This window comes from Streptomyces bikiniensis (genome assembly GCF_000716625.1).
GTDB lineage: Bacteria > Actinomycetota > Actinomycetes > Streptomycetales > Streptomycetaceae > Streptomyces > Streptomyces bikiniensis.
In genome coordinates, this window is sequence record NZ_JNXJ01000036.1 from 1 (window position 1) to 56,244 (window position 56,244).

Consider the following 56,244-nt stretch of genomic DNA (forward strand, 5'->3'; position numbering starts at 1 on the left):
GCCGGGGGGTGCGGGGCCGGGGGGCGCCCGGGCCCCTGGTGACCCGTCCCTTGGTGACCCGTCCCTTGGTGGCCCGTTCCTTGGTGGCCGGTCCCTTGGTGGCCCGTTCCTTGGTGCCCGGGTATGCCGCCGGGGCCGCCCGCGCCCCATCCCCGCGGGCTCTGCCCCGGGGAAACCGGTGCCGGCGGGTGCGGGGGCGTCGCAGGCGCGGCCGGGGGCCGGGCGGGAGTGCCGCCCGGGACGGCGGGGTGGACGCCGAGGCGGGAACCGGCGCCCGGTCCCGTGTCCGGCGCCGCTCCCGGGTAGGGACCGCCTCCCGGTCCGGCCGGCCGGCCGGCTTCTCCCGCCCCGGGAACGGGGCCGGGCGTCCCGCCCGACCGCTCGTGCGGTGGCAGCGGACCCCCCACTGCGTGCTGCATCCGGTGCCACTCCGTCTCGTACGCCTGTCGTCATCCGGGACCGGTCGTGTACCCGGACGGCGGAACGTTACCGCTCCCGGCCCCCGCAGGGGGAACGGCCGGGGGCGCTTTCGGGTGCCCGACCGGCCGGAACCCGTTCGGTCCCGGCCGGGGCCCCGCTCAGTCGGGTCGGTCGGGCAGTTCCTCGGCGAGCGCCCGCAGGGCCAGCCGGTAGGAGCCGATGCCGAACCCGGCGACCGTCCCGGTCGCCACGGCCGCGATCACCGAGGTGTGCCGGAACTCCTCGCGGGCGTACGGGTTCGAGATGTGCACCTCGATCAGCGGCGCGGTCCGCTGGGCGGCCGCGTCCCGCATCCCGTACGAGTAGTGCGTGAACGCCCCGGGATTGACGACCACCGGGACCGAGCCGTCCGCCGCCTCGTGGAGCCAGCGGATCATCTCGCCCTCGTCGTTGGTCTCCCGCACCTCGACGTCGAAGCCGAGCTCCGCGCCGAGGGTGCGGCAGGACTCGACGAGCCCCTTGTACGAGGTGGCGCCGTAGATGTCGGGCTCGCGGGAGCCGAGCCGGCCCAGGTTGGGGCCGTTGAGCACCAGTACCGGACGCGGCCCGCTCACGCCGACACCTCGCCGTACGCCGCGATCAGGACGGCCGGGTCGGGGCCCTCCAGGACGGTGGGCTTGGCGAGGCCGTCGAGCACGATGAACCGCAGCAGGTCGCCGCGGGACTTCTTGTCGACCTTCATGGTCTCCAGGAGCTTGGGCCACTGGTCGCCGCGGTAGGTGAGCGGCAGGCCGACGGACTCCAGGACCGCGCGGTGCCGGTCGGCGGTGGCGTCGTCCAGGCGCCCGGCGAGGCGGCCGAGTTCGGCGGCGAAGACCATGCCGACGGAGACGGCGGCGCCGTGGCGCCACTTGTAGCGCTCGTTCTTCTCGATGGCGTGGGCGAGGGTGTGGCCGTAGTTGAGGATCTCGCGGCGGCCGGACTCCTTGAGGTCGCCGGAGACGACCTCGGCCTTGACCTCGATCGAGCGGACGAGCAGCTCGGCGGTGTGCGGTCCGGCCGGGGTGCGGGCGGCCTGCGGGTCGGCCTCGATGAGGTCGAGGATCACCGGGTCGGCGATGAAGCCGGCCTTGATGATCTCCGCGAGGCCGCTGACGTAGTCGTGGACCGGGAGCGAGTCGAGGGCCGCGAGGTCGCAGAGGACCCCGGCGGGCGGGTGGAAGGCGCCGACGAGGTTCTTGCCCTCGGCGGTGTTGATGCCGGTCTTGCCGCCGACGGCCGCGTCGACCATCGCCAGGACGGTGGTGGGCACGGCGATCCAGCGCACGCCCCGCAGCCAGGTCGCGGCGACGAAGCCGGCCAGGTCGGTGGTGGCGCCGCCGCCGACGCCGACGACGACGTCGGTGCGGGTGAAGCCGGTCTGGCCCAGGGCCTTCCAGCAGTAGGCGGCGACCTCGGCGGTCTTGGCCTCCTCGGCGTTCGGCACCTGGATGGCGACCGCCTCGTAACCCTGCTCGGCGAGGTCGGCGCGCAGCGCCTCGCCGGTGTCGGCGAGCGCCTCCGGGTGGATCACGGCGACCCGCTTGGCCCGGTCGCCGATCAGGCCGGGCAGCTCGCCGAGGAGCTGCCGGCCGACCAGTACCTCGTACGGATCCGTGCCCGCGCTGCCGGCCACGTGGATGCGGGTCACGTCCTGGTCCGTCGTCATGCGTCCTTCTCGATTTCCAGTGCCGAGAGGACCGCGTCCGCGACCTCTTCGGGGGTGCGGTCGTCGGTGGCGACGACGACCCGGGCGACTTCGTTGTAGAGGTGCCGGCGCGCCTCCATCAGCTCGCGCCACTGGCGGCGCGGGTTGACGGCGAGCAGCGGCCGCGCGGTGTTGAGGCCGACGCGGCGGACCGCCTCCTCGACGTCCATGGAGAGGTACGCGACGGGCAGCCCGGCGAGCAGTTCGCGGGTGCCGGCGTCGAGGACCGCGCCGCCGCCGAGGGCGAGGACGCCCTCGTGCTCGGCGACGGCCCGGGCGACGGCGTCCCGCTCCAGGGCGCGGAAGTGCTCCTCGCCGTCCTCGACGAAGATGTCGGAGATCTCACGTCCCTCGGCGGCGACGATGTCGGCGTCGGTGTCCCGGTAGGGCGCGCCGAGCCGTTCGGCCAGGAGCGCGCCCACCGTGGACTTGCCGGATCCCATCGGTCCGACGAGGACGACCAGGGGTCCGCCGGTCACCGGATGTGCAGGTTGTCGAGGTACGAGCGCACGTTGCGCCGGGTCTCGGGGACGCTGTCGCCGCCGAACTTCTCCAGGACAGCGTCCGCGAGGACGAGCGCGACCATGGCCTCGGCGACGATGCCGGCGGCGGGGACGGCGCAGACGTCGGAGCGCTGGTGGTGGGCGGCGGCGGCCTCGCCGGTGGCGACGTCGACGGTGGCGAGGGCGCGCGGGACGGTCGCGATCGGCTTCATCGCGGCGCGGACGCGCAGCAGTTCGCCGGTGGTGAGGCCGCCCTCGGTGCCGCCGGAGCGGCCGGAGGAACGGCGGATGCCCTCGTCGGTCCTGACGATCTCGTCGTGGGCCTGGGAGCCGGGCACGCGGGCGAGCTCGAAGCCGTCGCCGACCTCGACGCCCTTGATGGCCTGGATGCCCATGAGGGCGGCGGCGAGCCGGGCGTCGAGGCGCCGGTCCCAGTGGACGTGCGAGCCGAGGCCGACGGGCACGCCGTACGCCAGGACCTCGACCACGCCACCGAGGGTGTCGCCGTCCTTGTGGGCCTGGTCGATCTCGGCGACCATCGCCTTCGACGCGTCGGCGTCGAGGCAGCGGACCGGATCGGCGTCGAGCTTCTCGACGTCGGCGGGGGTCGGGTGGACGCCGTACGGGGCCTTGGCGGCGGCCAGTTCGACCACGTGGGAGACGATCTCGATGCCCGCGGCCTCCTTGAGGAAGGAGCGGGCGACGGCGCCGAGGGCGACGCGGGCGGCGGTCTCGCGGGCGCTGGCGCGCTCCAGGATCGGCCGGGCCTCGTCGAAGCCGTACTTCTGCATGCCGGCGAGGTCGGCGTGGCCGGGGCGGGGCCGGGTCAGGGGCGCGTTGCGGCCCGTCTCCTTGAGCTCCGAGGGGTCGACCGGGTCGGCCGACATGACCTTCTCCCACTTGGGCCACTCGGTGTTGCCGACCATGACGGCGATCGGGGAGCCGAGGGAGAGACCGTGCCGGACGCCGCCGAGGAAGGTGATCTCGTCCTGCTCGAACTTCATGCGGGCGCCGCGTCCGTAGCCGAGGCGTCGCCGCGCGAGGTGGTCCGCCACCAGCTCCGTGGTGACCGGGACACCGGCGGGCAGACCCTCAAGGGTCGCGACCAGCGCGGGTCCGTGGGATTCGCCGGCCGTCAGCCAACGCAACCTGCTCAACGATGCTCCTCATGCTCGCGCCTGGCACTGCGACGGCGCGCCCGGGTGCGCGGCCCTGGCCCGCCACCCCCGATCCTCCCACGTCCGGAGCGCCCCTTTGGACTCCCGTCCAGCTATCGGACGGGCGTCTCGGGCTCCGGGACGGTTTCCTCGTCGTCCCGGCCGGTGGCGGACCTGTTCCGCAGCCAGGAGAGGAAGCCGTACACGACGGTCGAACCGCCGAGCCCGAGCACGGTGTACCGCACCCACGCGGGCAGATCGCTGAAGAACCCCACGTACAGAAAGCGCGCCACGTCGAAGGCCGTGTCCCACTTGGACGCCAGCAGCATGTCCCCGCCCATGTTCCCGTATCCCCCTGTTCGGCGCCGGCTGGTCCCCGGCGCCGACGGGAGCCTACCGGGCCGCCAGCGCCCGCTCCCCCGCCGCCCTCATGGCCGCGAGCGGCGCCTGCGGGACGCCCGTCATCCGCTCGACCTGGAGGACGGCCTGGTGGACGAGGAGGTCGAGGCCGCCGACGACCTTGCCGCCTCGCTCGGACCAGGCGGCGGCCAGCGGGGTCGGCCAGGGGTCGTAGAGGACGTCGAAGAGGGTGCCGACGCGGTCGGGGACGGCGGTGGCCAGGGCGTTCGTCGTACCGGCGGGGGTGGTGGCGATCACCAGCGGGGCCTCGAAGGCCTCCGCCGCGCGCTCCCAGTCGGCGGTCCGCACGTCCACGCCGAGCCGTTCGCCCCAGCCGCGCATCTCCTCCGCGCGGGCCTCGCTCCGTACGTACGCGGTGACGGGGCCCGCGCAGATGCGGGCGAGGGCGGCGAGCGCGGAGGAGGCGGTGGCGCCGGCACCGAGGACGGCGGCGGCCTCCACCTTCTCGACGCCGCGCTCGCGCAGGGCGGCGATCATGCCGGGGATGTCGGTGTTGTCGCCGACCCGGCGTCCGTCCTCGCCGAGGACGACGGTGTTGACGGCCTCCACGGACGCGGCCGTGTCGCTGACCTCGTCGAGCAGCGGGATGACCGCCCGCTTGAGCGGCATGGTCAGCGAGAGCCCGGCCCAGCTGCCGTCCAGTCCGCCCATGAACCCGGGCAGCGCCGCCTCGTCCACCTCGAAGCGCTCGTACGACCGGTCGCGGAGCCCGAGTTCGGCGTACGCGGCGCGGTGCAGGACCGGGGAGAGGGAGTGGGCGATGGGCGATCCCAGGACGGCCGCGCGGTACTGCCTGCTCACTGTCCCTGCTTCCGCTGCTTCTCGTACTCCGCCACGTTCCGGTTGTGCTCCTCGTTCGTCACGGAGAAGACGGTCTTGTCCTCGTTGATCGAGACGAAGTAGTACCACGGGCCGTCCGCGGGGCTGATCGCGGACTGGAGCGCTTCCATACCGGGGTTGCTGATGGGCCCGGGGACGAGGCCGGTCATCTTGTACGTGTTGTACGGGTCGTCGATCTTGCGCATCTCCTCGACCGTGCCGACGTCGAGGGTGCTCTGTCCCCTGAGGTAGTTCACCGTCGAGTCGAACTCCAGGCGGCCCACGGTCTCCGTGTTGCCGGGCTTGAGGCGGTTGTAGACGACGCGCGCGACCTTGTCGAAGTCGTGCTTGTACTTGCCCTCGACCTGCACGAGGCTCGCCACCGTCAGCAGTTCCCAGGGGTCCTTCAGGCCGACCGCCTTCGCCTTCGCGTCCAGGTCCAGCTTGCCGTACTCCTGGTTCGCGCGGGCCACCATCCTGCGCAGGGCCTCCTCGGGCTTGCTGCCCTTGGCGACCGGGTAGCTCGCCGGGAAGAGGAATCCTTCCAGCGGGTCCTTGATGTCGGGGTGCTTCTGGGCCCACGCGGGCAGGCCCAGGGAGTCCGCCTTGCTGAGCGCGATCTTCTCGGTGGTGCCGGGAGCGAGGCCGATGCGCTGGTCGAGCGTCTCGTAGACCCAGGCGTTCCGCTTGCCCTCGGGGATGATGAGCTTGGCCTGGCTCGCCGGGGTGAGCATCAGGGCGACCGCGCTCTCCGCCGACATCTCCTTCTTCAGCGTGTAGACGCCGTCCTGGATGGAGTTGCCGTCGGGGTTCCTCTGCTGTGCCGCGACGAAGGCGTCGACGCTCTTCACCACGCCGGCCTGTTTGAGGATGTTGCCGATCTGGGTCCCGAGGGACCCCTTCGGGATCTCGACCTGGACCTCGCCGGTGCCGCTTCCCGCGTAGTCCGGCACCTCGGCGAAGCGGCCCTGCCAGAACTGGTAGCCGAAGTAGCCGACTCCGCCGACGCCGCCGACCAGGACGACGGCGACGACCAGGCAGGCCACGCCGTTCTTGCCCTTGCGTTTCTTCTCCTTGCCGCGGCGGTCGCGGTCGTCGCCGCGGGAGCCCCGGCCGCGCGCCGGCTCCTCGTCGTCGTACGCGTCGTCGTCGCGGTCGTCCTCACCGGTGAAGAAGGGGTGGTTCTCCTCCTCCGGCTCCGGTCCGGGCTCCCGGCGGGCCTCCTCCTCCGGCGCCCAGTCGACCACCGGCTCCGGCGGGTCCTGCCGGTGGCCGGGGGGCCGGGGCGGCGGGTACGCCTCGGGCGTGCCGTACAGGTCCGGGCTCTGACCGCCGTACGGGTCGGCCGGGGGCGTGCCGTAGGCCATCGCCGCCTGGCCGGTCTCCCAGGTGCCGTCGTACTGCTGTCCGAGGTGCCCGGGCGTGTCGTAACCGCCCTGCTGTCCCGCTCCGTACTGCTGCTGGTGCTGCTGCTGCTGGTACTGGTCGTACGGTTGCTGCTGCTGGTACTGCGGCTGGTAGTGCTGCTGCTGGTACTGCGGATCGGCGTAGCCCTGCGACTGCTGCCGGTGCGGGTCGCCCCCGTACTCCTGGCCGCCCTGCCCGTACGGGTCCTGGTGGCCGTGGCCGCCCTGGTCGTACTGGCTCGCCTGCTGCGGATGCGGGTACTGCTGCCGGCCCTCCCACCCCTGGTCCCCGTAGAGCGGGTCCCCGGGGTGCCACGGTTCGGAGCCCGGGCTCCGGCCATACTCAGTCATCGATCCCCAAAACAGCCGCGAGGCTTCCGGACGATCCGCCTCTACGTAGTGCGGCAGCTGTTCGAACACCGCCGCATCGCGCGGAACGTTACCGTATCGCGATCAGATGACCACTTCGACGCCCTCGCCGGGAGGATTGCCCGATACCCGTTCGGACTCAAGAGCGTTCTGGAGGATGATCACGGCGGCCGCCTGGTCGATGACCGACCGCCCCTTCTTGGACTTCACCCCGGAGGCCCGCAGGCCCTGGGTGGCGGTGACCGTCGTCATCCGCTCGTCGACCAGCCGGACCGGCACCGGGGCGATGCCCTTGGCCATCTCGCGGGCGAAGGCGCGGACCTTGGTCGCGGCCGGGCCCTCCCGCCCGCTGAGCGAGCGGGGCAGGCCCACGACGACCTCGATCGGCTCGTACTCCTCGACGATCCGGCGGAGCCGCCGGTGGGCGGCCGGGACGTCGCGTCCCGGCACGGTCTCCACCGGCGTGGCGAGGACCCCGTCGGGGTCGCACGAGGCGACCCCGATCCGGGCGTCCCCGACGTCCACCGCGATACGGCGGCCGCGGCGCATCGTCACGCCGTCTCCACCACGAGGCGCTCGACGGCGGCGATGGCCTCGCCGACGGCCTCCGGGTTCTGGCCGCCGCCCTGGGCGACGTCCGGCTTGCCGCCGCCACCGCCGCCGAGGGTCTTGGCGGCCGTGCGGACCAGCTCGCCGGCCTTGAGACCGCGCTCGCGGGCGGCCTCGTTGGTGGCGATGACCGTCAGCGGCTTGCCGTTGACCGTGGTGAACAGGGCGACGACGGCCGGACGGCCACCGGAGATGCGGCCGCGCACGTCGAGGACCAGCTTGCGCAGGTCGTCGGCGGTGGTGCCGTCCGGGACCTGGCCGGTGACCAGGGCGACGCCGCGGATGTCGCGGGCGGAGTCGACCAGGCCGGCGGCGGCCTGGAGGACCTTCTCCGCGCGGAACTTCTCGATCTCCTTCTCGGCGTCCTTCAGCTTGCCGAGCATGGCGGAGACCTTCTCCGGCAGCTCCTCGGGACGGCCCTTGACCAGCTCCTGGAGCTGGGCGACGACCGTGTGCTCCTTGGCGAGGAAGTTGTACGCGTCGACGCCGACCAGGGCCTCGATGCGGCGCACGCCGGAGCCGATCGAGGACTCCCCGAGCAGCTTCACCAGGCCGAGCTGGGCGGTGTTGTGGACGTGGGTGCCGCCGCACAGCTCCTTGGAGAAGTCGCCGATGGTGACGACGCGGACCTGCTCGCCGTACTTCTCGCCGAACTCGGCGATGGCGCCCTGGCGCTTGGCCTCGTCGATCGGCATGACCTCGGCGTGGACCTCCAGCTCGCGCGAGAGGACCTCGTTGATCTTCTGCTCGACGTCGGTGAGGACGGCACCGGGGACGGCGTTCGGGGAGCCGAAGTCGAAGCGGAAGCGGCCGGGCTGGTTCTCGGAACCGGCCTGGGCGGCCGTCGGGCCGAGGGCGTCGCGCAGGGCCTGGTGGGTGAGGTGGGTGGCCGAGTGGGCGCGGGCGATGGCCCGGCGGCGGCGCACGTCGATGGCGGCGTAGGCGGTGGCGCCCACGGTCACCTCGCCGACCTGCACGGAACCCTTGTGCACGGAGACGCCCGGGACCGGCTGCTGCACGTCGCGGATGTCGATGACGGCGCCGCTGTGCAGCTTGATGCGGCCCTGGTCGGCGATCTGGCCGCCGCCCTCGGCGTAGAACGGGGTGCGGTCGAGGACGACCTCGACCTCGTCGCCCTCGGTGGCGGCCGGCGAGGGCACGCCGTTGACGAGGAGGCCGACGACCGTGGTCTCGCCCTCGGTGTTGGTGTAGCCGGTGAACTGCGTGGCGCCGCTGGTGTCGGCGATCTCCCGGTACGCGGTGACGTCGGCGTGGCCGGTCTTCTTGGCCTTGGCGTCGGCCTTGGCGCGGTCCCGCTGCTCCTTCATCAGGCGGCGGAAGCCGTCCTCGTCCACGGAGAGGCCCTGCTCGGCGGCCATCTCCAGGGTGAGGTCGATCGGGAAGCCCCAGGTGTCGTGGAGCAGGAACGCCTTGTCGCCGGAGAGGACCGTGCCGCCGGAGGCCTTGGTCTCGGTGACGGCGGTGTCGAGGATGTTGGTGCCGCCGCGGAGGGCCTTGAGGAAGGCGGCCTCCTCGGCGAGGGCGACGGTCTCGATGCGCTTGCGGTCGGTGACCAGCTCCGGGTACTGCTCGCCCATCGTGTCGATGACGGTGTCCACGAGGTCCTGGACGACCGGGCCGGTGGCGCCGAGCAGGCGCATGTTGCGGACGGCGCGGCGCATGATGCGGCGCAGCACGTAGCCGCGGCCCTCGTTGCCGGGGGTGACGCCGTCGCCGATGAGCATGACGGAGGTGCGCATGTGGTCGGCGACCACGCGGAGCGAGACGTCGCTCTCGTGGTTCGCGCCGTACCGGACGCCGGTCAGCTCGGTGGCCTTGTCGATGACGACCTTGAGGGTGTCCGTCTCGTACATGTTCTGGACGCCCTGGAGGATCATCGCCAGGCGCTCCAGGCCGAGGCCCGTGTCGATGTTCTTCGACGGCAGCTCGCCGAGGATCGGGAAGTCCTCCTTGCCGGAGCCCTCCCCGCGCTCGTACTGCATGAAGACGAGGTTCCAGATCTCTACGTACCGCTCGTCGTTGACGGCCGGGCCGCCCTCGACGCCGAACTCGGGGCCGCGGTCGTAGTTGATCTCGGAGCAGGGGCCGCAGGGGCCGGGGACGCCCATGGACCAGTAGTTGTCCTTCTTGCCGAGGCGCTGGATGCGCTCGGCGGGGACGCCGACGACGTCGCGCCAGATCTGCTCGGCCTCGTCGTCCTCCTGGTAGACGGTGATCCAGAGCTTCTCCGGCTCAAGGCCGTAGCCGCCGTGCTCGACCGGGGTGGTCAGCAGCTCCCAGGCGAGCTTGATGGCGCCTTCCTTGAAGTAGTCGCCGAAGGAGAAGTTGCCGCACATCTGGAAGAACGTGCCGTGGCGGGTGGTCTTGCCGACCTCTTCGATGTCGGGGGTGCGCACGCACTTCTGCACGCTGGAGGCGCGCGAGAAGGGCGGCTTGACCTCGCCCAGGAAGTAGGGCTTGAAGGGCACCATGCCGGCGGGGACGAGCAGCAGAGTCGGGTCGTCCGCGATGAGCGACGCCGAAGGGACGACGGTGTGCCCGCGCTCCTCGAAGAAGCTCAGCCAGCGGCGGCGGATTTCAGCCGACTCCATCAGTGGTCCTCATTCCGGTTGTACGAACGCGTGGGAAGGGTGAAGTGCGAAGGCGGGGTGGGACCGAGGGCGGTCCTGCGGCGGGGCTCCGGGAGCTCCCGGCCCGGTGCGGCGGCCGGATCGGCGGGGGCGTCGAGCCCGAGCGCCTCCCCCAGCTCGGCCTCCCGCTGGACCATGCCCGCCCTCACGTCGAGGGCGAAGTCCTTGAGCCGGTGACCGGTCTCGACCGCCTTGTTCGCGGCCTGGGCCGCGAGGCTCTCGGGGGTCAGCTGCTTCAGCTTCCGGTTGACCTTGCTGGTGGCCCACACGCCGGCGGCTGCGCCGGCCGTGAACCAGAACGTGCGGCGGAACATCTCGGGTCAGCCCTTCTGCTTCCGGCGCCGCATGGACGGCACGGTACGGCCGACGATCACGGTGCGGCGCGCGGAGGCGCCCGGCGCGCCCTCCCCGTCCCGGCTCCGGCCGAGCGCCCGGCGCACGCCGTAGCCGAAGGCGGCCACCTTGACGAGCGGGCCGCCGAACGTGGAGGCGACGGTGGTGGAGAGCGCGGAGGCGTTGGAGGTGACCTCCTGGACGTCCGAGGCGATGGCGTCGACCCGGTCGAGCTGGGTCTGCGCCGAACGCACGGTCGCGGAGGCCTCGGCGAGCAGGGGAACGGCCTGCTCCGTCACGTCCGCCACGAGCTTGGTGGTCGCCCTGAGCGTCTGCGCCAGTCTCGCCAGCGCCACGGCGAGGAAGGAGACGAGGATCGCCCAGAAGACGGCCACCAGGATCCCGGCAACCTCTCCACCGGTCACGCTGCACCGCTCTCTGCTGTCGTTGGGCCTTGTGAAAAGTCGTCCCCCGACCCTATCGCGCCCGGGCCGCCGCGCCGTACCGCATTACCGTGCGCGAGGTGCCGCTCACGGGATCCGGTTGTACGGAGTGCGCGCGGGTGAGTACGCTCCGTTTCCCATGCGACGGAGCAATCTCCCGGCGGAGCTGAACCGGTTCGTCGGACGGGCCGCCGAGCAGGCCGCACTGGCGGCACTCCTCGGGACGTCCCGCCTGGTCACGGTCGTGGGCGTGGGCGGGGTCGGCAAAACGCGGCTCGCACTGCGGGTGGCCGCGGGAGCGCAGAAACGCTACGGCGACGGGGTACGGCTCGCCGAGCTGGCGCCGCTGCGCGATCCGGACCTGGTGGCGCACGCCCTGGCCGAGGCGCTCGGCCTCACGGACCACACGCCGAGGCCGCCGCGCGAGGCCCTGGTGGAGCACCTCGCGGAGCGGCGCGTCCTGCTGGTGCTCGACGGTTTCGAGCACCTGGTGGAGAGCTGCGCCCCGCTGGTGCGGGAGCTGCTGGCGCACGCGCCGGGGCTCACGGTCCTGGCGGCCGGGCGCAGGCCCCTGCGGGTGGCGGGCGAGGCGGTGTTCCCGCTGGCGCCGATGGGCGAGGCGGACGCGGTGGCCCTGCTGGCGGAACGGGCGGCGGAGGCGGGCGCGCCGCTGCTGCCGGGGACGCCGGCGCGCGCAGGCGCCCTCGCACACCCCGGCGGTACGGGCGCCCTCGCGCACCCCGGCGGTACGGACGTCCTCGCGGACCCGGACGGCACGGGCGCGCTCCCGGGCCCGGCCCGTATGCCCTCCGAGGCGCCGAGCCCCTCCCGTACGTCCGTCGAAGTCCCTGAGGCAGTACGGGAGTTGTGCCGGCGGCTCGACGGGATTCCGCTCGCCCTCGAACTGGCCGCCGGGCGGCTGCCCCTGCTCTCCGCCGAGCAGATGCTGCACCGGCTCGACGACCGCTTCCGGCTCCTCGCGGACGGCGAGCGCGGGGTGCTCCCCCGCCACCGGGCGCTGCGGACGGCGATCGGCTGGAGCCACGAGCTGTGCACGCCGAGGGAGCGGCTGCTGTGGGCGCGCCTCTCGGTGTTCGCGGGCCCCTTCGACCTGGAGGCGGTGGAGTACGTGTGCGGGGGCCGCGAGCTGCCGCCGGAGCGGATCCTGGACCTGCTGGGCGGACTGCTCGCGCAGTCGCTCGTCTCGCGGGAGGACGCGCCCGCGGGCCCGGTCTACCGGATGCTGGGGACGGTCGCCGCGTACGGGGCGGAGTGGCTGGCGGCGCTCGGCGACACGGAGCGGATGCGGCGCCGGCACCGCGACTGGTACATGGGCCTGGCCACCTGGTGCGAGCTGGAGTGGTTCAGTCCGCGCCAGCGGGAGGTGGCGGCCCGCACGGACGTGGCGCTGCCCAATCTGCGGGCGGCCCTCGAACTGTGCCTGGAGCTCCCGGAGGACGCGCACCTCGCCCAGCACCTGGCGGGCACGCTCTGGTTCGCCTGGGCGGGCTGCGGGCGCCTCTCGGAGGGCCGGTACTGGCTGGACCGGGCGCTCGCGCTGGACTCCGGGCACCAGGAGGCGCGGCTGAAGGCGCTGTGGGTGCTCGGGTACGTGGCGATCCTCCAGGGGGACGGCACGGCGGCGGTGGCGGCGCTCCACGAGTGCGGGGAGCGGGCCGGGGCCTCGGGGAACGCGCTGGCGGAGGCGTACGCGACGCACCGGATGGGCTGCCTGGCGCTGCTCACGGACGACACGGCGCGCGCGGAGGAGCTGATCGGGCGGGCGCTCGACTCCTACCGGGAGCTGGGCGAGCTGAACAGCAACGTGCTGATGGGGCAGGTCGAGGTGGCGATGGCGCGGGCCTTCCGGGGCGACCTGGAGGGGGCGGCGGCCCTCTGCCGGGAGGTCCGGGAGGTCTGCGAGGAGCGCGGGGAGCTGTGGACGCGGGCGTACGCGCTCTACGTCCTGGCGTACGCGGCGTGGACCCGGGACGCGTACGAGGAGGCGCGGGAGCTGCTGACCGAGTGCCTCTCGATCAACCACGCCTTCCACGACCTGGTGGGGCTGGTCCTGGCGATCGAGCTGCTGGCGCTCGTGACGGCGGGCGAGGGGGACCCGGCGGAGGCGGCGGTGCTCCAGGGGGCGGCGGTGCCGGTGTGGGACGCGGTGGGCGTCCGGCTCTTCGGTTCGGCGTCGTTCGGCGGCCCCGGGAGGCTGTGCGAGGCGCGGGCGCGCGAGGCGCTGGGCGCGGAGGCGTACGAGGAGGCGTTCCGGGAGGGCCGGGGGCTCTCGCCGGACGCGGCGGTGGAGCGGGCGCTCGCCGGGCGCCGGGATCCGGCCGCGGGCGGTCCCGCGGCGCCGCGCCCGTTCCGTACGGGCCGGCCGGCGGGGGTCCCGGGAACGCGGAAGCCCGCCGGCTCCCCCACCGGAAAGGGCGGGGAAGCGGCGGGCTGAACACCGCGCGGGTGGTACCGCGCCCGCGTCAGCGGGCGTAGTACTCGACGACCAGCTGCTCGTCGCAGATGACCGGGATCTCCTTGCGGTTCGGGTCGCGGTCGAGGCGGAACGCCAGCGCCTTCAGGTTGACCTGGAGGTAGCGGGGGGTCTCGCCGTCGGCGGCGAAGCCACCCTCGCGGGCGACCTCGAACAGCGGCTTGGTGCGGCTGCGCTCGCGGACCATGACGACGTCGTCCGGACGGACGCGGAAGGACGGCTTGTCGACCTTCTGGCCGTTGACCTGGATGTGGCCGTGGACGACCATCTGGCGGGCCTGGTAGATGGTGCGGGCGATGCCCGAACGCAGGACCAGGGCGTCGAGGCGACGCTCGAGCTCGACGACCAGCGCCTCGCCCGTCTTGCCCTCGGCCTTCTTGGCGCGGTCGTAGGCGCGCGCCATCTGGCGCTCGCTGATGTCGTACTGGGCGCGCAGGCGCTGCTTCTCCAGCAGACGCACCTTGTAGTCCGAGTTCTGCTTGCGACCACGGCCGTGCTCGCCCGGCGGGTACGGGCGGGCCTCGAAGTACTTGACGGCCTTCGGCGTCAGCGCGATACCGAGCGCACGGGACTTCTTGACCTTGGGACGCGACTGGTTAGGCACGTTCTCCAGACCTCCGTTGTAGGTTAGGTTAGGCTCACCTTACTCAAGGAGATCGCATGTCTCGCCCGGGGAACACCACGCACATCACGGACGGCAACACAAAGAACGACGCCCAATCCATGGATGAAGCCCTGGATGGCATCGATACGACGGAGGTCCGATCAGCTCATGGTCAGCCGCGTCCCAGCGGACTTGAAATCGCACGGATGCCGTCAGCAGCCGAGCGCACACGAACTCTCGTACAGAGTACATGCTCCGGCGTCCTGCTGATTCCGGGCGCCGAGGGGCACCGGCCCGAGCAGCTCGCGCCCGAGGCGCGGGCCGTGGGCCCCGACGGTGAGATCTTCCTGCTCCACGCCGCCGACGCCCCGCCCGTGCGGGCCGCCACGCACGCCGTGGACGACGAGCTGCCGGTGGTCCTGGAGCTCACGGACGTGGCCCCGGTCTCCGTCCCTCACCGCATCCGGGGCCGCGCCTGGGTCTCCGGCTGGCTCACCTGCCTGCCGGGCGTCGCCGAGCAGGGCCGCATGATGCTGCGCCTGGAGGTCGGGGAGGCGCGCGTCGACGACCTGTGGGGCACCGCCGCGATCGACGCCGAGGAGTTCGCGGCCGCCTCGCCCGATCCGCTGCACGCGCACGAGACGGAGCTGCTCCAGCACCTGGCGGCGGCCCACGGCGACCGGCTCCGGGAACTGGCCTCGCTGCTCGGTGAGCGCTCGGCCGGCCTCGTCCCCACCCGGGACGTGGCCCCGCTCTCCCTCGACCGGTTCGGCCTGCGGGTCCGCTTCAGCGCGGGCCCGGGAGACTGCTTCGACGCCCGCTTCGACTTCCCCGAGCCGGTGCGGGAGGTCTCGGAGCTGCGCCGCGAGATGCACCGGCTCTTCGAAGCCGCCCGCGCCTGAGCGCGGCTACTGCCGCTCGTCGCCCTTCAGACGCGCCCGCGCCCACTCCACCACGTCCGCGTACCGCGCCTCCCCGCCGTGGCGGGTGGGCTCGTAGTACCGGCGGCCGTGGATCGCGTCGGGGGCGTACTGCTGGGCCGCGATGCCGCCCGGCACGTCGTGCGGGTACACGTACCCCTGCGCGTGGCCGAGCTTGGCCGCGCCCTTGTAGTGGCCGTCGCGCAGGTGCGCCGGGACCGGGCCCGCGAGGCCGCCGCGCACGTCCGCGAGGGCGGCGCCGATCGCGGTCGTCGCCGCGTTCGACTTCGGGGCCAGGGCCAGGGCGATGGTGGCGTGGCTCAGGGTCAGCGCCGCCTCCGGGAAGCCGATCATGGCGACGGCCTGGGCGGCGGCGACGGCGATCGGCAGGGCGTTCGGATCGGCGAGGCCGATGTCCTCGCTCGCGGAGATCATCAGGCGCCGCGCGATGAAGCGCGGGTCCTCCCCCGCCTCGATCATCCGCGCCAGGTAGTGCAGGGCCGCGTCCACGTCCGAGCCCCGGATCGACTTGATGAGCGCGCTGGCCACGTCGTAGTGCTGGTCGCCGTCCCGGTCGTACTTCACGGCCGCCCGGTCGACGGTCTCCTCGACCGTCCGGAGCGTGATCTCCGCCTCCTTCTTGGCGATGGCCGCTCCGGCGGCGGCCTCCAGGGCGGTCAGGGCGCGGCGGGCGTCCCCGCCGGCGACCCGGAGGAGGTGCGCCTCGGCGTCCTCCGGCAGGGTCACGGCCCCGCCGAGCCCGCGCTCCTCCGTGAGCGCCCGGGCGAGCAGCCCCTTCAGGTCCTCGTCGGTCAGCGGCTCCAGGGTGAGGAGCAGCGAGCGGGAGAGCAGCGGGGAGATCACGGAGAAGTAGGGGTTCTCGGTGGTGGCGGCGATCAGCGTCACCCAGCGGTTCTCGACGGCCGGCAGGAGGGAGTCCTGCTGGGCCTTGGAGAAGCGGTGGATCTCGTCCAGGAAGAGGACGGTCTCCTTGCCGTAGCCGCCGGCCGCGCGCCGGGCCCCGTCGATGACGGCCCGGACCTCCTTGACGCCCGCGGTGATCGCGGACAGCTCCACGAACCGCTTGTTCGTGGCCTTCGAGACGACGTACGCCAGGGTGGTCTTCCCGATGCCCGGCGGGCCCCAGAGGATCACGGAGGAGGCCCCGGCGGGGCCTCCGTCGCCGTCCCCCACGAGCCGGCGCAGCGGCGATCCGGGCTTGAGCAGGTGCCGCTGCCCCACCACCTCGTCGAGGGTGCGGGGGCGCATCCGGACGGCCAGCGGGCTGCTGGACGGGTCCTTCTCCTGGCGGTCTTCGGCGGCTGCGGTAAAGAGGTCGGGCTCCACGTCCACGAAGCCTAGGTCACGCCACCGACAATCCGGCCGGGATCAGCCGGTCCAGAAGTCCCACCAGCGGGTCAGGATCAGCATGCCGATGATCCCGACGTGCAGGACGGGCAGGACCCAGGTGAACTCGCCGAAGAAGGTCTTCAGGCCGGCGGGGGCCGGGATCACGCCGTGGCGCACGTTGTGCGAGGTGACGTACCAGAACATGACGATGGTCCCGACCCAGGCCAGGCAGCACCACAGGCAGAGCGCGTTGATCTCGTACAGCGACTGGTAGGTGAGCCAGGCGCAGAAGACGACGCCGAAGAGGGTGCCGGCGTTGAGGCCGAGCCAGTACCAGCGCCGGTGGCGGGCGCCGGCGAGCAGGCCGACGCCGATCGCGATCACCATGCCGTACGTGACGAGACCGAGCATCGGGTTGGGGAAGCCGAAGACCGCGGCCTGGTCGCTCTTCATGATGTTGCCGCAGGAGACGACCGGGTTGAGGCTGCACCCGGGGGTGAAGCCGGGGTCCTCCAGGAGCTTGAACTTGTCGATCGTGATGACCCAGGCGGCGAGCAGACCGGCCGCGCCCGTGATCACCAGGAGCCAGGAGAAGGCGCGGCTCGCTCCGATCGTGCCGCGTGCCGGGTCGTCCACCGCTGCTTTCGTCATGTTTCCGATCCATCGGTCGCGGGCTGCTGGGCACGGTCATTCTGCCGTACGGAGGCCCGTGTCCACCGTTCGGTGGGGATAAGGAGGGGCCCGGCGCAGGTGCGCGCCGGGCCCCCTCCGTACGACCGGGCGTCAGGCCAGCTCGGCCCGTACCGCGTCCAGGAGGTCGTCCAGGGCGACGGCCCGCTGCTCGCCGGTCTCCATGTCCTTGAGCTGGACGACGCCCTCGGCGAGGTCGCGCTCGCCGGCGACGACGGCGAGGCGGGCACCCGAGCGGTTGGCGTCCTTCATGGAGCCCTTGAGGCCCTTGCCGCCGAAGGAGAAGTCCGCGGCGATCCCGGCCCTGCGCAGCTCGGTGACCTTGCCGAAGAGGGTCCGGCGGGCCTCCTCGCCGATGGCGACGGCGAAGACGCTGGTGGCGGTGGGCAGGTCGAGTTCGACGCCCTCGGCCTCCAGGGCGAGGACCGTGCGGTCCACGCCGAGCGCCCAGCCGACGGAGGGCAGCGCGGGGCCGCCGATCATCTCGGAGAGGCCGTCGTAGCGGCCGCCGCCGCCGACCGCCGACTGCGAGCCGAGGCCGTCGTGGACGAACTCGAAGGTGGTGCGGGTGTAGTAGTCCAGGCCGCGCACCAGCTTGTCGTCGTCCTCGAAGACCACGCCCGCCGCGCTCACCAGGGCGCGCACCTCCTCGTGGTACGCCTTGCACGCGTCGCACAGGTAGTCGCGCAGGAGCGGCGCGCCGACCAGCTGCTTCTGCACGGACTCGCGCTTGTCGTCGAGGACGCGCAGCGGGTTGATCTCGGCGCGGCGCAGGGTGTCCTCGTCGAGGTCGAGCCCGCGCAGGAAGTCCTGGAGGGCCTCCCGGTAGACGGGGCGGCACTCCTTGTCGCCGAGCGAGTTCAGCAGGATGCGGAAGTTCCGCAGGCCGAGCGAGCGGTAGGCCTGGTCGGCGAGGATGATCAGCTCGGCGTCGAGCGCCGGGTCCTCGGCGCCGATCGCCTCGGCGCCCACCTGCGAGAAGTGGCGGTAGCGGCCCGCCTGGGCCCGCTCGTAGCGGTAGTACGAGCCGGAGTACCAGAGCTTGACCGGCAGGTTGCCGAGCTTGTGCAGATTGCCCTGGAGCGCCGCGCGCAGGACGGACGCGGTGCCCTCAGGGCGCAGCGCCAGCTCCTCGCCGCCCTTGGTGGTGAGGGTGTACATCTCCTTGCTGACGATGTCGGTGGACTCGCCGACACCGCGGGAGAACAGCTTCACGTCCTCGAAGCCGGGGGTCTCGACGTAGCCGTAGCCGGAGTTCCGCAGCGGGGTGGAGATCGCCTCGCGCACCGCGAGGAAGGTCGCGGAGCGGGGCGGCAGCAGGTCGTACGTGCCCTTGGGGGCCTTGAAGGTGCTCACGTGAGTCGTCACATTCCTCGTCGGGGAGCGTCGGGGCTCCCGAGGCCGGCGGCCACCTGCCTGAGGTAGGGGTTGGTGGCGCGCTCCTGGCCGATGGTCGTCTGGGGACCGTGTCCCGACAGCACCACGGTCGAGTTGTCGAGGGGCAGGCACACGCGGGCCAGCGATTCGAGCATCTCGTCCATGTCACCGCCGGGCAGGTCGGTGCGTCCGACGGAGCCGGCGAACAGCAGATCCCCGGAGAAGAACACGGAGGGGACCTCCGCGGTCTCGGGCATCCGGAAGGTCACCGACCCCTTGGTATGGCCGGGCGCGTGGGCGACGGAGAACTCCAGACCGGCGAGCTTCAGCGCGGAGCCGTCGGTGAGCTCGCGCACGTCGTCGGGCTCCCCCACGGTCAGCTCGCCCATGAGGGGCATCCCGATGGAGCGGCCGAGGGCCTTCTCCGGGTCGCTCATCATGTAGCGGTCGGACGGGTGGATCCACGCGGGGACGTCATGGGCGCCGCACACCGGGACGACGGAGGCGACGTGGTCGATGTGTCCATGGGTGAGGACGACGGCGACGGGCTTGAGACGGTGCTTCCTCAGCGTCTCCTCGACGCCCTGCGCGGCCTGGTGGCCGGGGTCGATGATCACGCACTCCTCGCCCGCGGCGGGGGCGACCAGGTAGCAGTTGGTGCCCCAGGCCCCGGCGGGAAAGCCGGCAATCAGCACGTTCGTCCTTGGATGTCGTCCGGCACGGGGCGCGGAAATCACGGGAATGACGGGATTCAGCAGATCAGAGCCTACCGGCGGTCCCGGTTCCACAGCCAACCCGTATACGGTACGGGCACATCCGGCCAGGACAGGAACAGACGAGCGACAAGGAGCGGACCGGTGGTCAGCAGCGATCAGCGGCGGCGGCAGCTTGCCAGGGAGAAGTACGTGCGGCAGCAGCAGCGGCGGGAGGAGAAGCGCCGCAAGGACAAGCGCCGCAACACCGTCGTCGCGGCCGTCCTCGCGGTGGTGCTGGCCTCGGGCGGTGCCGTGTACGCCTCGGTGGCGCTGTCGGACGGCTCGAAGAAGGGCTCGGACAACACGGCCGGCGACACGCCCACCACCCCGGCGCCCTCCCTCTCGCAGGAGTCCGACAACCCGGAGCCGAAGCTCACCGTGGACCGGAAGGCCACGTACGAGATGGCGCTCAAGACCAACACGGGCGACATCGCGATCACCATGGACGCGTCGAAGACCCCGCGCACGGTGAACTCCTTCAAGCACCTCGCGGACAAGAAGTACTTCGACGGGAGCAAGTGCCACCGGCTCACCACGCAGAACATCTACGTGCTCCAGTGCGGCGACCCCCAGGGCACCGGCACGGGCGGCCCCGGCTACACCATTCCGGACGAGAACCTGGACGCCCTCGGCAAGGCCGGCTCGGACGGCGCGGTGACCTTCCCGGCCGGCACCGTGGCCATGGCGAACACCGGGCAGCCGGGCACCGGCGGCTCGCAGTTCTTCCTCGTCTACAAGGACACCAAGCTGCCGCCGACCTACACCCCCTTCGGGAAGATCGACGCGGCCGGGCTCAAGGCGGTCCAGGAGGTCGCCGCGGCCGGTGTCGAGGGCGGCGCCGGGGACGGCGCCCCGAAGAAGGCCGTGACCATCGAGAAGGCCACCGTCACGAAGAAGTGAGCCCGCGCGTCCGCACCGGCGGGCCGACCGTCGAATCTCGGTCGCGCTGAGTGCGGACAGCCGGGCCGCCGTTCGCCTAGATTGGCGGTGTGCAGCGTGGGCCGTCGGCCGCGCTGCGGAAGGCGGGCGAGGCCCGCCGGGAAACTGTGGACGATGCCCGCGGGGTGCGACCCCGCGACGGCATCATGGTGAGGAGGCGCTGTGAGCAGCGACCCGTGGGGCCGCGTCGACGAGACGGGCACCGTGTACGTGCGGACGGCCGAGGGTGAGAAGGTCGTCGGATCGTGGCAGGCCGGCACCCCCGAGGAGGCCCTGGCCTACTTCGAGCGCAAGTACGAGGGCCTGGTGGTCGAGATCGGCCTCCTCGAGAAGCGGGTGAGGACCACCGACCTCTCGGCGAAGGACGCCACCGCGGCGATCGAGCACATCCGGCACCAGGTCGACGAGCACCATGTCGTCGGTGACCTGGCCGCGCTCTCCGCCCGGCTGGACAAGCTGGTCGAGACGGTCGAATCGCGCCGCGAGGAGCGCCGGGCCCAGAAGGCGAAGCAGGCCGACGAGGCGCGCGCCGCCAAGGAGAAGCTCGTCACGGAGGCCGAGGAGCTGGCCCAGAGCGAGCAGTGGCGTTCGGCGGGCGAGCGGCTGCGGGCGCTCGTGGACACCTGGAAGGGACTTCCCCGGCTCGACCGGAAGTCCGACGACGAGCTGTGGCACCGCTTCTCGCACGCCCGCTCGGCGTTCTCGAAGCGCCGCAAGGCCCACTTCGCGTCCCTGGACGCGCAGCGCGAGGAGGCCCGCAAGGCGAAGGAGCGCCTGGTCGCGGAGGCGGAGTCCCTGTCGAACTCCACCGACTGGGGGGCCACGGCGGCCCGCTACCGCGAGCTGATGACGGACTGGAAGGCGGCCGGCCGCGCCCAGCGCGAGCACGAGGACGACCTGTGGAACCGCTTCCGCGGCGCCCAGGACGTCTTCTTCGCGGCGCGCGGCGAGGTCTTCGCCGAGCGGGACGCGGAGCAGGGCGAGAACCTGAAGCTGAAGGAGGAGCTCGCGGCCGAGGCCGAGAAGCTCGTCCCGGTGACGGACCTGAAGGCGGCCCGCGCGGCCTTCCGCTCCCTCAACGAGCGCTGGGAGGCCGTCGGCCACGTCCCGCGGGACGCCCGTCCCAAGGTCGAGGGCCGGATGCACGCGGTGGAGCGGGCGATCCAGGAGGCCGAGGAGGCCGAGTGGCGCCGGACGAACCCGGAGGCGCGCGCGCGTGCGGCGGGTCTGACCGGTCAGCTCCAGGACGCGGTCGAGAAGCTGCGCAAGCAGATCGACGCGGCCCGCGCCGCCGGCAACGACGCCAAGGCCGACAAGCTCTCGCGCGAGCTGGAGGGCCGCCAGGCCCTGCTCGACCAGGCCCTGAAGGGTCTGGAGGAGTTCGGCGGCTGATCCCGTCGTAGGGACGCGAAGGGGGCGGCCCCGGTACGCAGGTACCGGGGCCGCCCTTCTCGTACGCCCTCGTTACGGCCGGCGGGCCGAGGTCACGCGGTAGACGTCGTAGACGCCCTCCACGCCCCGCACGGCCTTCAGGACGTGGCCCAGGTGCTTCGGGTCGCCCATCTCGAAGGTGAAGCGGGAGGTGGCAACCCGGTCGCGGGAGGTCTGGACGGCCGCCGAGAGGATGTTGACGTGCTGGTCCGAGAGGACCCGGGTGACGTCGGAGAGCAGCCGGGAGCGGTCCAGGGCCTCGACCTGGATGGCGACGAGGAAGACCGAGGACTGGGTCGGGGCCCACTCGACCTCCAGGATCCGCTCCGGCTCCCGGGACAGCGAGTCCACGTTGACGCAGTCGCTGCGGTGGACCGACACCCCGCTGCCCCGGGTCACGAAGCCGATGATCGGGTCGCCGGGCACGGGGGTGCAGCAGCGGGCCAGCTTCACCCAGACGTCCTCGACGCCCTTGACGACGACGCCGGGGTCGGCGTTCGAGCGGCGCTTGGAGCGGCCCCGGGTCGGCGGCGCGGACTCGTCGATGTCCTCGGTGGCGGCCTCCTCGCCGCCGAGCGCCTGGACCAGCTTCTGCACGATGGACTGGGCCGTGACGTGGCCCTCGCCGATCGCCGCGTACAGCGAGGAGATGTCGCTGTAGCGCATCTCGTGGGCGAGGGTGACGAGGGAGTCGCCGGTGAGGATCCGCTGGATCGGCAGGTTCTGCTTGCGCATGGCCCGCGCGATGGCGTCCTTGCCCTGCTCGATGGCCTCGTCCCGGCGCTCCTTGGAGAACCAGGCGCGGATCTTGTTGCGGGCGCGCGGGGACTTGACGAAGCCGAGCCAGTCGCGGGAGGGACCGGCGCCGGCGGCCTTGGAGGTGAAGACCTCGACCAGGTCGCCGTTGTCGAGGGTCGATTCGAGCGGGACCAGCCGTCCGTTGACCCGCGCCCCTATCGTGCGGTGGCCGACCTCGGTGTGCACCGCGTAGGAGAAGTCGACCGGGGTGGCGCCGGCGGGCAGCGCGATCACGTCGCCCTTGGGCGTGAAGACGAAGACCTCGTTGCGGGAGAGGTCGAAGCGCAGGGACTCCAGGAACTCGCCGGGATCCTCGGTCTCCTTCTGCCAGTCGAGGAGCTGGCGGAGCCACGCCATGTCGTTGAGGTGGTCGTCCTTGCCGGTCTTCCTCGGCACGTCGGTGCGCACCTTGGAGGCGCCGGCGACGGCCTCCTGCTTGTACTTCCAGTGCGCGGCGATGCCGTACTCGGCGCGCCGGTGCATGTCGAAGGTGCGGATCTGGAGCTCGACGGGCTTGCCGTTGGGCCCGATGACCGTCGTGTGCAACGACTGGTACATGTTGAACTTCGGCATCGCGATGTAGTCCTTGAACCGGCCGGGGACCGGGTTCCACCGCGCGTGGACGGTGCCGAGGGCCGCGTAGCAGTCGCGGACGGTGTCCACGAGGACGCGGATGCCGACCAGGTCGTAGATCTCCGCGAAGTCCCGGCCGCGGACGATCATCTTCTGGTAGACGCTGTAGTAGTGCTTGGGACGGCCGGTGACGGTGGCCTTGATGCGGGCGGCGCGCAGGTCGGCCTGGACCTCGTCGGTGACGACGGCCAGGTACTCGTCCCGCTTGGGGGCGCGCTCGGCGACGAGCCGGACGATCTCGTCGTACATCTTGGGGTAGAGGATCGCGAAGGCGAGGTCCTCCAGCTCCCACTTGATGGTGTTCATGCCGAGCCGGTGGGCCAGCGGGGCGTAGATCTCCAGGGTCTCGCGGGCCTTCTTCTCCTGCTTCTCCCGCTTGAGGTAGCGCATGGTGCGCATGTTGTGCAGGCGGTCGGCGAGCTTGATGACCAGGACGCGCGGGTCCTTGGCCATGGCGACGACCATCTTGCGGACGGTCTCGGCCTGGGCGGCCTCGCCGAACTTGACCTTGTCGAGCTTGGTGACGCCGTCGACGAGGAGCGCGACCTGGTCGCCGAAGTCCCGGCGGAGGGTGTCGAGGCCGTACTCGGTGTCCTCGACGGTGTCGTGCAGGAGCCCGGCCATCAGGGTCGCCGGGTCCATGCCGAGCTCGGCGAGGATGGTGGTGACGGCGAGCGGGTGCGTGATGTACGGGTCGCCGCTCTTGCGCTTCTGGCCGCGGTGCCAGCGCTCGGCGACCTGGTAGGCCCGCTCGATCTGGCGCAAAGTGGCCGTTTCGATCTTGGGATCGTTGGAGCGGACGATCCGCAGCAGCGGTTCGAGGACCGGGTTGTACGGGGAGGAGCGCTGCACGCCGAGGCGGGCGAGGCGGGCGCGGACGCGGTTGGACGAGCCGCCCGAGCGGGCGGGGGCGTTCGACGCGGAGCGCGCGGCCGCGGGGGCCGGCTCGGGCGCGGCGGGCGCGGGCCCGGTCTCCGCGGGCTTGTTCAGGGGCGTGCCGGTTCCCGGCGCGGCCTTTTCGGCCTTCGGGTCGGGCTGCGCGGCGGAGAGTGGCTGGGCCTCGTCTGGCAAAGAGCGCTCCTCTGGGGTCTCCCCGGACGGAGTCTGGGGGAGGTTCCGGGTCCCCCGGTCAGGCCCGGAACGCCATGGTATCGAGCCCGGACCCGCGCTGCTCACGCGCCCGGGGGGTGAACGGTTCCGGCCACGGGCGGCGTCCGCCTCCGGGCGGCCGGAACAGGGCACTCCGGAGAACGACGGGGGCGCTCCGGGGATTCCCCGGAGCGCCCCCGTGCTGGACGGATCCCTGTGTCAGACGGTGATCAGCGCCGTGAGCGGAGCGCCCTTCAGGGCCGGTTCCAGGCGGGCGCGGCCCGGCAGGAAGCCCAGCTCCATGAGGACGGCGACGCCCGCGACCTCGGCGCCCGCGCGGCGGACGAGCTCGATGGAGGCCTCGGCCGTGCCGCCGGTGGCGAGGACGTCGTCGATGACCATGACGCGGTCGCCCGCCGCCAGGTCCTCGGCGTGCACCTCGATCTCGGCGGTGCCGTACTCCAGCTCGTACGCCTGGCGGAGCGTGGCCCCGGGGAGCTTGCCGGCCTTGCGGACCGGGATGAAGCCCAGGCCCGCGCGGACGGCCACCGGGGCGGCCAGGATGAAGCCGCGGGCCTCCAGGCCGACGACCTTCGTCGCGCCGTGCGCGGAGCACAGCCCGGCGAGGGTGCCGGTGAGGGCCCCGAACGCCTCCGGGTCCGCGAGCAGCGGCGTGATGTCCTTGAACAGCACGCCCGGCTTCGGGTAGTCCGGTACGTCGCGGATGCGGCTGAGCAGGAGGCCGGTGACGTCCTGGGCTCCGGCGGTCATCCCCGGTGCTCCTGGGCGCGGCCCCGGCGGCCGGCCCGGGGACCGACGACGGCGGCCTCGGTGCCGTCGGCGAACGCGTCCGTGCCGTCCGCGGACTCGCCCTTGGCCGCGGCACCGGCCCTCTTGGCGAGGACGCGCCTCTTGAGGGCCTTGATCGCCGGGTCGCGCTCCTTGAGGTCGGCGACGAGCGGGGTGGCGATGAAGATCGACGAGTACGCGCCGGCCGCGAGGCCCACGAACAGCGACAGCGAGATGTCGTTGAGCATGCCGGCCCCGAGGACGCCGCCGCCGATGAAGAGCAGGCCGGCGACCGGGAGGAGCGCGACGACGGTGGTGTTGATCGAACGGACCAGGGTGCCGTTGATCGAGCGGTTGGCCAGCTCGCTGTAGGTGAAGCGGGTCTGCTTCGTGACGTCCTTCGTGGACTCCTTGAGGGAGTCGAAGACGACCACCGTGTCGTACAGCGAATAGCCGAGGATCGTCAACAGGCCGATGACCGTGCCGACGGTGACCTCGAAGCCGACCAGGGAGTAGATGCCCACGGTGATGGTGAGGTCGTGGATGAGGGCGATGAGCGCCGCGACCGCCATTCTCCACTCGAAGGCGATGGCCAGGTAGATCACCACGAGGATCATGAAGACCCCGAGGCCGGTCCAGGCCTTGTTGGCGATCTGCTCGCCCCAGCTGGGGCCGACCAGTTCGGCCGCGATCTTGTCCTCGGTGACGTTGAGGTCCTTGGCGAGCTCCGCGCGGACCCGGTCGGACTGGGCGGTGTCGAGGGCGCCGACCTGGATGCGCAGCGAGCCGTTGCCGAGCTGCTGGACGATCGCGTCGTGGCCGGAGGCCTCTTCCGCGTACTCCTGGGCCTGGCTGACGGTGACGTCCGTCTTCGGGGTGGTGAAGACGGCGCCGCCCTGGAACTCGATGCCCATGTTGAGGCCGCGGACGGCCAGGGCGACGATGGCGGTGATGGTGATCAGGACGGACAGGCCGTACCAGATCTTGCGGTTGCCGATGAAGTCGTAGCCGACCTCACCTCGGTGGAGCCGGGCGCCGAGATCTCCGAGCTTCGACATCTCACGCCTCCTTCGGGTCGACAGGGCCGGCGGGGGCGGTGGTGCGGCGGGTGCGGCGCAGTGGCGGCTTGGCGCCGAGGCGCTTCGGGTCGAGGCCGGACCACGCGTGGCCGTTGCCGAAGAACTTGGTCCGCGCGAGCAGCGTCATGACCGGCTTGGTGAAGAGGAACACCACGACGATGTCGAGCAGGGTGGTCAGGCCGAGCGTGAACGCGAAGCCCTGGACCTTGCCGACGGTGACGATGAAGAGCACGGCCGCGGCCAGGAACGACACGAAGTCGGAGACCAGGATGGTGCGGCGGGCGCGCGGCCAGGCGCGCTCGACGGCCGGGCGGAGCGTGCGGCCCTCGCGGAGCTCGTCGCGGATGCGCTCGAAGTAGACGATGAAGGAGTCCGCGGTGATGCCGATGGCGACGATGGCGCCGCAGACGGCCGGCAGGTTCAGCGCGAAGCCGATGGCCGGGCCGAGCAGGGCCATGATCACGTAGGTGAGGAGCGCGGAGACGCCGAGGCTGAGGATGGCGACCAGCGACAGGCCCCGGTAGTAGACGACCAGGTAGATGACGACGAGACCGAGGCCGATGGCACCGGCGATCAGGCCGGCCTCCAGCTGCTCGCCGCCGAGCGCGGCGGTGACGGTGTCGACGCTCTGGGTCTGGAAGGAGAGCGGCAGGGCGCCGTAGGACAGGATGTTCCCGAGGTCCTGGGCCGACTCCTGGTTGAAGTTGCCGGAGATCTCGGCGCTGGCGCTCAGCGTCTGGCGGACCGAGGGGGCCGAGACGACCTCGCCGTCGAGGACGATCGCGAACCGGTTCTGGGGGTCGGCCTGCTGCGACAGCTTGCCGGTGATCGACTGGAACTTCTTGGATCCGGCGTCCGTGAAGTCCATGGTGACGATCCACATGCCGCGCTGCTGGTCGAAGGCGCCCTTGGCGTCGTCGACGTCACGGCCGTCCACCTCGGCCGGGCCGAGGAGGTACTTCGACCAGACGCCCGGGGCGTCCTCGCCGCAGGCCACGGTGGACTGGTCCGGCTTGACGCCCTGGCCGGCGGCCGTGCGCTGCTTGGGGTCGAGGCAGTTCAGGGCGGTGAACTTCTGCTCCAGCGCCGCGGCGGCGGGGTCGGGCGTGGGGGTCGCCTGCGGGGTCCCGGTGGCCTTCGGCGTCGCGGAGGACGAGGGCGAGGCGCTGCCGGAGGGGGTCGGGCTCGGGGCCTTGAGGGCCTCGGTGAGCGCGCGGCCCTGGGTGGAGGCGGTGGCCGACGGGGTGGCCGAGGACTTCTCGCCCGCGGTCGGGGCGGAGGAGGAGGCCGAGGGCTTCGGCGAGGCGGAGCCCGAGGGGGTGGCGGTCGGCGCCTCCTGGGGCGCGCCGTTCGCCACCGCGAGGACGGGCCGGAAGTAGAGCTGGGCGGTGGTGCCGACCTGCTCGCGGGCCTGCTTCTCGTTCGTCCCGCGGGGGATGTTGACGATGATGTTCTCGCGGCCCTGGGTCTGGACCTCGGCCTCGGAGACACCCAGACCGTTGACACGGCGCTCGATGATGTCGACCGCCGTGTTCATGTTGGTCTCGTTGACCGCCGACTCCTGGCCGGGGTCGGCCTTGGCCTTGAGCGTGATCGACGTACCGCCGGCGAGGTCGATGCCGAGGCGCGGGGTGGTGTGCCCCGACCAGAACATGCCGCCGGTGAGCGCGACCATGGCGATCACGATGAGTGCCAGGGCGCGGCCCGGCCGGCTCTGTCCCCCCGCCGGCCTTCGGCCCTTCTTCGGTGCTGCCACCTGTCGTATCTCCCTGTCCAACCGTCGCGCGACGGGTGTGCGCGCGACGGCCACGAAGTATGTGTGGGGACCATCCCCCGAGACGTGGAACCGTTCGGGGGCGCGCGCACGCCCGGTGGGCGTGCGCGCGGTCCCCCGCCGCGATTACTTCGCGCCGGTCTCGCCGTCGGTCTTGCCGTCCTTCTCCCCCTCGGCGGCGGCCTCGGCCGCGTCCGCCTTCTTCGTCAGGTCGGCCTTGGGCGCGTCCTCGGCGGTGACGTCGGTGGCGCCGGTCAGGGAGGAGGCGTCGTCCGGGACGACGGCGTCGGAGCCCGAGGCCTCGTCGCTGTCGTCGTCGCCGTGGACGATCCGGTTGTACTCGGAGTCCTCCAGGACCGCGCCGATCGCGTTCTTGGCGTAGACGGCGTGCACGCCCGGGGCGACCTCGAGGAGAACGGTCTCGTCGGAGATCTCCTTGACGGTGGCGTACATCCCCCCGATCGTGCGTACGCCGGTGCCGGGCTGCATCTCGTCGCGCATCCGCGCCGCCTGCTGCTGCTTCTTCTTGGCGGAGCGGGTCATCAGGAACATGGCCCCGATGAGGACGATGAAGGGGAGGAGGGTCACGATGCTCACGGGACGGGTTTCCTTCGCACGGTCGCGGAGAACCCGCGGCCTGATCTTCGGGGGTGGGCGCGCCGACCGGAAAGGGCGGCATCGGCGGAGTCTAGGCGAGTCCGCATCGATGGAACAACGTCCAGCATCGCACCCCGGTTCCGGTCCGGGCGAGCGTCCGCACCGTCACGCCCCGAAGAGCCCCTGTTGTCCCGTTCCCGCGCCGCCCGTGCCCGCTGCCTGCGGCGGAACGAGGCCGAGGTGCGTCCAGGCGGCGGGAGTGGCGACCCGGCCACGGGGGGTGCGGGCCAGCAGGCCCTCGCGCACGAGGAAGGGTTCGGCGACCTCCTCGACGGTCTCGCGCTCCTCCCCGACCGCGACCGCGAGGGTGGACAGGCCGACCGGTCCGCCGCCGAAGAGCTTGAGGAGGGCCTCCAGGACGGCCCGGTCGAGGCGGTCGAGGCCGCGGCCGTCGACCTCGTAGACGCTGAGGGCGGCCTCGGAGATCTCCCGGGTGATCACTCCGTCCGCCTTGACCTGGGCGTAGTCGCGGACCCGGCGCAGCAGGCGGTTGGCGATGCGGGGGGTGCCGCGCGAGCGGCCGGCGATCTCGGCGGCGCCGGCCGGGTCGATCGTGACGTCGAGGAGTCCGGCGGAGCGGTGGATGACGCGCTGGAGCTCGGCCGGGTCGTAGAACTCCATGTGGGCGGTGAAGCCGAAGCGGTCGCGCAGCGGGGGCGGCAGGAGTCCGGCCCGGGTGGTGGCGCCGACGAGGGTGAAGGGCGGCAGTTCGAGGGGGATGGCGGTGGCGCCGGGGCCCTTGCCGACGATGACGTCGACGCGGAAGTCCTCCATGGCCATGTAGAGCATCTCCTCGGCGGGCCGGGACATGCGGTGGATCTCGTCGAGGAAGAGGATCTCGCCCTCCTGGAGGGAGGAGAGGATCGCGGCGAGGTCTCCGGCGTGCTGGATGGCGGGACCGGAGGTGATGCGGATCGGGGCGTTCATCTCGGCCGCGATGATCATCGAGAGGGTGGTCTTGCCGAGGCCGGGGGCGCCGGAGAGCAGGACGTGGTCGGCGGTGGCGCCGCGCTGCCGGGCGGCCTTGAGGACCAGGTCGAGCTGCTGGCGGACCTTCTCCTGACCGACGAACTCGCTGAGGTCCTTGGGGCGCAGGGCCGCCTCGACGGCCTGGTCGTCGCCCTCGGCGGCGGCGTCGACGATGCGCGCCTCGGCGTCGGGTGCCCCGGCGGTGGTGTCGTCGTCCCAGTTCACGGTGGATGCCTTCTCGTTCGTACGGCCCGGCCGGGCGGGGTCGGGGGTGGTCAGCGGGCGCGGTTGAGGGTCTGCAGGGCGGCGCGGAGCAGCTGCGGTACGGGGGCGGTGCCGGTCTCGGCGAGGGCGGCCTCGGCCTGCGGGGTGACGGCGCCGACGGCCTCCTCGGCCTCGCGGCTCGCGTAGCCGAGGCCGATGAGGGCGGCGGTGAGCTGTTCGGTCCAGGGGGCGGGGCCGGCGGCGACGCGCTGGGCCCCGACGAGGCCGCTGCTGCCGAGGGGGGTGCCGAGCTTGTCCTTCAGTTCGAGGAGGAGCTTCTGCGCGCCCTTCTTCCCGATGCCGGGGACGGCCGTGAGGGCCTTCTCGTCGCCGGTGGAGACGGCGAGGCGCAGCGCGTCGGGGCTGTGCACGCCGAGCATGGCCTGGGCGAGGCGGGGGCCGACGCCGCTGGCGGTCTGGAGGAGCTCGAAGACCTGCCGCTCGTCGTCGTCGGCGAAGCCGTACAGGGTGAGGGAGTCCTCGCGGACGACGAGGGAGGTGGCGAGCCGGGCGTCCTCGCCGATCCGCAGCCCGGCGATGGTCGCCGGGGTGCACTGGAGGGCCATGCCCACGCCGCCGACCTGGATGACGGCCGTGGTGGGGGCGAGGGCGGCGACCTGGCCGCTGACGAACGCGATCATCGGGTTCGGCCTTTCACTGCGGACGCGTGCCGTGCGGCCGCCTCCTGGAGGCGGTTCTGGGCGGCGACGGCCTGTTGGAGGCGGTTCTGGGCGGGGGCCCGCCAGATGTGGCAGATGGCGAGGGCGAGGGCGTCGGCGGCGTCGGCCGGCCTGGGCGGCTCGGCGAGCCGGAGCAGCCGGGTCACCATGGTGCCGACCTGGGCCTTGTCGGCGCGGCCGCTGCCGGTGACGGCGGCCTTGACCTCGCTGGGGGTGTGCAGGGCGACGGGGATGCCGCGGCGGGAGGCGCAGAGCATGGCGACCGCGCTGGCCTGGGCGGTGCCCATCACCGTACGGACGTTGTGCTGGCTGAACACCCGCTCCACGGCGACGAGTTCGGGCGAGTAGCGGTCGATCCACTCCTCCATGCCCTGCTCGATGCCGACCAGGCGCATGCCGATGTCGGCGTCCGCGGGCGTCCGCACCACCCCGACGCCGAGCATGGTCAGGGGCCGGCCGGCGACGCCCTCGACGACGCCGACGCCGCACCGGGTGAGCCCGGGGTCCACTCCGAGTACGCGCACGCCGCCCCCTCTCTTCGATCTCCTGTTTGAGTCGATCTCCTGTTTGAGCAGGCTATCGGCTGCCACCGACAACGCGGCGGGCCGACGGGAGCGTGTCCCCGTCGGCCCGCCGCGTGAAGCAGGTGATCAGGCGTCGACCTTCGCCATGACCTCGTCGCTGACGTCGAAGTTGGCGAAGACGTTCTGCACGTCGTCGCTGTCCTCCAGCGCGTCGATCAGCTTGAACATCTTGCGCGCGCCCTCCTCGTCCAGCTCGACCTGCATGGTCGGGACGAAGCTGGAGTCGGCGGAGTCGTAGTCGATGCCGGCCTCCTGGAGGGCGGTGCGGACCGCGACCAGGTCGGTGGCCTCGCTGATGACCTCGAAGGACTCGCCGAGGTCGTTGACCTCCTCGGCGCCCGCGTCGAGGACCGCGCCCAGGACGTCGTCCTCGGTCAGCTCGCCCTTGGGGAGCACGACGACGCCCTTGCGGTTGAACAGGTACGAGACGGAGCCCGGGTCGGCCATGGAGCCGCCGTTGCGGGTCATGGCCACGCGCACGTCGGAGGCGGCGCGGTTGCGGTTGTCGGTGAGGCACTCGATGAGCACCGCGACGCCGTTCGGGCCGTAGCCCTCGTACATGATCGTGGCGTAGTCGACGCCGCCGGCCTCCAGGCCGCCGCCGCGCTTGACCGCGGAGTCGATGTTCTTGTTCGGGACGGAGCTCTTCTTCGCCTTCTGGATGGCGTCGTAGAGGGTCGGGTTGCCGTCCGGGTCGGCGCCGCCCGTACGGGCCGCGACCTCGATGTTCTTGATCAGCTTCGCGAAGAGCTTGCCGCGCTTGGCGTCGATCACGGCCTTCTTGTGCTTCGTCGTAGCCCATTTAGAGTGGCCGGACATCTGCCTGTCTCCTTCGCGTAACCCATTTCTGAACGAACCCCAGAGATCCTACCGGGATCGGATCAGCCCGCCGTGCGCACCATGTCGACGAACAGGGCGTGGATGCGGTGGTCGCCGGTCAGTTCGGGATGGAACGAGGTCGCGAGCGCCCGGCCCTGCCGTACGGCGACGACATGGCCCTCGTGCTCGGCGAGGACCTCGACGTCCGCGCCGACCGACTCGACCCAGGGGGCCCGGATGAAGACGCCCTCGACGGGGCCGTCCTCGATGCCCGCGACGGTGACGCCGGCCTCGAAGGACTCGTTCTGGCGGCCGAAGGCGTTGCGGCGGACGATCATGTCGATGCCGCCGAAGGTCTCCTGGCCCGAGCGCGGGTCGAGGATCTTGTCGGCGAGCATGATCAGGCCGGCGCAGGTGCCGTAGACCGGCAGGCCGGCGGCGATGCGCTCGCGCAGCGGCTCCATGAGGCCGAAGAGCGCGGCCAGCTTGGAGATGGTGGTGGACTCGCCACCGGGGACGACCAGGCCGTCGACCTCGGCCAGTTCTTCGGGGCGCCTCACCGGCCTGGCCACGGCGTCCGCCGCGGCCAGGGCGATCAGGTGCTCCCGTACGTCGCCCTGGAGGGCCAGGACACCTATCACGGGAGTGCTGCTCATCGGTGCTTACCAGCCCCGGTTGGCGTAGCGCTCGGCCTCGGGGAGGGTGTCGCAGTTGATGCCGACCATGGCCTCGCCCAGGTTGCGGGAGGCGTCCGCGATGACCTTCGGGTCGTCGTAGAAGGTGGTGGCCTTCACGATGGCGGCGGCGCGCTTGGCCGGGTCGCCCGACTTGAAGATGCCGGAGCCGACGAAGACGCCCTCGGCGCCGAGCTGGCGCATGAGCGCGGCGTCGGCGGGGGTGGCGACGCCACCGGCGGAGAACAGGACGACCGGGAGCTTGCCGAGCTCGGCGACCTCCTTGACGAGCTCGTACGGGGCGCGCAGCTCCTTGGCGGCGGCGAACAGCTCGTTGTTGTCGAAGCCGCGCAGCTTGGCGATCTCGTTCTTGATCTGGCGCAGGTGGCGGACGGCCTCGACGACGTTGCCGGTGCCGGCCTCGCCCTTGGAGCGGATCATGGCCGCGCCCTCGGCGATGCGGCGCAGGGCCTCGCCCAGGTTGGTGGCGCCGCAGACGAAGGGGGTGGTGAAGGCCCACTTGTCGGAGTGGTTGACCTCGTCGGCCGGGGTGAGGACCTCGGACTCGTCGATGTAGTCGACGCCGAGGGACTGCAGGACCTGGGCCTCGACGAAGTGGCCGATGCGGGACTTGGCCATCACCGGGATGGAGACCGCGCCGATGATCTCCTCGATCATGTTCGGGTCGGACATGCGGGCCACGCCGCCGTCCTTGCGGATGTCCGCGGGGACCCGCTCCAGGGCCATGACGGCCACGGCGCCGGCGTCCTCGGCGATCTTCGCCTGCTCGGCGTTGACCACGTCCATGATCACGCCGCCCTTGAGCTGCTCGGCCATGCCGCGCTTCACGCGCGCGGTGCCGGTCTCGGGGGACGAGGAGGGGGTGGAAGGCGTGGTGGACACGGATACCTCACTGGTGACAACGGGGGTTGACGACAGAGACGAGGAAACAGGCCACTCACGGGCCACGGCAAGGGCCAATGTGGACCCGGTGGCTCGTTTTCGCAGGTGAGAAGGATCAAGCCGGGCGATCGGCAAGGGCCACCGGGGGCTCGTCGTCCATTTCGAAGGCCAGGGGGAAGGGCGCGTGGCCCGCGAGCCTGAGCCAGCGGACCGTGCGGTGGCGGCGCAGGGCGCGGGCGGCCCGTACGGCGTCGTTGTGGAAGCGGCGGGCCATCGGCACCCGGCGCACGGCCTGCGCGAGCTCCCCCGCGGCCTCCTCGCCGCCGGGGGCCTCCCGTACGAGCTCCATCTGCTCGGGCTCGCCGAAGACGGCCCGCAGCGCCTGGCTGAGCTCGCTCTCGGCGACCTCCCGCTGGTCCTCCTCGGCCTGCCGGGCGGCGTGCGCGGCCTCGTAGAGCACGATCGAGGCGGCCGGGTCGAGGACCCCGGAGGTGGCCAGCTCCTGGGTGACCGAGGCCCGGCGCAGCAACTGCGCGTCCAGGGCCGCGCGCGCGGCGTCGATGCGCGAGTGCAGCCGGTCGAGCCGCCCGGCGGTCCAGCTGAGGTAGACGCCGATGACGATCAGCGCGACGACGGTCCAGATCAGGGTTTGGGTCACGGGCGCACAGGCTACCGGGGCGGTGGCAGCACACCTTCCCAAAGGGCGTGGTCGTGGGCGAACAGGACACGGGCCGGGCGGCCGCCGGCCAGTGCGGCGAGCCGGTCGAGCCAGGGGCGGTACGGGGTCCCGAACTCCGCCGCGAAGTCGTACGCCTGGCCCGCGAGGACGGTCACGCGGTCGCCGTGGTCGAGGAACAGCGACTGGTGCCCCTCGGTGTGGCCGGGCGTGGGGACGACGAGGACGCCGGGCGCGATCTCGTGCTCGCCGTCCAGCTCCTCGTACCGGACGCCGGGCAGCAGCGAGTCGATGGTGTGCCCGCCGGCGCGGGCGAGGGCCAGTTCGGTGCGCTGGACCAGGACGGGGGTGCCGGGGAAGCGGTGGTTGCCGCCGATGTGGTCGAAGTGCAGGTGGCAGTTGACGATGACGTCCACGTCCCCGGGGCGGACGGTGAGCGGCTTGCGGACCGGTCGGTAGTGGGCGTCGGTCTCCGGCGAGCCGGTGCCCATGCCGGTGTCGAAGAGGAGCACCCCGCGCGCGTGCCGCACGAGGTGGCCGAGGACGGGCTCCACGCGCGCGTGGGGGCCGCCCCACTCCTCGGCGGGGCGGGTGAAGTGTCCGAGGTCGAGCCGGTGCACGGTGATCGGGGTCATCGCCCCAGCCTGCGGCGCGGGACCCGGCGGGCGGGCGGATTCAGCCGGGGGCGTACGGCTCCGCCCCGCGGCCCCGGTCCTGGTTCCGCTGCCGCGGGTGTCGCCACCGGGCACGGGCGCGGTGGCCCGCACGTACGCGCGCGTGCGGCGCGGGGTGAACGCTCCTCGCCGGTGTCCTGATGGACGTTCGGACATACGGCGCGGGGGGGGGCGTCCGGCGGAGCGCCGCAGGGTCGGCGCGGCCGCCTGACGGAGTGTCACGCCGCCGGGCGCTGCCCCGTGCACGCGGACACGGCGCGCGACCGGCCCCCGGGCCCTTACAGCCCCAGCCGCGCCCGCAAGCCGCCCGCCCGTTCGTCCGTGTCCACGGCCGCCGCGCCGTCCGTGACGGTCTCGTAGACCGCGAGGACGTCCGCGCCGACGGTGGACCAGTCGAAGCGGCGGACGTGGGCCGAGCCGCGGGTGCTCAGTTCCTCGCGGCGCTCCTCGTCGCCCAGGAGGCGGATCGCCGCGTCCGCCAGGGCGTCCGCGTCCTCGTTGGCGAAGAGTTCGCCCGCGCCGCCCTGGTCGAGGACCTGCGCGAAGGCGTCCAGGTCGGCGGCGAGGACGGGCGCGCCGGCCGACATCGCCTCGACCAGGATGATGCCGAAGCTCTCGCCGCCGGTGTTGGGCGCCACGTACACGTCGACGCTGCGCAGCAGCCGCGCCTTGTCCTCGTCGCTGACCATGCCGAGGAACTCCACCCGGGACCGCATCTCGCGCGGCAGCGACGCCACCGCCTCCTCCTCGTCGCCGCGTCCGGCGACCAGGAGCCGCGCCCCGGGCCGCTCGGTGAGGATGCGGGGCAGCGCCTTCATGAGGACGGGCAGGCCCTTGCGGGGCTCGTCGATCCGGCCGATGAAGCCGAGGGTCTCGCCCTGCCACTCCTTCTTCGGCTCGGCGCGGGCGAAGAAGTCCACGTCGACGCCGTTGGGGATGACGACGGCGTCGCCGCCGAGGTGCTCGACCAGTGTGCGCCGCGCGTACTCGCTCACCGCGATCCGCGCGCTGATCTTCTCCAGGGCGGGCTGGAGGATCGGGTACGCGGCGATCATCGCCCGCGAGCGCGGGTTCGAGGTGTGGAAGGTCGCCACGATCGGCCCCTGCGCCGCCCAGCAGGTGAGCAGCCCCAGCGACGGCGAGGTCGGCTCGTGGATGTGCACCACGTCGAAGGCGTTGTCGTGCAGCCAGCGGCGCACCCGCGCGGCGGACAGGAACCCGAAGTTGAGCCGGGCCACCGAGCCGTTGTACGGCACGGGGACGGCCCGCCCGGCCGAGACCACGTACGGCGGCAGCGGGGTCTCGTCGTCGGCGGGGGCCAGGACGGAGACCTCGTGGCCGAGCCGGATCAGGTGCTCGGCGAGGTCGCGGATGTGGAACTGGACGCCGCCCGGCACGTCCCAGGAGTACGGGCAGACGATCCCGATCCTCACGCCGCCCCGCCCTCCTTCGCGCCCGGAGCCCGCCCGCCCGTCCCCCGGTCCTCCAGGTCCGCGAGCCACAACCGCTGCAGCATGTGCCAGTCCTCCGGGTGGTCCGCGATGCCCTCGGCGAAGGCGTCGGCGAGGGCCTGGGTCATGACGGCCGTCCTCTCGGCCCGCGTCCCCGCCACGGGCACGTCCACCGGCGGATGGACCCGCCCCTTCATGACGGGCGTGTCGTCGTACCAGAGCGTCACCGGCAGCAGCAGGGCGCCCGTCTGCTGGGCGAGTATCGCCGGGCCCGCCGGCATCCGCGCGGTGTACCCGAAGAACGCGACCTCGATGCCGGAGGCCGACAGGTCCCGGTCCGCGACCAGGCAGACCAGGCCGCCGGCCCGCAGCCGCCGCGCCAGCCTGCCGAAGGCGGAGCCCCCGGTGTGCGGCACGACCTCCATGCCCAGGGACTCGCGGTAGGCGACGAACCGGTCGTACAGCGACTCGGGCTTCAGCCGCTCCGCGACCGTGGTGAACGGCACGCCCAGCGAGCGGGTCACCCACACGCCCGCGAGGTCCCAGTTGGCCAGGTGCGGCAGGGCGAGGACGACCCCGCGCCCGGAGGCGAGGCCCTCCTGCAGATAGTGGATGTCCTTGACGTCTATCCCCCGCTCGACCCGCTCCTTGCTCCAGGTCGGCAGCCGGAAGGACTCCATCCAGTAGCGCATGTACGAGCGCATGCCGGCCCTCGACAGTTCGGCGAGCCGCTCGGGCGTGGCGTCCGGCACCACGCGCGCGAGGTTGGACTCCAGGCGCAGGACGCTCTTGCCGCGCCGCTTCCACGCCACGTCGGCGATCCGCCGGCCGAGGCCCGCGGCCACCGGCTCGGGCAGCTTCTTCACGGTCGCCCAGCCGAGCCCGTACAGGCCGTCGCTGAGCTTGTCCTTGAGGTCGCTCACGAGGCCGCCCCGCTGCCCCCGGCCGCGGCGGCGTCCGCCTCGGCCGACTCCCGCCGCACGGTGACGACCCGCTGCCCCAGGGTGACCGCGCTGCCGACGGCCACGATCCACAGCGCGATCGGCAGCAGCACCTGGATGCCGGGGACGCCGAAGGCGTGCAGTCCGGCGAGTCCGGCGGCGACCAGCGAGATCACGAGCCGTTCGGCGCGCTCGACCAGGCCGTTGACGGCGACGGGCAGGCCGATCGACTCGCCGCGCGCCTTGGTGTACGAGACGACCTGGCCGCTCGCCAGGCAGAAGATCGACACGGCGCACATCACGTTGTCGTCGCCCTTGCCGGCGTACCAGAGCGCGAAGCCGCCGAAGATCGCGCCGTCCGCGACCCGGTCGAGCGTCGAGTCGAGGAAGGCGCCCCAGCGGCTGGAGATCCCCGCCTGCCGGGCCATGTTGCCGTCGACGAGGTCGGAGAAGACGAACAGGGTGATGACGATCGTGCCCCAGAAGAATTCTCCGCGCGGGAAGAAGACCAGCGCACCGGCCATCACCCCCGCCGTGCCGATGAGCGTGACCGCGTCGGGGCTGACGCCCCTGCGGAGCAGAAACGCGGCGAACGGTGTGAGGACACGCGTGAAAAAGGCACGCGCGTACTTGTTCAGCATGGCCTTCCCGAGGTTCGGTGGGCCGCGCGGCCCCTACGACCACCGGCCCGCCCATCGTAGCCACGCGCGCCCCCGGCTACCGGCGGGTACCCGCCCCGCCGCGTCGGCGTCCCCCCGAGAGCCCGGCGGGCCCGGTGCGCGGGCGGGCCCTTCGCGGGGACGGTGGGCCCTTCGGGAGGACGGCGGGCCCTTCGCGGGGACGGCGGGCCCTTCGGGAGGACGGCGGGCCCTTCGCGGGACCGATGGACGCGCCCCGGCGTCGGTGCCAAGCTCGAAGGACCACCGCAAGGCACCGCGGGCACCGCGGAAGCCGCGCCACCGCGACACGCCGCCCCCCCGCGCCCGCGTCCCGCCGCACCGTGCGAGCAGTCGGGAGGAACACGTCATGGGTGACAGGGCGAAGACACCCGCCGGGGCCGCCGGCAGGGCTCCGACGGCCGACCGGCCCTCGGACATACGGAACGTGGTGCTGGTCGGCCACAGCGGATCGGGCAAGACGACCCTCGTCGAGGCCCTCGCGCAGACCGCGGGCGCGCTCAACCGGGCCGGCCGCGTCGAGGACGGCGGCACGGTCTCGGACCACGACGAGATCGAGCGGCGCCGCCACCGCTCCGTACAGCTCTCGCTCGTCCCGGTCGCCTGGGACGGGTGCAAGGTCAATCTGATCGACACCCCCGGGTACGCCGACTTCGTCGGGGAGCTGAGGGCCGGCCTGCGCGCGGCGGACGCGGCCCTCTTCGTCGTCTCGGCCGCCCAGGAGGCCGACGCCGTCGCCGCCTCCACGCGCGCGCTCTGGGAGGAGTGCGCCGCCGTCGGCATGCCCCGCGCCGTCGTCGTCACCCACCTCGACACCGCCCGCACCGGCTTCACGGAGCTGACGGGGGTCTGCGCCGGGCTCTTCGGCCGCGACGACCCGGACGCCGTCCTCCCCCTCTACCTGCCCGTGCACGGTCCCGAGGCCGCCGACGGACACGCCCCCGCGACCGGCCTGATCGGCCTGCTCACGGAGCGGATCCTCGACTACTCCACGGGGGTACGGCGGGAGGAACCGCCCGACGAGGGCCGGCGGGAGCTGATCGCGGAGGCCCGCGCCCGGCTCATCGAGGGGATCATCGCCGAGAGCGAGGACGAGACCCTGATGGACCGCTACCTCGGCGGCGAGCCGATCGACCCGGGGACCCTCGTCGAGGACCTGGAGAAGGCGGTCGCCCGGGGCGCCTTCCACCCGGTCCTCGCCGCCGCCCCCGCCGCCGGGGACGGCGCGCAGGGCCTCGGCACCGTCGAACTCCTGGAGCTGATCACCCGCGGCTTCCCCTCCCCCCTGGAGCACGGGCCGCGCGCCGTCACCACCCCCGACGGCCGGCCCCGGCCCCCGGTCGTCTGCGACCCCGAGGGGCCCCTGGTCGCCGAGGTCGTCAAGACCGCCACCGACCCGTACGTGGGCCGGATCTCTCTCGTCCGGGTCTTCTCCGGCACCCTGCGCCCCGACGAGACCGTCCACGTCTGCGGCCACGGACTCGTGGACCGGACGCGCCCGGCCCCCGCTTCAGCCCCCGACGAGCAGGACCTCCACGAGGCCGACGACCGGGTCGGCGCGCTCACCTCCCCCTTCGGGAAGCAGCAGCGTCCCGTGGCACACTGCATCGCCGGGGACCTCGCCTGCGTCGCCCGCCTCGGGCACGCCGGGACCGGCGACACCGTCTCGTCAGAGGACGGCCCGCTCCTGATGGAGCCGTGGACCCTGCCCGAGCCGCTGCTGCCGCTCGCCGTCCGGGCGCACGGCAAGGCCGACGAGGACCGGCTCTCCCAGGGCCTCGCCCGGCTGGTCGCCGAGGACCCGGCCCTGCGGCTCGAACAGAACCCGGACACCCGGCAGATGGTCCTGTGGTGCCTGGGCGAGGCCCACCAGGACGTCGCCCTGGAACGCCTCCGCGAGCGCTACGGCGTCCGGGTCGACGCCGTCCCGTACAAGGTGGCGCTGCGCGAGACCTTCGGCGGCGCCTCCTCCGGCCGGGGCCGGCACGTCAAGCAGTCCGGCGGCCACGGCCAGTACGCCATCTGCGAGATCGACGTGGAGCCGCTGCCGCCGGGCAGCGGCGTCGAGTTCGTCGACAAGGTGGTCGGCGGCGCGGTCCCGCGCCCCTTCGTCGCCTCCGTCGAGAAGGGCGTACGGGCCCAGGCCGCGCGCGGGATCGCCACCGGCCACCCGCTCGTCGACGTCCGGGTCACCCTGCGCGACGGCAAGGCCCACTCCGTGGACTCCTCCGACGCCGCCTTCCAGACGGCCGGCGCCCTCGCCCTGCGCGAGGCGGCCGCCGACGTCCCCGTCCACCTCCTGGAACCGGTGGACGAGGTCGGGGTCCTCGTCCCCGACGAGTACGTCGGCCCGGTCATGAGCGACCTGTCGGGGCGGCGCGGCCGCGTCGTCGGCACCGACCGGGCGGGTCCGGGCCGGACCCTCGTGCGGGCCGAGGTGCCGGAGACCGAGATCGTGCGGTACGCGGTCGACCTGAGGTCCGTGTCGCACGGCACCGGACGGTTCGACCGCACGTACGCCCGGCACGAACCGATGCCCCCGCACCTGGCGGAGAAGATCCGGCAACGGACCGGGAACAGCCCCTGACTGACGGCCCGACAGGCACGGTCGCCCCGCCCCGCCGCCACCGGGCGGGGCGGCATCCGGCCGTCCCCCCGCACTCCGGTGACGCGCCGGGTGGTACCCGGTTACGCTGGGGTGCCCAGCTCAGAAGGTGTGCGGGGCAGCGCAGTTGGGAAACAGCCCGCACAGGGACTCGGCGCGATGGGGGCGGCAGTGGCGATGGACGGTTTCGGTCTCGGGGCGCAGGTCCCCCTCCAGGGCTCGGACGGGCAGACGGCGGCGACCCACGCCCTCGCCTCCGCCGCGTACCGCGACGGCCCCGTCGACAAGATCCTGGAAGCCGACAACGAGCTGTACAAGTCCAAGGTCACCCCGGGCAAGTGGCACAAGCTCTTCCGCCCCGACCTCGGCGAGGCCTTCTCCCGCGCCGTCCAGGTGCGGATGCTCGGCGGGGCCCGCGCCGCCCTCATCCAGTCCTTCGGCGTGGAGCCCCAGCCGGTGGTGGTCCACTGCCTCGCCGCCAACCGCATCCGCAGGCAGCGGGACGTGAAGCTGACGCTGATCACGCTCGTCTGCGGGGTCCTCTTCCTGCCCGGCCTGCTGCTCTGGCTCGGCGTCATCCAGCTCCGCCGGTTCGCCGCCGGCTCCGACAACAGGCGCACCAGCTTCCTGGGCACCGCGGTGCTCGTCGCCGCCGGCTTCCTCGCCCTGCTCGTGATGTTCAGGCTGCCCTTCGCCGGGATCCTGCCGACCTACCTGCGCGTCATGCTGGTGGCCCCGGTCATCGGCTGGTTCCTCGCCCGCCGCGTCGTCGAGAGGACCGCCGTCGAGCTGCGCGAGCGCTGGAGCGCCCTGCTCGGCGGCGGCGGCATCGGCGCCAAGATCCCCGAGGCGGCACCCCGCGACCCGGGCGAGAAGGCCGCCGAGGAGCTCCGCCAGAACCTGGAGAAGCTCTCCGCCGAGCAGCGGTCCAACGTGGTGTTCTACGCCGGGCCCAAGGGCGTCCTCGGCCTGGGCACCCGCTGGGGCAGCTGGACGCTCGCCGAGGAGCTCGTCCCCCAGGCCGGCAAGGAGATCCACGACTTCCGCACCTGGGACGTCGTCCGCAAGATCCACGAGCAGCTCACCCTCCTGGAGCGCGGCTCGCTCAAGAGCGGCTTCCCCAAACCGACGGTGAACCACTGGATCGTCGTCCCGGTGGGCGAAGGGGCCGACTCCGTCACCCGCCCCGAGGGCGACAGCATCGTCCACTACCAGGTCAAGCCCCACGAGATACAGCGCATCTGCAACGAGCAGCAGTTCGGCGCGGGCAACCGCCACTACCTCGGCGTGCAGTTCACCCTCTGGGACGGGAACCTCGTCCTCACCATGATGGTGACCGTCACCTCGCTCCACCACACGCTCCGCGTCGAGGTCACCGGCCACGCCCTCGGCCCCGTCCACGGCCTCTTCAACGACAAGCCCGCGGCGAAGACCAAGGTGGTCTCCAAGTCGGTCCGCTTCTGGGAGACCCGCGAGGTCAAGCTACCGCTGACCACGACCGACGACGTCGTCCGGACGGCCGTCCGCGCCCCCCTCACCTGGTTCCCGCCGGTCCTGGAGTTCCTCGGCGGCAAGCTCGTCCTGCCGGAGCCCTTCGGGCTGCGCCACGTCTGGGCCGGACCGCTCTGGAAGAACCGCTTCATGGCCGACGACGCCATCCGCATGGCGACGCCGGTGCTGCGCGCGGTCCACAACGCCACCATCAAGGTCCTCGACGAGCACAACGTCGACACGGAGCGCTTCACCAACCGCTCGCTCGTCCTCAGCGGCGGCGTCCAGGAGGCGAGCCCCCGGAAGGCCGACGTCTACGACGCCTGACCGGCCCCCGTACGACGCGAGGACCCGGCCCCGTACCGCGCCGGGGGCCGGGTCCTCGCGTTCCGTACGGATCAGACGCCGGCCGGCCAGGCGTCGGCCAGCATCTTCCGGGTGTCCGCGAGCAGCTGCGGCAGCACCTTCGTGTGGCCGACGACCGGCATGAAGTTGGTGTCCCCGCCCCAGCGCGGCACCACGTGCTGGTGCAGGTGCGCGGCGATGCCGGCGCCCGCCACCGTGCCCTGGTTCATGCCGATGTTGAAGCCGTGCGCGCCGGAGGCCGCCCGCAGCGCCACCATCGCCCGCTTGGTGAAGTCGCCCAGCTCCGCCGTCTCCGCCGCGTCCAGGTCCGTGTAGTCGGCGACGTGCCGGTAGGGGACGACCATGAGGTGCCCGCCGTTGTACGGGTACAGGTTGAGGACCGCGTACACGCTCTCGCCGCGTGCGATCACCAGGCCGTCCTCGTCCGACTTCGCAGGGATCGAGCAGAACGGACAGCCGTCCCCGGCACCCGGCCCGGTCGGCTTGTTCTCGCCCTGGATGTACGCCATCCGGTGAGGCGTCCACAGGCGCTGGAACGCGTCCTGCGTCCCCACTCCGATCTGCTGCTCCGGCTCAGTCGTCATGCCGTGCAGCATATTGCGTCGTCCGTTCGGAACGTGTCGCCGGGGCGGAGGGTCCCTCCGCCGTCCATGCTGATGCGATGAGCGACAGGCCACCGACACCGTCCCGGCTGGAGCACTGGGACCGCCGCATGGAGGTCCCGCTCGCCGTGGCCTCCCTCGCCTTCCTCACCGCCTACGCCGTCCACGTCCTCGCCCGCGGCCTCCCGGGGGTCTGGCACGACGCATGTCTCGCCGTCACCCTCGGCTCCTGGACCCTCTTCGTCGTGGACTACCTGGTACGGCTCCGGCTGAGCGGCCTCGCCCCGCACCGCTTCCTGCGCGCCCACCCCCTCGACACCCTGGTCGTGGTCCTCCCCCTGCTGCGTCCGCTGCGGATGGTGAACCTGTACGGGCGGGTCCAGCGCCGCCACGGCCCGAGGCTCAGTCTCTACGGGCGCGTGATGGTCTACTCGGGCCTCAGCGTCTCCCTGCTCGGCTTCGCGGGGTCGCTCACGGTCTACCACCACGAGGTGGACGCCCCCGGCGCCACGATCGTCACCTTCGGCGACTCGGTGTGGTGGACCTGCGCGACGCTGGCGACGGTGGGGTACGGGGACGTGTCGCCGGTGACCCCGGTCGGCCGGGTGACGGCGGTGGGCCTGATGGCCTGCGGCCTGGCGCTGCTGGGGGCGGTGACGGGTTCGTTCTCGTCGTGGCTGATCCAGGCGTTCACGCGGGAGGACGAGAAGCGGGCGGACACGGGAAGGCCCCCGGGGGGTTCCCCGGGGGCCTAGCCCCGCATGGGCGGGGAGCAACTCACGCAAACGGCATGAGCAGGAGGGCTACGACGGATCACCCCCGCTCACGCGGGGAGCACGTCACACCTGGACACGGCTCTCCACCACGTCGACGAGCTTCGCCAGCGCCGCGTCACGCGGGATGCCGTTCTCCTGCGAGCCGTCGCGGTAGCGGAAGGAGACGGTACCGGCCGCCATGTCGTCGTCGCCGACGATGATCATGAACGGCACCTTCTGCTTCTGGTGGGTGCGGATCTTCTTCTGCATCCGGTCCGCGGAGGCGTCCACGTCGACCCGCAGGCCCAGCTTCTTCGCCTCGGCCGCGAAGTCCTGGAGGTACTCGACGTGCGAGTCCCCGATCGGGATGCCGACGGCCTGCACGGGCGCCAGCCACGGCGGCATCGCGCCCGCGTAGTGCTCCAGGAGCACCGCGAAGAACCGCTCGATCGAGCCGAACAGCGCGCGGTGGATCATGACCGGGCGCTGCTTGGTGCCGTCCGGGGCGGTGTACTCCAGGTCGAAGCGCTCCGGCAGGTTGAAGTCGAGCTGCACGGTCGACATCTGCCAGGTGCGGCCGATCGCGTCCCGCGCCTGCACCGAGATCTTCGGGCCGTAGAACGCGGCGCCGCCCGGGTCGGGGGTCAGCGGGAGGCCCTGCTTCTCGGCGACCTGCTGGAGGACCGCGGTGGCCTCCTCCCACGCCTCGTCGGAGCCGACGAACTTGGTCTCGTCCTTGGTGGACAGCTCCAGGTAGAAGTCGGTCAGACCGTAGTCGCGGAGCAGGTCCAGGACGAAGGTGAGGGTCCGGTCCAGCTCCTCCGCCATCTGCTCGCGGGTGCAGTAGATGTGCGCGTCGTCCTGGGTGAAGCCGCGGGCCCGGGTCAGGCCGTGGACGACGCCGGACTTCTCGTACCGGTACACGGTGCCGAACTCGAACAGGCGCAGCGGCAGCTCACGGTAGGAGCGGCCGCGCGCGTCGAAGATCAGGTTGTGCATCGGGCAGTTCATGGGCTTGAGGTAGTAGTCCACGCCCTCGTCGAGCTGCATGGGGGGGTACATGCCCTCGGCGTACCAGTCGAGGTGGCCCGACTTCTCGAACAGCTTCCCCTTGGTGGCGTGGGGGGTGTAGACGAACTCGTAGTTCGCCTCCTCGTGCTTCTTGCGCGAGTAGTCCTCCATGACCCGGCGGATGATGCCGCCCTTGGGGTGGAAGACCGCGAGGCCGGAGCCGATCTCGTCCGGGATCGAGAAGAGGTCCAGCTCGTTGCCCAGCTTGCGGTGGTCGCGCTTCTCGGCCTCGGCGAGGAAGTCGAGGTGCGCCTTCAGCTCGTCCTTCGACGGCCAGGCGGTGCCGTAGATGCGCTGGAGCTGCTTGTTCTTCTCGCTGCCCCGCCAGTACGCGGAGGCGTTCCGCATCAGCTTGAACGCCGGGATGTTCCGGGTGGTCGGCAGGTGGGGACCGCGACAGAGGTCCTTCCAGCACAGCTCGCCGGTCTTGGCGTCGAGGTTGTCGTAGATGGTCAGCTCGCCGCCGCCCACCTCGACGTTCGCGCCGTCGGCGCCGTCCTCCACGGCCGCGGAGCCCTTGATGCCGATGAGCTCCAGCTTGTACGGCTCGTCCGCCAGCTCCTCGCGGGCGGCCTCGTCGGTCACCACGCGGCGGGCGAAGCGCTGCCCGCGCTTCTGGATCTCCTGCATCTTCTTCTCGATGACCTTGAGGTCCTCGGGAGTGAAGGGCCGGTCGACGTCGAAGTCGTAGTAGAAGCCGTCCCGGACCGGCGGGCCGATGCCCAGCTTGGCCTCGGGGAAGATCTCCTGCACGGCCTGGGCCATGACGTGCGCGGTCGAGTGGCGCAGGATGTCGAGACCGTCCGGGGAGGAGATCTCGACGCCCTCGACGACGTCGCCGTCGGCGAGCTCGTACGACAGGTCCTTCAGCTCACCGCCGACGCGGGCGGCGACGATCGTACGGTCGTCGGCGAACAGGGCGCCGGCGGTGGTGCCCGCGCTCACCGCCCTCTCCTCTGCTCCCGAGGCGGACTGGACGGTCACACGGACATCAGACACTGGTGCTCCATACATTGGGGCGCCGGCAGGCACGAGGTGCCGGCACCAACGGTGCGCGACAGAGACGAGGTGCCGCGCACCGTCGATCCTACGGGCTCCGCCGGACGCCCGTCCTCGGCGTTTCCGGGGCCCGTCCGGCCTCAGTCCTCCGGCCCGCAGGCCTCCTCGAAGAAGTCGGGGTTCTCGTGGAGCGCCTTCATCAGGCGGTCCCGCTCCGTCTCGTCCACCTGGACGGGGACGACCTCGGAGGCGTCGGTGAGGCGGCGGAAGCCGCCCCGGCTCTCCAGGCGGCCGGAGACCCGGATCGGGAGGCCGACGAGGTGGGCGTGGCCGGCGGTGCGGTACGCCTCCTCGTCGAGCGTGACGCGCACGTGCGGGACCTCGGCCCCGCCGAGGACGCGGAGCCGGACGGTGCCCGCGCCCCGGGGCCCGGAGCGGCGCATGCGGACGACGGCGCCGGTGAGGCGGACCGGTACGGAGGGCTCGCCGGTCCGGTAGCGGGCGCTCGCCTCGCGCAGGGCGGGCAGGTCGCCGGGCGAGAACTCGACCGGTTCGGGCCGGGCGGCGCACCCCTCGGGCGGTCCGGCGGCAGGGGCCCACTCCAGGGCGATGCGGGCGCCCTCGGTGCCCCGGACGAGGGCGACCAGGGCTTCGGTGAGTTCCCGGCTGACGCCCGCCTCGACGGCGGCGTCGAAGGCCTCCGTGCCGCCGGTGGCCCGCTGGTAGTCGACGGCCTCGCGGGCCGCGTAGAGCGCGTGGTGGAGCCGGACGGCGATCGGGCGGCCCGGGTCGACGGGCAGGAAGGCGGTGAGGCCGCGCCCGCCGGGGGACGCGCCGACGAGGACGCCCCCCAGGGAGGCCTGGGCGGCGCGCCGGTGCCGGGCGCCGTAGTAGCCGGCCCGGCCGCGCACGGCGAGGGCGCCGGCGAGGAGGAGCTGGCGGGCGGCCGATCCGAGCTGTTCCCGCACGGTCCAGGGGACGGTGCCGGCGGGGCCGGGGGGCACGTCGCGCCACCAGCGGATCTCGTCGCTGGGCACGGCGAGGCCGGTGAGGACCTCGCGGGCGGAGGGCGTGGCGCTGTGGGCGAGGGCGGCGAGGGCTTCGCCGAGCAGGTCGTCGCAGTCCGGGAAGGCGCGGCTCTCGGGGACGAGGAGGCTCGTGCCGGTGCCGGTGCCGGGCGGGGTCCAGCGGCTGTAGCGGCCGGCCGCCCCGCCGCGCCGCCGCCAGCCGTGGCGGGCGAGCAGGGCGCCGAGGACCCGCGGGTCGACGCGGCCGGGGTCGGGGGTGCCGTGGGTGTCGGCCCAGGGCCCGGCGGCCGGGCCCGGCACCCCGGCCCGGAGTCCGGGGGGACCGTTGCGGGAGCCGGGGGCGCCGGACCGGGGCCCGGGGGTTTCGGCCCGGGGCCCGGCGGGCTCGCGCCAGGGGCCCGAGGCGCCGGCCCGGGACCCCGAGGCATCCGTCCGGGGCCCCGAGGCGTCGCCGGGTACCGGGTGGGGCCGGTAGGGCGGGGGGACGGGGCCGTGGCCGGCACCGCCCCCCTCTCCCCCGGGGCCCCCTCCCCCGTGGCCCTCTCCCTCGAATCCGGGGTCGTCGATCGGTCGGTGCATCAAGGTCTCCCTCCCACCCCGACCCGGGTCATGATCTCGCAGAGCGCCCGGTCGTCGAAGATCCGTGTCGTCGGGATGCGCACGGTGGTCCGGCGCCGTCCCGTGACCGGGTGTCCGGCCAGGTTGGTCCAGTAGCAGCAGTGCCGCAGGTCGAGCCGGTCGTGACCGGCCCTCAGCCAGTCGTCCCGGGACCTGGGGACGAGCATCACGACCAGGATCTTGTGCACGGACACGGGGGTCCGGGCGAGCTTCACCAGGTGGTCGTTGTCCAGGGTGAAGGAGAACGCGCCGCCCTGGGGGCGCGGCGGTATCTGGTAGGTGCACTTGAGCTGCACCTTGATGGTCACTTCGTCGTCGACGGTGTGGCCGGGAGCGCCGTGGCTCACGTGCCAGTCGATGCCGTTGTCCGGAAAGGGTTGGGACAGCGAGCAGCCCGCCGCGGCGGCGACGGCGTGCAGGTATCCCACCTGGAGGGTCTCCATGCAGGCGGTGGTGGCGAGTGAGCCGCGCGTCGGTGCTGCCCGCTGGGGCGGCAGCCCTCCCGACTCGGGCTGGGCGAGCGCCATGTCTTCTTCCTTCCCCGTCCCTTCTGTTGTGACCGGTCCGCGTACGGCGCAAACAGTCCGGGTATCACCGTTTCGGGGCAGGGGGTTGGCCATCTGCCGCACGTGTGCAGGGAGTTCGGGGATGACGATGCACTGGTACGAAGGGCCCCTGGCGGCTTTCGACACGGAGACGACGGGAATCGACGTCGAGGGCGACCGGATCGTCTCGGCCGCCCTGGTCGTGCAGGACACGGCCGGGGCGCGTCCGCGGGTGACGCGGTGGCTGGTGAACCCGGGCATACCGGTGCCCGAGGAGGCCACCGCCGTGCACGGCCTGACGGACGATCACCTCCAGCGGAACGGTCGGTGGCCGGCTCCGGTGATGGAGGAGCTGGGGCGGGCGCTGGCCGAGCAGATCGCGGCGGGGCGTCCGCTGGTGGTGATGAACGCGCCGTTCGACCTGACGCTCCTGGACCGGGAGCTGCGGCGGCACCGGGCCTCGTCGCTGGCCGCGTACCTGGCGGGGGCTCCGCTCTGCGTGCTCGACCCGCGGGTCCTGGACAAGCACCTGGACCGCTACCGGAAGGGGCGCAGGACGCTGACGGACCTGTGCGCCCACTACGAGGTGGAGCTGACGGGGGCGCACGACGCGGCGGCGGACGCGACGGCGGCGATGGACGTCGTACGGGCGGTGGCGCGGCGCTTCTCGTCCCGGCTCGAACGGCTGACGCCGGCGGAGCTGCACACGCTCCAGGCGGTGTGGCACGCGGCCCAGGCGCGGGGACTCCAGGCGTGGTTCGCGCGGCAGGGGACGCCGGAGACGGTGGACCCGTCGTGGCCGCTGCGTCCGGAACTGCGCACGGCGGCGTGATCCGTGAGGTGTGCGGGCAATGACAGAGGCCGGTCCGTCTTTCGACGGACCGGCCTCTCCCGGTGGGCGATACTGGGATCGAACCAGTGACCCCTTCGGTGTGAACGAAGTGCTCTCCCGCTGAGCTAATCGCCCGGGAACGGGTTGAACCATACAGGCCTTCCGGGCCTTCCTTCAAACCGATCGCAGGTGGGCGGCGAGCCCCCGCCGCCCACCGCGCATCATCAGGGCGTGGTTGGCGCGGAAGAAGGGCCTGCCGGGGACGGCGAGGACCCTCAGGAGCCGGGCGCGGACCTCGACCTCCTGCTCGTACAGGACGCGGGTGCCGGTCCCCTCCGGGGCGAGGGTCCAGCGGGCCCGGCCCTCCAGGTCCCCGCCGAGGCCGACCTCCAGGACCCGGGCGGCGGGGTCGTGGCGCAGGGCGCGGACGGTGACGACGAGGTCGTACGGGAGGAGGGAGCGGAAGCGGGCGGTGCCGGAGGTCCCGTCGTGGGGGACGACCTCGCGGACCTGGGGCCACCAGCGGGGGTAGTCCTCGGCCCGTTCGAGGACGGCGTAGACGGTGTCGGGCGGGGCGGGGAGCCGCCAGACGCAGCGGAAGCGGTATCGGCACCAGTCCATGGGCCCAGTGTGGGCGTACTCAGGGGGGAACAGGGGGGAACAGGGGGAATCTGAGTACGGCGACCCATTCCCGGCGGCCGGGTCCGGGACGACACTCCGGTCATGGACAACTCCCTGCCACCCGCGGACGAACTGGTGCTCGTCGACCGCGAACTGGCCCGACTCGAAGCGCGCCGGACCCAGTTGCTGACCCGGCGGGCCTGGCTGGTCCAGGTGCTGTACCAGCCGGCCCGGGCGGCGACGCCGCAGCGGCCCGTGCCGCCGGTGGCTCCGGCGGCGGACTCGACGCCGCGGAGCGCGCAGAACGTGCTGTTGACGCTCGGCGGCACGCTCCTGACGATCGCGGCGGTCGCCTTCACCCTGGTGAGCTGGGGCTCGATGGGGATCGGCGGGCGGGCGGCGGTGCTGTGCGCGGTGACCGGGGCGGCGCTCGCGGCGCCGGTGGTCCTGCTGCGCAGGGGCCTGGCGTCGACGGCCGAGTCGGTGGCGGTCCTGGGGCTCGTCCTGACGGTGCTCGACGCGTACGCGCTGCACCGGGTGGCGCTGTCGGACGCGGACGGCCTCGGGTACGCGGCGGTGGCCTCGGCGGTCCTGGCGGGGGCGTGGGCGGCGTACGGCTCGGCGCTGCCGCGGCTGCGCGTCCCGCTGCCGGCGGGCGTGGTCGCGGCGCAGCTGCCGCTGCCGCTGGGCGCACTGGCGGCCGGGGGCGGGGCGACGGCGTTCGCGTGGGCGGCGCTGGTCACGGCCGCGGCGGACGGCGCGGTGGTCCTGTGGACGCGTCCGCTGCCGGTGCGGATCACGGCGGGCGCCGGTGCGGCGGTCCTGGGCGGCTGGGCGCTCCTGACGGGCGGCTGGCTCTCGCTCTCCTCGCCGTGGAGCGGCGCGCCGCTGCTCCTGACGGGTGCGGCGGTGTGCCTGTACGCGGCGTGGCGGGCGTCCGCCTCCGCGTGGGCGGTGGCGGTCTCGGCGGTCGCGGGTCCGGCGGCGGTGGCGGCGGTCGGCGGTCTGCTGCGGTCGGTGCTTCCCGGTGACTGGGCGGTTCCGGGGTACGTGCTGTGCGCGCTGCTCCTGGTGTCGGTGTGGCGTGCGGGCGCCCGGGTGCCGCGCGGGGTCCGGACGGGTCTCGCGGGCGCGGGGGCGTCGACGGTGGCGCTGGGGCTCGCGTGGGCGCTGCCGCCGGTGGCGGCGGGCGCGCTGGGGCCTCTGGCGCGGACGACGGAGGTCTGGTCGGGCGAGCACGCCGGGCCCGCCCCGGTCGCGTACCCCGCGACGGCCACCCTGGTCCTCGCGGTGGTCGCCGCCGTGCTCGCGTCCGTTCCCCGGCTGTGGGCCCGGTGCGGGGCCCTGGTCCTGGTGTGGGCGCTGCTCACGGCCCTGCCGGTCGCCCCGGGCCTGCCGTACGCGGCGACGCTCGCCCTCCAGCTCCTCACGACGGCGGCGGCCCTGTGGATCGCCGTCCACCCGACCCCGCTGACCCGCGGCCTGCCCCGCCCGGAGACGCCCCCGACGCCCTCTCCGGACGCGAACACGACCACCGCCCCCGCAGGCAGCCCGACCACCGGCCCGACGGACCACCCGACCACCGGTTCGACGGGTCGCCCGGCCACCGGTCCGGTGGCTTCCGGCCCGGTCGGTCGGCCCGCCGCAGGCCCGACCGGCGCCCCGGCCGCCGCCCCGGCGGGACAGTCGACCTCCGGCTCCGTTCCGCCTCCGCCCTCGGTCCCGCCCCGGGCCCCCGGGGCCGGTTTCGGCGCCCCCGGAACCGGCTGGGCGCCCCCGCGGCCCCGGCCGCAGGCTCCCGCGGCGGAGCCCGGGAGCATCCTCGGGTGGGTCGCGTACGCCGGCGGGCTGGTGTCCGCCGCGGGTGCGGTCGCCCTCGCCCTGGACGTGCGGGGGGCCACGTTCCTCGTGCTCGCGGCGGTCCTCGGGCTCCTCACGGGCGTCACGGTCCTCGGTACGGGCGCGCGGCGGACGGTGTCGGCCTGCGGGGCGGTGCTCGCGGCGGCGGGCCTGGCGTTCGCGGGGGCCGCGGCGGCCGGGCTGGAGGACCACTGGGCGGGTCTGGCGCTGCTCCTGGTCCCGGCGGCGACGGCGGCCGTCGGCGCCAAGGCGCGCCCGGTGGCACTGCCGGTCGAGATCACGGGCGCGGTCGTGGGCCTCGCGGCCCTCGGGCTCACCGTGTCGCGGCCCGCGTTCCTCGCGCTCGCCCTGGCGCTCGGCGGGGTGATCGCGGCGGCGACGGCGGTCCGGCCGGAGCGGCGCCGGTTCGCCTCCTGGACGGCGGCGGGGCTGTTCCTGCTCGCCGCCTGGGTGCGGCTGGGGGCCTGGGGCGTGACGACTCCGGAGGCGTACACGCTGCCGGTGACGGTCCCGGCGCTCGTCGTCGGGTTCCTGCGGCGGCGCCGGGACCCGGAGGCCTCGTCCTGGATGGCGTACGGCCCCGGTCTGGCCGTGACCCTGCTGCCGAGCCTCGGCGCGGCCTGGACGGACCCGGAGTGGGTGCGGCCGCTGGTCCTGGGGGTGGCGGCGCTCGGGGTGACGCTCCTCGGGGCGCGGTTCCGGCTGCAGGCCCTGCTGCTGCTCGGCGGCACGGTGCTCGCCCTGGACGGGCTGCACGAGCTGGCGCCGTACGTGGTGCAGGTGGTGGGCGCGCTGCCGCGCTGGCTGCCGCCGGCCCTCGCCGGGCTGCTGCTGCTCGCGGTGGGCGCCACGTACGAGCAGCGGCTGCGGGACGCCCGGAGGCTGCGGGAGCGGCTGGCCCGGATGCGGTGAGACCTGCCCGGGGCGGAACGCCGAGGGCCCGGAGACGGTGGTCGTCTCCGGGCCCTCGGTCCGGGCGGTGGGCGATACTGGGTTCGAACCAGTGACCTCTTCGGTGTGAACGAAGCGCTCTCCCACTGAGCTAATCGCCCGGTGCACCGCACACATTACCCCATGTCAGCGGGGCTTCCGCACCACGCGCGGGTCACTGGTCGATCTTCCACGGCATGACGAAGCCGAACTTCCAGAGGTAGACCCCGAGCAGGACGGCGACGATCACCAGGCCGATCGTGGTGAGGATGATGTTCCGGCGGCGGACCTTGGGGTCGAGGGCGCGCTGGGCGGCCTCGGTGACCTTGCGCTTGGTCCAGCGGAGCACGAGCTGCGCCCAGACGAACTCGGTCGCCCAGATCGCCATGCCGGCGAAGATGACCAGCCAGCCGGGACCCGGCAGCACGAGCATGAGCACCCCGGCGACGACGACCGCGAGCCCCACGACGAAGACGCCGACCTGCCAACTGAGGTGCAGGGTCCGGCGGGACTTGATGAACTCCGGCGCGCGGGATCCCAGTTCGGCTTCCTGGCCGACCGCGGACTCCCCGGTGCGCTCGTCACTCTCCGCATGCATGATCCCAACCTACCGGACGACGGACCGACACCGGAATGGCCGTATTACCCAAAGTTACACGGGTCCGTACGAGGGACCTGAACGGCCACAAAACCGACAGAGGGGTTTACAACGGCACCGGAGGTGGCATGTCGATTTCGCCGACGTGCGAATCCCCGAGCGCACACTGAGCGAAAGGCCCTGGCGCTTATGAACACCACGGTCAGCTGCGAGCTGCACCTGCGCCTCGTTGTGTCGAGCGAGTCCTCACTGCCTGTACCCGCGGGCCTGCGGTATGACACGGCCGATCCCTATGCCGTGCACGCCACCTTCCACACCGGAGCCGAGGAGACGGTCGAGTGGGTCTTCGCCCGCGACCTTCTCGCCGAGGGGCTGCACCGGCCCACCGGCACGGGCGACGTCCGCGTCTGGCCGTCCCGTAGTCACGGCCAGGGAGTCGTCTGCATCGCGCTGAGCTCCCCCGAGGGAGAAGCCCTGCTCGAGGCCCCGGCGAGGGCCCTGGAGTCGTTCCTGAAGCGGACCGACGCCGCCGTGCCACCGGGCACCGAGCACCGCCACTTCGACCTCGACACGGAGCTCTCCCACATCCTGGCCGACAGCTGAGCCAGGCCGAGAGCCGCACGGCGCCGTCCGACTCGGGGAGACGGCGCCGCGCGGGCAGCCCCACGAGCACGTCATCCGGCGCCCACCACCGCGCAGCCGGCGCGGTGGTGGGCGCCGGTGCCATGTCCGGGTCGCGCTAAAGTCAGCGCCATTCCGCGGGCGCCCGCCCGTGGCCGGCCAGGGAGCGAATCGTGCTGATCCCTCACGACACCCGGATCGCCCTCGACACCGTCGTCGATCTGATGAACACCGCGCCCCAGGGCGACCGCCCCGACGCGCTCGCCGACCTCCAGGGCCTCCACGCCTTCGTCCGCGCGCACAAGATCAGCGACGTGGGCGACCTCGGCGCCGACGACCTGCGGGCCGTGCGCACGGTGCGCGAGAAGTTCACGGCGGTCTTCTCCGCGCCCGAGGCCCGGATCGCGGCCCCCCTGATCAACCAGCTGGTGGCGGGCGCGGGCACCACCCCGCAGCTCACCGACCACGACGGCTACGACTGGCACGTGCACTACTTCGCCCCGGGCGCCTCGGTCGCGGACCACCTCGCGGCCGACTGCGGCATGGCCCTGGCGTTCATCGTCGTGGCGGGCGAGCAGGAGCGGCTGCGGCGCTGTGAGGCGCCGGACTGCGGCCGGGCCTTCGTCGACCTCTCCCGCAACCGCTCGCGCCGCTACTGCGACAGCCGGACCTGCGGCAACCGGCTGCACGTGGCCGCCTACCGGGCGCGCCGCAAGGAGGCGGCGGGCTGACCGTCCGCTCCGGAGGGATCACAGCACGAAGAGGTCGTGCACAGCGGCCGCGAGCAGCAGGCAGCCGATGACGCCCAGGAAGATCATCAGCGGTGGCTGGGAGAGCGCGTACAGACAGCCGCGCGCCTCTTCGCCGGGGGCGTCGGCGGGGACGTGGGTGGGGACGTCGGTGGGGGCGGGGACGGGGTCCCGCGAGGTATCCAGCATCTCGGGGGGATGATCGCGCACGCCGCGTGCCCGACCTCACGGAACACCCCTTCTGACCGGGGGTTCACCCCTTCCCGTGGATCACCGAACCAGGACGGTCGGCGGAATCGCCAGAAGCGGTCAGATTCCGTGCTTCTTCAGAATCGCCTCGATGTCGCTGAAGTCGTCGCCCGCGGGCTCGGCGGCCTTCGACCTCCCCGTCACGGCCCTCGGGGGAGCCGGTGCGCCGGGCGCCGCGGCTCTCGGGGCGGCCTCCGCGACGGCGGCCCCCGCCCGGCCGGCCCGGCGCCGCTCGACGGCCCGGGTGGACAGGAAGAGCAGCCAGGCCAGGCCGAGCACGCCGAAGCCGGCCCAGGCCACCGGGCTGAACGCCGTGCCCGCGATCCAGGCGACGGCCCCCGTCATCACCAGGCCGAGGGGCACCAGCGCGTAGGCCGCGATCCGGGCGGCGGACAGGAAGCGCTTCCGGTACGCCGCGATCGCGGCGATGCCCAGGCCCGCCGCGGACACCGCGGAACAGATGGTCTCGGCGAGCATGCGGTCCTCCAGGTCCCCGTGTGATGCGTCCCTTCCATCCTGCACCCCCGCCCCCGCCCGAGCCATGCTCCCGAGCCGGTCTCAGGGAGATCTCCGGGTCGCCCCGGCCGGGATCTCCTCCCCGGGTCCCGGTGAGCCCCCGGGCGCCGGTGGGCCCCGGGCGCCGGTGGGCCCCGGGCGCCGGCGGACCCCCGGCCCCCGGTGAGGGAGACTGCTGGCATGAGCGACTCCACCACCGCACCCGTCTCCCCCGTCGTCCTGGAGGCCTGGTTCGACCTCCAGTGCCCCGACTGCCTCCGGGCCCTCGACGACGTCCGCGCGCTCCGCGGGAAGTACGGCGACCGGCTCGACGTACAGCTGCGCCACTTCCCGCTGCCGAAGAACAAGCACGCGTACGCCGCCGCCCAGGCCGCCGAGGAGGCCGCCGCACAGGGCGAGGGCTGGCCGTACGCGGAGGCGCTGCTCACCAGGACCAGGGAACTCGGCGAGCGGGGCGAGCCGGTCCTCCTGGAGGTCGCGGCCGAACTGGGCCTGGACGCCGAGGAGTTCGACACCGCCCTGATCGACGGCCGGCACCTGCTGACCGTCGACGCGGACGAGGCCGAGGGCAAGGCGATCAAGGTCACCGGCACGCCGACCTACGTCATCGGCGGCGAGCGCCTGGACGGCGGCCAGAGCCAGGAGGGGCTGCGGGAGCGGATCGAGGCGATCGCCGACCGCCTCCTCGGCGCCTGATCCTCCCGCCCGGACGGGCCTACAGCAGCGGCTTGGCGCCGTTGACGTGGGTCGTGCGGTAGCCGAGCGACTCGTAGAGGCGGACCGCCGGGGTGTTGTCCGCGAAGACGTGCAGTCCGAGCAGGGTCTCCCCGGCCTCCCGCGCGACCCGCTCGGCGAGCAGCATGAGCGCCCGCCCGCAGCCGCGCCCGCGCTGCGCCTCGTCCACCTCGATGTCGTACACGTAGGCGGCCCACCGCCCCGGTTCGAGCTCGGTCCGGCCCGTCCACAGGACGCCGGCGGGCCGCCCGTCCCGGACGAGGACGTGGAACGCGGCGCCCGGGGTGGCGAGTCCGCCGGGCAGGAGGACGCGGTGGCTGCTCTCGGCCTTCGCGCGCGCCTGCTCCTCGGGAACGCCCCGCTCGGTCCACTCCTGTGCGAAGGCCTCCCTGGCCCGCGCCTCCCACTCCTCGTACTCGGCGCCGGTCATCGGCCGGACCTCGACGCCCTCCGGCAGGGCGGGCGGGACGTCGGGCAGTTCCTTGACCATGTTCCGGCTGCGCTCGACGTAGCCGAGCGAGCGGACCATGCGCAGCGCGGGCGCGGCGTCGGCGGGCACCGACGCGGACACGTGGACGCAGCCCCAGCTCCGCAGCACCTCCTCGGAGGCGAGCGCGGCGACCGTGCCCCGGCCCCTCCCCCGGTCCGGCTCGTCGATCCGGAGGTCGCGGATCACTCCCGAGGCGATGCCGAAGCCGGGGTCGGTGGCGAGGTGGACGGAGCCGACGCGGCGGCTGTTCACGCACACGTCGTACGTGCGGGAACGGCCGCCGTCGGGCAGCTGCTGAAGCGGCTCGACCGGCCGCAGGGTGGTGGTCATCAGAGGTGTTCTACCCGCCCCGGGGCCGCCCGTCATCGGGTTTTACGGCGGTCCGCGGCCGGGTC

General features: G+C 73.0%; 53 protein-coding genes and 2 tRNA genes. 12 read left to right on the top strand and 43 right to left on the bottom strand.

All coding sequences use genetic code 11. The features are described from left to right. Positions 1 to 578 precede the first annotated feature (578 nt). The 11 genes from aroQ to OO47_RS25065 form a co-directional block, all read right to left on the bottom strand. On the bottom strand, positions 579 to 1,034 hold the full coding sequence (gene aroQ, locus OO47_RS25015; protein WP_030214952.1) for a type II 3-dehydroquinate dehydratase: 456 nt from the start codon (positions 1,032 to 1,034) through the stop codon (positions 579 to 581). Continuing rightward, complete coding sequence (aroB, locus tag OO47_RS25020) at positions 1,031 to 2,128, bottom strand: 3-dehydroquinate synthase (RefSeq protein ID WP_030214949.1); 1,098 nt, start codon at positions 2,126 to 2,128, stop codon at positions 1,031 to 1,033. Before aroB ends, aroQ begins: the two co-directional genes overlap by 4 nt. Continuing rightward, positions 2,125 to 2,646, bottom strand: a complete 522-nt coding sequence (locus tag OO47_RS25025; protein ID WP_030214946.1) for a shikimate kinase — start codon at positions 2,644 to 2,646, stop codon at positions 2,125 to 2,127. Before OO47_RS25025 ends, aroB begins: the two co-directional genes overlap by 4 nt. After that, positions 2,643 to 3,827 (bottom strand): chorismate synthase, encoded by a 1,185-nt coding sequence (gene aroC, locus OO47_RS25030; protein WP_030214943.1) that lies wholly within the window; start codon positions 3,825 to 3,827, stop codon positions 2,643 to 2,645. Before aroC ends, OO47_RS25025 begins: the two co-directional genes overlap by 4 nt. A 113-nt stretch (positions 3,828 to 3,940) precedes the next feature. Continuing rightward, complete coding sequence (locus OO47_RS25035; RefSeq protein ID WP_030214940.1) at positions 3,941 to 4,168, bottom strand: hypothetical protein; 228 nt, start codon at positions 4,166 to 4,168, stop codon at positions 3,941 to 3,943. Between the two features lie 52 nt (positions 4,169 to 4,220). After that, positions 4,221 to 5,048 (bottom strand): shikimate dehydrogenase, encoded by an 828-nt coding sequence (locus OO47_RS25040; RefSeq protein WP_030214939.1) that lies wholly within the window; start codon positions 5,046 to 5,048, stop codon positions 4,221 to 4,223. Further along, positions 5,045 to 6,823: an endolytic transglycosylase MltG gene (gene mltG / locus OO47_RS25045; protein ID WP_030214936.1), complete on the bottom strand. Its 1,779-nt coding sequence runs from the start codon at positions 6,821 to 6,823 to the stop codon at positions 5,045 to 5,047. Before mltG ends, OO47_RS25040 begins: the two co-directional genes overlap by 4 nt. A 102-nt stretch (positions 6,824 to 6,925) precedes the next feature. After that, positions 6,926 to 7,390 carry a Holliday junction resolvase RuvX gene (gene ruvX / locus OO47_RS25050; protein ID WP_030214933.1) on the bottom strand — a complete coding sequence of 155 codons (465 nt, stop codon included), beginning with the start codon at positions 7,388 to 7,390 and terminating at the stop codon, positions 6,926 to 6,928. Between the two features lie 2 nt (positions 7,391 to 7,392). Continuing rightward, the gene (gene alaS, locus OO47_RS25055) at positions 7,393 to 10,062 is read right to left on the bottom strand and encodes an alanine--tRNA ligase (RefSeq protein ID WP_030214930.1); all 2,670 of its coding nucleotides are present in this window, start codon (positions 10,060 to 10,062) and stop codon (positions 7,393 to 7,395) included. Beyond that, on the bottom strand, positions 10,062 to 10,415 hold the full coding sequence (locus tag OO47_RS25060; protein ID WP_030214928.1) for a DUF6167 family protein: 354 nt from the start codon (positions 10,413 to 10,415) through the stop codon (positions 10,062 to 10,064). Before OO47_RS25060 ends, alaS begins: the two co-directional genes overlap by 1 nt. 6 nt (positions 10,416 to 10,421) lie before the next feature. Then, positions 10,422 to 10,859, bottom strand: a complete 438-nt coding sequence (locus OO47_RS25065) for a DUF948 domain-containing protein (RefSeq protein ID WP_030214924.1) — start codon at positions 10,857 to 10,859, stop codon at positions 10,422 to 10,424. A gap of 157 nt (positions 10,860 to 11,016) precedes the next feature. On the opposite strand from OO47_RS25065, the gene OO47_RS25070 reads away from it, so the two are divergent. Then, positions 11,017 to 13,332, top strand: a complete 2,316-nt coding sequence (locus tag OO47_RS25070; protein ID WP_030214921.1) for an ATP-binding protein — start codon at positions 11,017 to 11,019, stop codon at positions 13,330 to 13,332. Between the two features lie 28 nt (positions 13,333 to 13,360). On the opposite strand, the gene rpsD is transcribed toward OO47_RS25070, so the two are convergent. Beyond that, a complete protein-coding gene (gene rpsD, locus OO47_RS25075; RefSeq protein ID WP_030214918.1) occupies positions 13,361 to 13,975 on the bottom strand; it encodes a 30S ribosomal protein S4 in 615 nt (204 codons plus the stop codon). Between the two features lie 206 nt (positions 13,976 to 14,181). Here rpsD and OO47_RS25080 point away from each other — a divergent pair, with 206 nt between their 5' ends. Continuing rightward, the gene (locus OO47_RS25080) at positions 14,182 to 14,877 is read left to right on the top strand and encodes a DUF2470 domain-containing protein (protein ID WP_030214915.1); all 696 of its coding nucleotides are present in this window, start codon (positions 14,182 to 14,184) and stop codon (positions 14,875 to 14,877) included. A gap of 6 nt (positions 14,878 to 14,883) precedes the next feature. Here OO47_RS25080 and OO47_RS25085 read toward each other — a convergent pair whose 3' ends face one another. From OO47_RS25085 to OO47_RS25100, 4 genes are all read right to left on the bottom strand, one after another. Beyond that, positions 14,884 to 16,242, bottom strand: coding sequence for a replication-associated recombination protein A (locus tag OO47_RS25085; RefSeq protein ID WP_030214914.1), 1,359 nt, complete (start codon positions 16,240 to 16,242; stop codon positions 14,884 to 14,886). A gap of 42 nt (positions 16,243 to 16,284) precedes the next feature. After that, the gene (locus tag OO47_RS25090) at positions 16,285 to 16,896 is read right to left on the bottom strand and encodes a vitamin K epoxide reductase family protein (RefSeq protein WP_030214911.1); all 612 of its coding nucleotides are present in this window, start codon (positions 16,894 to 16,896) and stop codon (positions 16,285 to 16,287) included. Between the two features lie 132 nt (positions 16,897 to 17,028). After that, positions 17,029 to 18,291 carry a histidine--tRNA ligase gene (gene hisS, locus OO47_RS25095; RefSeq protein ID WP_030214908.1) on the bottom strand — a complete coding sequence of 421 codons (1,263 nt, stop codon included), beginning with the start codon at positions 18,289 to 18,291 and terminating at the stop codon, positions 17,029 to 17,031. Positions 18,292 to 18,299: 8 nt separating this feature from the next. Further along, complete coding sequence (locus OO47_RS25100) at positions 18,300 to 19,007, bottom strand: MBL fold metallo-hydrolase (RefSeq protein WP_030214905.1); 708 nt, start codon at positions 19,005 to 19,007, stop codon at positions 18,300 to 18,302. A 162-nt stretch (positions 19,008 to 19,169) separates the two neighbouring features. On the opposite strand from OO47_RS25100, the gene OO47_RS25105 reads away from it, so the two are divergent. Both OO47_RS25105 and OO47_RS25110 read left to right on the top strand, forming a co-directional pair. Continuing rightward, entirely contained in the window at positions 19,170 to 19,967 is a 798-nt protein-coding gene (locus OO47_RS25105; protein ID WP_030214902.1) for a peptidylprolyl isomerase, read from the top strand. A 201-nt stretch (positions 19,968 to 20,168) separates the two neighbouring features. Beyond that, a complete protein-coding gene (locus OO47_RS25110; RefSeq protein WP_030214899.1) occupies positions 20,169 to 21,398 on the top strand; it encodes a DUF349 domain-containing protein in 1,230 nt (409 codons plus the stop codon). Between the two features lie 72 nt (positions 21,399 to 21,470). Here the strand turns inward: OO47_RS25110 and OO47_RS25115 are convergent, their stop codons facing one another. The 16 genes from OO47_RS25115 to pgsA all read right to left on the bottom strand — a co-directional run bounded on the left by OO47_RS25115 (position 21,471) and on the right by pgsA (position 37,532). Then, entirely contained in the window at positions 21,471 to 23,939 is a 2,469-nt protein-coding gene (locus tag OO47_RS25115) for a RelA/SpoT family protein (protein WP_030214896.1), read from the bottom strand. A gap of 237 nt (positions 23,940 to 24,176) precedes the next feature. Next, positions 24,177 to 24,728 (bottom strand): adenine phosphoribosyltransferase, encoded by a 552-nt coding sequence (locus tag OO47_RS25120; RefSeq protein ID WP_030214893.1) that lies wholly within the window; start codon positions 24,726 to 24,728, stop codon positions 24,177 to 24,179. Further along, positions 24,725 to 25,804 carry a protein translocase subunit SecF gene (gene secF / locus OO47_RS25125; protein ID WP_030214890.1) on the bottom strand — a complete coding sequence of 360 codons (1,080 nt, stop codon included), beginning with the start codon at positions 25,802 to 25,804 and terminating at the stop codon, positions 24,725 to 24,727. The genes OO47_RS25120 and secF overlap by 4 nt, the downstream gene beginning before the upstream one ends. A 1-nt stretch (position 25,805) precedes the next feature. Then, complete coding sequence (secD, locus tag OO47_RS25130; RefSeq protein ID WP_030214887.1) at positions 25,806 to 27,581, bottom strand: protein translocase subunit SecD; 1,776 nt, start codon at positions 27,579 to 27,581, stop codon at positions 25,806 to 25,808. Positions 27,582 to 27,725: 144 nt separating this feature from the next. Next, the gene (yajC, locus tag OO47_RS25135; protein ID WP_030214883.1) at positions 27,726 to 28,196 is read right to left on the bottom strand and encodes a preprotein translocase subunit YajC; all 471 of its coding nucleotides are present in this window, start codon (positions 28,194 to 28,196) and stop codon (positions 27,726 to 27,728) included. A 165-nt stretch (positions 28,197 to 28,361) separates the two neighbouring features. Beyond that, positions 28,362 to 29,450 (bottom strand): Holliday junction branch migration DNA helicase RuvB, encoded by a 1,089-nt coding sequence (gene ruvB, locus OO47_RS25140; protein WP_030214880.1) that lies wholly within the window; start codon positions 29,448 to 29,450, stop codon positions 28,362 to 28,364. 50 nt (positions 29,451 to 29,500) lie between these two features. Then, a complete protein-coding gene (gene ruvA / locus OO47_RS25145) occupies positions 29,501 to 30,130 on the bottom strand; it encodes a Holliday junction branch migration protein RuvA (RefSeq protein ID WP_030214878.1) in 630 nt (209 codons plus the stop codon). Next, positions 30,127 to 30,693, bottom strand: a complete 567-nt coding sequence (gene ruvC, locus OO47_RS25150; RefSeq protein WP_030214875.1) for a crossover junction endodeoxyribonuclease RuvC — start codon at positions 30,691 to 30,693, stop codon at positions 30,127 to 30,129. Before ruvC ends, ruvA begins: the two co-directional genes overlap by 4 nt. A 126-nt stretch (positions 30,694 to 30,819) precedes the next feature. Next, positions 30,820 to 31,572 (bottom strand): YebC/PmpR family DNA-binding transcriptional regulator, encoded by a 753-nt coding sequence (locus OO47_RS25155; protein ID WP_030214870.1) that lies wholly within the window; start codon positions 31,570 to 31,572, stop codon positions 30,820 to 30,822. Positions 31,573 to 31,634: 62 nt separating this feature from the next. Further along, on the bottom strand, positions 31,635 to 32,228 hold the full coding sequence (pdxT, locus tag OO47_RS25160; RefSeq protein ID WP_030214867.1) for a pyridoxal 5'-phosphate synthase glutaminase subunit PdxT: 594 nt from the start codon (positions 32,226 to 32,228) through the stop codon (positions 31,635 to 31,637). Positions 32,229 to 32,234: 6 nt separating this feature from the next. Further along, a complete protein-coding gene (pdxS, locus tag OO47_RS25165) occupies positions 32,235 to 33,149 on the bottom strand; it encodes a pyridoxal 5'-phosphate synthase lyase subunit PdxS (RefSeq protein ID WP_030214865.1) in 915 nt (304 codons plus the stop codon). A 115-nt stretch (positions 33,150 to 33,264) separates the two neighbouring features. Then, a complete protein-coding gene (locus tag OO47_RS25170) occupies positions 33,265 to 33,807 on the bottom strand; it encodes a membrane protein (protein ID WP_030214862.1) in 543 nt (180 codons plus the stop codon). A gap of 11 nt (positions 33,808 to 33,818) precedes the next feature. Further along, on the bottom strand, positions 33,819 to 34,460 hold the full coding sequence (locus tag OO47_RS25175) for an MBL fold metallo-hydrolase (protein WP_030214858.1): 642 nt from the start codon (positions 34,458 to 34,460) through the stop codon (positions 33,819 to 33,821). A gap of 317 nt (positions 34,461 to 34,777) precedes the next feature. Further along, positions 34,778 to 35,932: a glycosyltransferase family 4 protein gene (locus tag OO47_RS25180; RefSeq protein ID WP_030214856.1), complete on the bottom strand. Its 1,155-nt coding sequence runs from the start codon at positions 35,930 to 35,932 to the stop codon at positions 34,778 to 34,780. Further along, positions 35,929 to 36,873 (bottom strand): phosphatidylinositol mannoside acyltransferase, encoded by a 945-nt coding sequence (locus tag OO47_RS25185; RefSeq protein WP_030214853.1) that lies wholly within the window; start codon positions 36,871 to 36,873, stop codon positions 35,929 to 35,931. The genes OO47_RS25180 and OO47_RS25185 overlap by 4 nt, the downstream gene beginning before the upstream one ends. Continuing rightward, a complete protein-coding gene (gene pgsA / locus OO47_RS25190; RefSeq protein WP_030214850.1) occupies positions 36,870 to 37,532 on the bottom strand; it encodes a phosphatidylinositol phosphate synthase in 663 nt (220 codons plus the stop codon). Before pgsA ends, OO47_RS25185 begins: the two co-directional genes overlap by 4 nt. Positions 37,533 to 37,917: 385 nt before the next feature. Here pgsA and OO47_RS25195 point away from each other — a divergent pair, with 385 nt between their 5' ends. Next, positions 37,918 to 40,155, top strand: coding sequence for an elongation factor G-like protein EF-G2 (locus tag OO47_RS25195; RefSeq protein WP_030214847.1), 2,238 nt, complete (start codon positions 37,918 to 37,920; stop codon positions 40,153 to 40,155). A gap of 177 nt (positions 40,156 to 40,332) precedes the next feature. Next, a complete protein-coding gene (locus tag OO47_RS25200) occupies positions 40,333 to 41,991 on the top strand; it encodes a hypothetical protein (protein ID WP_030214844.1) in 1,659 nt (552 codons plus the stop codon). 71 nt (positions 41,992 to 42,062) lie between these two features. On the opposite strand, the gene OO47_RS25205 is transcribed toward OO47_RS25200, so the two are convergent. After that, the gene (locus OO47_RS25205; RefSeq protein WP_030214841.1) at positions 42,063 to 42,626 is read right to left on the bottom strand and encodes an HIT family protein; all 564 of its coding nucleotides are present in this window, start codon (positions 42,624 to 42,626) and stop codon (positions 42,063 to 42,065) included. 65 nt (positions 42,627 to 42,691) lie between these two features. Between OO47_RS25205 and OO47_RS25210 the strand changes: the two genes are divergently transcribed. Continuing rightward, positions 42,692 to 43,387, top strand: coding sequence for a potassium channel family protein (locus OO47_RS25210; protein WP_030214839.1), 696 nt, complete (start codon positions 42,692 to 42,694; stop codon positions 43,385 to 43,387). An 84-nt stretch (positions 43,388 to 43,471) separates the two neighbouring features. Here the strand turns inward: OO47_RS25210 and thrS are convergent, their stop codons facing one another. From thrS to OO47_RS25225, 3 genes are all read right to left on the bottom strand, one after another. Continuing rightward, positions 43,472 to 45,457: a threonine--tRNA ligase gene (gene thrS, locus OO47_RS25215; RefSeq protein ID WP_030214837.1), complete on the bottom strand. Its 1,986-nt coding sequence runs from the start codon at positions 45,455 to 45,457 to the stop codon at positions 43,472 to 43,474. Between the two features lie 140 nt (positions 45,458 to 45,597). After that, positions 45,598 to 46,785 (bottom strand): serine/threonine-protein kinase, encoded by a 1,188-nt coding sequence (locus tag OO47_RS25220; RefSeq protein ID WP_051716102.1) that lies wholly within the window; start codon positions 46,783 to 46,785, stop codon positions 45,598 to 45,600. 278 nt (positions 46,786 to 47,063) lie between these two features. Continuing rightward, entirely contained in the window at positions 47,064 to 47,630 is a 567-nt protein-coding gene (locus OO47_RS25225; RefSeq protein ID WP_030214830.1) for a DUF4365 domain-containing protein, read from the bottom strand. A gap of 121 nt (positions 47,631 to 47,751) precedes the next feature. On the opposite strand from OO47_RS25225, the gene OO47_RS25230 reads away from it, so the two are divergent. After that, positions 47,752 to 48,480 (top strand): 3'-5' exonuclease, encoded by a 729-nt coding sequence (locus OO47_RS25230; RefSeq protein ID WP_030214827.1) that lies wholly within the window; start codon positions 47,752 to 47,754, stop codon positions 48,478 to 48,480. Positions 48,481 to 48,543: 63 nt separating this feature from the next. Here OO47_RS25230 and OO47_RS25235 read toward each other — a convergent pair. Together OO47_RS25235 and OO47_RS25240 are read right to left on the bottom strand one after the other, a co-directional pair. Next, positions 48,544 to 48,615 (bottom strand) — tRNA-Val (locus tag OO47_RS25235). Between the two features lie 39 nt (positions 48,616 to 48,654). Further along, on the bottom strand, positions 48,655 to 49,101 hold the full coding sequence (locus OO47_RS25240; RefSeq protein WP_030214823.1) for an SRPBCC family protein: 447 nt from the start codon (positions 49,099 to 49,101) through the stop codon (positions 48,655 to 48,657). A 102-nt stretch (positions 49,102 to 49,203) separates the two neighbouring features. On the opposite strand from OO47_RS25240, the gene OO47_RS25245 reads away from it, so the two are divergent. After that, on the top strand, positions 49,204 to 51,873 hold the full coding sequence (locus OO47_RS25245) for an SCO7613 C-terminal domain-containing membrane protein (protein ID WP_030214820.1): 2,670 nt from the start codon (positions 49,204 to 49,206) through the stop codon (positions 51,871 to 51,873). A gap of 68 nt (positions 51,874 to 51,941) precedes the next feature. Here the strand turns inward: OO47_RS25245 and OO47_RS25250 are convergent. Next, positions 51,942 to 52,013: transfer RNA gene (locus OO47_RS25250), tRNA-Val, on the bottom strand. Between the two features lie 53 nt (positions 52,014 to 52,066). Further along, positions 52,067 to 52,489, bottom strand: coding sequence for a TIGR02611 family protein (locus tag OO47_RS25255; protein WP_030214818.1), 423 nt, complete (start codon positions 52,487 to 52,489; stop codon positions 52,067 to 52,069). A 189-nt stretch (positions 52,490 to 52,678) separates the two neighbouring features. Between OO47_RS25255 and OO47_RS25260 the strand changes: the two genes are divergently transcribed. Next, on the top strand, positions 52,679 to 53,092 hold the full coding sequence (locus OO47_RS25260) for an SsgA family sporulation/cell division regulator (RefSeq protein ID WP_015032345.1): 414 nt from the start codon (positions 52,679 to 52,681) through the stop codon (positions 53,090 to 53,092). Positions 53,093 to 53,283: 191 nt separating this feature from the next. Beyond that, positions 53,284 to 53,841 carry a CGNR zinc finger domain-containing protein gene (locus OO47_RS25265; RefSeq protein WP_030214813.1) on the top strand — a complete coding sequence of 186 codons (558 nt, stop codon included), beginning with the start codon at positions 53,284 to 53,286 and terminating at the stop codon, positions 53,839 to 53,841. Between the two features lie 18 nt (positions 53,842 to 53,859). On the opposite strand, the gene OO47_RS25270 is transcribed toward OO47_RS25265, so the two are convergent. Beyond that, positions 53,860 to 54,048, bottom strand: coding sequence for a hypothetical protein (locus OO47_RS25270; protein ID WP_030214812.1), 189 nt, complete (start codon positions 54,046 to 54,048; stop codon positions 53,860 to 53,862). 120 nt (positions 54,049 to 54,168) lie between these two features. Continuing rightward, complete coding sequence (locus OO47_RS25275) at positions 54,169 to 54,585, bottom strand: hypothetical protein (protein ID WP_030214809.1); 417 nt, start codon at positions 54,583 to 54,585, stop codon at positions 54,169 to 54,171. A gap of 219 nt (positions 54,586 to 54,804) precedes the next feature. Between OO47_RS25275 and OO47_RS25280 the strand changes: the two genes are divergently transcribed. Next, positions 54,805 to 55,320, top strand: a complete 516-nt coding sequence (locus OO47_RS25280; protein ID WP_030214803.1) for a DsbA family protein — start codon at positions 54,805 to 54,807, stop codon at positions 55,318 to 55,320. A 19-nt stretch (positions 55,321 to 55,339) separates the two neighbouring features. On the opposite strand, the gene OO47_RS25285 is transcribed toward OO47_RS25280, so the two are convergent. Continuing rightward, a complete protein-coding gene (locus OO47_RS25285) occupies positions 55,340 to 56,179 on the bottom strand; it encodes a GNAT family N-acetyltransferase (RefSeq protein ID WP_030214801.1) in 840 nt (279 codons plus the stop codon). Positions 56,180 to 56,244 lie beyond the last annotated feature (65 nt).

Coding starts and splice junctions, on each gene's coding strand:
- aroB (WP_030214949.1), bottom strand. CDS start 2,128: ATGACGACGGACCAGGACGTGACCCGCATCCACGTGGCCGGCAGCGCG.
- OO47_RS25035 (WP_030214940.1), bottom strand. CDS start 4,168: ATGGGCGGGGACATGCTGCTGGCGTCCAAGTGGGACACGGCCTTCGAC.
- mltG (WP_030214936.1), bottom strand. CDS start 6,823: ATGACTGAGTATGGCCGGAGCCCGGGCTCCGAACCGTGGCACCCCGGG.
- ruvX (WP_030214933.1), bottom strand. CDS start 7,390: ATGCGCCGCGGCCGCCGTATCGCGGTGGACGTCGGGGACGCCCGGATC.
- alaS (WP_030214930.1), bottom strand. CDS start 10,062: ATGGAGTCGGCTGAAATCCGCCGCCGCTGGCTGAGCTTCTTCGAGGAG.
- OO47_RS25060 (WP_030214928.1), bottom strand. CDS start 10,415: ATGTTCCGCCGCACGTTCTGGTTCACGGCCGGCGCAGCCGCCGGCGTG.
- OO47_RS25070 (WP_030214921.1), top strand. CDS start 11,017: ATGCGACGGAGCAATCTCCCGGCGGAGCTGAACCGGTTCGTCGGACGG.
- OO47_RS25080 (WP_030214915.1), top strand. CDS start 14,182: ATGCCGTCAGCAGCCGAGCGCACACGAACTCTCGTACAGAGTACATGC.
- OO47_RS25090 (WP_030214911.1), bottom strand. CDS start 16,896: ATGACGAAAGCAGCGGTGGACGACCCGGCACGCGGCACGATCGGAGCG.
- OO47_RS25120 (WP_030214893.1), bottom strand. CDS start 24,728: ATGACCGCCGGAGCCCAGGACGTCACCGGCCTCCTGCTCAGCCGCATC.
- secF (WP_030214890.1), bottom strand. CDS start 25,804: ATGTCGAAGCTCGGAGATCTCGGCGCCCGGCTCCACCGAGGTGAGGTC.
- ruvA (WP_030214878.1), bottom strand. CDS start 30,130: ATGATCGCGTTCGTCAGCGGCCAGGTCGCCGCCCTCGCCCCCACCACG.
- OO47_RS25155 (WP_030214870.1), bottom strand. CDS start 31,572: ATGTCCGGCCACTCTAAATGGGCTACGACGAAGCACAAGAAGGCCGTG.
- pdxT (WP_030214867.1), bottom strand. CDS start 32,228: ATGAGCAGCACTCCCGTGATAGGTGTCCTGGCCCTCCAGGGCGACGTA.
- OO47_RS25175 (WP_030214858.1), bottom strand. CDS start 34,460: ATGACCCCGATCACCGTGCACCGGCTCGACCTCGGACACTTCACCCGC.
- pgsA (WP_030214850.1), bottom strand. CDS start 37,532: ATGCTGAACAAGTACGCGCGTGCCTTTTTCACGCGTGTCCTCACACCG.
- OO47_RS25195 (WP_030214847.1), top strand. CDS start 37,918: ATGGGTGACAGGGCGAAGACACCCGCCGGGGCCGCCGGCAGGGCTCCG.
- OO47_RS25200 (WP_030214844.1), top strand. CDS start 40,333: ATGGGGGCGGCAGTGGCGATGGACGGTTTCGGTCTCGGGGCGCAGGTC.
- OO47_RS25205 (WP_030214841.1), bottom strand. CDS start 42,626: ATGCTGCACGGCATGACGACTGAGCCGGAGCAGCAGATCGGAGTGGGG.
- OO47_RS25210 (WP_030214839.1), top strand. CDS start 42,692: ATGAGCGACAGGCCACCGACACCGTCCCGGCTGGAGCACTGGGACCGC.
- OO47_RS25225 (WP_030214830.1), bottom strand. CDS start 47,630: ATGGCGCTCGCCCAGCCCGAGTCGGGAGGGCTGCCGCCCCAGCGGGCA.
- OO47_RS25230 (WP_030214827.1), top strand. CDS start 47,752: ATGACGATGCACTGGTACGAAGGGCCCCTGGCGGCTTTCGACACGGAG.
- OO47_RS25240 (WP_030214823.1), bottom strand. CDS start 49,101: ATGGACTGGTGCCGATACCGCTTCCGCTGCGTCTGGCGGCTCCCCGCC.
- OO47_RS25245 (WP_030214820.1), top strand. CDS start 49,204: ATGGACAACTCCCTGCCACCCGCGGACGAACTGGTGCTCGTCGACCGC.
- OO47_RS25255 (WP_030214818.1), bottom strand. CDS start 52,489: ATGCATGCGGAGAGTGACGAGCGCACCGGGGAGTCCGCGGTCGGCCAG.
- OO47_RS25260 (WP_015032345.1), top strand. CDS start 52,679: ATGAACACCACGGTCAGCTGCGAGCTGCACCTGCGCCTCGTTGTGTCG.
- OO47_RS25270 (WP_030214812.1), bottom strand. CDS start 54,048: ATGCTGGATACCTCGCGGGACCCCGTCCCCGCCCCCACCGACGTCCCC.
- OO47_RS25275 (WP_030214809.1), bottom strand. CDS start 54,585: ATGCTCGCCGAGACCATCTGTTCCGCGGTGTCCGCGGCGGGCCTGGGC.
- OO47_RS25280 (WP_030214803.1), top strand. CDS start 54,805: ATGAGCGACTCCACCACCGCACCCGTCTCCCCCGTCGTCCTGGAGGCC.
- OO47_RS25285 (WP_030214801.1), bottom strand. CDS start 56,179: ATGACCACCACCCTGCGGCCGGTCGAGCCGCTTCAGCAGCTGCCCGAC.